The 57,671-nt window shown below is 36.8% G+C and carries 47 protein-coding genes, 1 tRNA gene, 1 pseudogene and 1 other annotated feature (2 of these 50 cut by a window edge); of the genes and pseudogenes, 7 read left to right on the top strand and 42 right to left on the bottom strand.

Annotated elements, in window-relative coordinates; all coding sequences use genetic code 11:
- The 4 genes from nagE to IGI65_RS05845 form a co-directional block, all read right to left on the bottom strand.
- Positions 1-533, bottom strand: partial view of an N-acetylglucosamine-specific PTS transporter subunit IIBC gene (nagE, locus tag IGI65_RS05860; protein ID WP_438773543.1) — the start only. It extends 1,435 nt beyond the left edge of the window; 533 of the gene's 1,968 nt are visible here — the first part of the coding sequence; it begins with the start codon at positions 531-533; the stop codon falls past the left edge of the window.
- Positions 534-535: 2 nt separating this feature from the next.
- Complete coding sequence (locus IGI65_RS05855; RefSeq protein WP_438773542.1) at positions 536-1,387, bottom strand: PRD domain-containing protein; 852 nt, start codon at positions 1,385-1,387, stop codon at positions 536-538.
- Positions 1,388-1,630: 243 nt separating this feature from the next.
- Entirely contained in the window at positions 1,631-3,430 is a 1,800-nt protein-coding gene (locus IGI65_RS05850) for an ABC transporter ATP-binding protein (protein WP_438773541.1), read from the bottom strand.
- Positions 3,411-5,150 (bottom strand): ABC transporter ATP-binding protein, encoded by a 1,740-nt coding sequence (locus IGI65_RS05845; protein WP_438773540.1) that lies wholly within the window; start codon positions 5,148-5,150, stop codon positions 3,411-3,413. The genes IGI65_RS05850 and IGI65_RS05845 overlap by 20 nt, the downstream gene beginning before the upstream one ends.
- Before the next feature lie 76 nt (positions 5,151-5,226).
- Between IGI65_RS05845 and IGI65_RS05840 the strand changes: the two genes are divergently transcribed.
- On the top strand, positions 5,227-6,078 hold the full coding sequence (locus IGI65_RS05840) for a MerR family transcriptional regulator (protein ID WP_438773539.1): 852 nt from the start codon (positions 5,227-5,229) through the stop codon (positions 6,076-6,078).
- Between the two features lie 77 nt (positions 6,079-6,155).
- Here IGI65_RS05840 and IGI65_RS05835 read toward each other — a convergent pair whose 3' ends face one another.
- The 15 genes and pseudogenes from IGI65_RS05835 to IGI65_RS05765 all read right to left on the bottom strand — a co-directional run bounded on the left by IGI65_RS05835 (position 6,156) and on the right by IGI65_RS05765 (position 23,303).
- Positions 6,156-7,025 (bottom strand): class II fructose-bisphosphate aldolase, encoded by an 870-nt coding sequence (locus IGI65_RS05835; protein ID WP_173102470.1) that lies wholly within the window; start codon positions 7,023-7,025, stop codon positions 6,156-6,158.
- 408 nt (positions 7,026-7,433) lie between these two features.
- Positions 7,434-9,035: a CTP synthase gene (locus tag IGI65_RS05830; RefSeq protein ID WP_071863505.1), complete on the bottom strand. Its 1,602-nt coding sequence runs from the start codon at positions 9,033-9,035 to the stop codon at positions 7,434-7,436.
- 337 nt (positions 9,036-9,372) lie between these two features.
- Positions 9,373-10,143: a pyruvate formate-lyase-activating protein gene (gene pflA / locus IGI65_RS05825; protein WP_438773538.1), complete on the bottom strand. Its 771-nt coding sequence runs from the start codon at positions 10,141-10,143 to the stop codon at positions 9,373-9,375.
- Positions 10,144-10,271: 128 nt separating this feature from the next.
- A complete protein-coding gene (pflB, locus tag IGI65_RS05820; protein WP_438773537.1) occupies positions 10,272-12,521 on the bottom strand; it encodes a formate C-acetyltransferase in 2,250 nt (749 codons plus the stop codon).
- 17 nt (positions 12,522-12,538) lie between these two features.
- Positions 12,539-13,225 carry an antiholin-like protein LrgB gene (gene lrgB, locus IGI65_RS05815; protein ID WP_438773536.1) on the bottom strand — a complete coding sequence of 229 codons (687 nt, stop codon included), beginning with the start codon at positions 13,223-13,225 and terminating at the stop codon, positions 12,539-12,541.
- 1 nt (position 13,226) lies between these two features.
- Positions 13,227-13,640 (bottom strand): annotated as a pseudogene (lrgA, locus tag IGI65_RS05810) (antiholin-like murein hydrolase modulator LrgA); the annotation flags it as partial.
- A gap of 148 nt (positions 13,641-13,788) precedes the next feature.
- Positions 13,789-14,514, bottom strand: coding sequence for a LytR/AlgR family response regulator transcription factor (locus IGI65_RS05805; protein ID WP_438773535.1), 726 nt, complete (start codon positions 14,512-14,514; stop codon positions 13,789-13,791).
- Positions 14,514-16,256 (bottom strand): LytS/YhcK type 5TM receptor domain-containing protein, encoded by a 1,743-nt coding sequence (locus tag IGI65_RS05800; protein WP_438773534.1) that lies wholly within the window; start codon positions 16,254-16,256, stop codon positions 14,514-14,516. The genes IGI65_RS05805 and IGI65_RS05800 overlap by 1 nt, the downstream gene beginning before the upstream one ends.
- Before the next feature lie 164 nt (positions 16,257-16,420).
- Positions 16,421-17,761 (bottom strand): type I glutamate--ammonia ligase, encoded by a 1,341-nt coding sequence (glnA, locus tag IGI65_RS05795; protein WP_412259000.1) that lies wholly within the window; start codon positions 17,759-17,761, stop codon positions 16,421-16,423.
- A 43-nt stretch (positions 17,762-17,804) separates the two neighbouring features.
- Positions 17,805-18,182 carry a MerR family transcriptional regulator gene (locus tag IGI65_RS05790; RefSeq protein ID WP_016172695.1) on the bottom strand — a complete coding sequence of 126 codons (378 nt, stop codon included), beginning with the start codon at positions 18,180-18,182 and terminating at the stop codon, positions 17,805-17,807.
- Between the two features lie 172 nt (positions 18,183-18,354).
- The gene (locus IGI65_RS05785) at positions 18,355-19,611 is read right to left on the bottom strand and encodes an aminotransferase class I/II-fold pyridoxal phosphate-dependent enzyme (RefSeq protein ID WP_438773533.1); all 1,257 of its coding nucleotides are present in this window, start codon (positions 19,609-19,611) and stop codon (positions 18,355-18,357) included.
- Positions 19,595-20,839 (bottom strand): GTPase HflX, encoded by a 1,245-nt coding sequence (hflX, locus tag IGI65_RS05780; RefSeq protein ID WP_071865444.1) that lies wholly within the window; start codon positions 20,837-20,839, stop codon positions 19,595-19,597. Before hflX ends, IGI65_RS05785 begins: the two co-directional genes overlap by 17 nt.
- A 1-nt stretch (position 20,840) precedes the next feature.
- A complete protein-coding gene (miaA, locus tag IGI65_RS05775; RefSeq protein ID WP_438773532.1) occupies positions 20,841-21,764 on the bottom strand; it encodes a tRNA (adenosine(37)-N6)-dimethylallyltransferase MiaA in 924 nt (307 codons plus the stop codon).
- 8 nt (positions 21,765-21,772) lie between these two features.
- Entirely contained in the window at positions 21,773-22,513 is a 741-nt protein-coding gene (locus tag IGI65_RS05770) for a glycerophosphodiester phosphodiesterase family protein (protein WP_412259008.1), read from the bottom strand.
- A gap of 268 nt (positions 22,514-22,781) precedes the next feature.
- Positions 22,782-23,303 (bottom strand): hypothetical protein, encoded by a 522-nt coding sequence (locus IGI65_RS05765; protein ID WP_438773531.1) that lies wholly within the window; start codon positions 23,301-23,303, stop codon positions 22,782-22,784.
- 261 nt (positions 23,304-23,564) lie between these two features.
- Here IGI65_RS05765 and clpP point away from each other — a divergent pair, with 261 nt between their 5' ends.
- A complete protein-coding gene (gene clpP, locus IGI65_RS05760) occupies positions 23,565-24,146 on the top strand; it encodes an ATP-dependent Clp endopeptidase proteolytic subunit ClpP (RefSeq protein WP_016172701.1) in 582 nt (193 codons plus the stop codon).
- A gap of 211 nt (positions 24,147-24,357) precedes the next feature.
- Here the strand turns inward: clpP and IGI65_RS05755 are convergent, their stop codons facing one another.
- The 4 genes from IGI65_RS05755 to IGI65_RS05740 form a co-directional block, all read right to left on the bottom strand.
- Positions 24,358-25,293, bottom strand: a complete 936-nt coding sequence (locus IGI65_RS05755) for an NADP-dependent oxidoreductase (RefSeq protein WP_438773530.1) — start codon at positions 25,291-25,293, stop codon at positions 24,358-24,360.
- A gap of 147 nt (positions 25,294-25,440) precedes the next feature.
- On the bottom strand, positions 25,441-25,929 hold the full coding sequence (locus IGI65_RS05750) for a gamma carbonic anhydrase family protein (protein WP_438773529.1): 489 nt from the start codon (positions 25,927-25,929) through the stop codon (positions 25,441-25,443).
- Positions 25,930-26,323: 394 nt separating this feature from the next.
- The gene (locus IGI65_RS05745; RefSeq protein WP_438773527.1) at positions 26,324-28,087 is read right to left on the bottom strand and encodes an ABC transporter ATP-binding protein; all 1,764 of its coding nucleotides are present in this window, start codon (positions 28,085-28,087) and stop codon (positions 26,324-26,326) included.
- On the bottom strand, positions 28,084-29,817 hold the full coding sequence (locus IGI65_RS05740) for an ABC transporter ATP-binding protein (protein ID WP_438773526.1): 1,734 nt from the start codon (positions 29,815-29,817) through the stop codon (positions 28,084-28,086). Before IGI65_RS05740 ends, IGI65_RS05745 begins: the two co-directional genes overlap by 4 nt.
- Positions 29,818-30,465: 648 nt before the next feature.
- Here IGI65_RS05740 and IGI65_RS05735 point away from each other — a divergent pair.
- Both IGI65_RS05735 and rnjA read left to right on the top strand, forming a co-directional pair.
- Positions 30,466-30,678: a DNA-directed RNA polymerase subunit epsilon gene (locus tag IGI65_RS05735; protein WP_016172706.1), complete on the top strand. Its 213-nt coding sequence runs from the start codon at positions 30,466-30,468 to the stop codon at positions 30,676-30,678.
- Between the two features lies 1 nt (position 30,679).
- A complete protein-coding gene (rnjA, locus tag IGI65_RS05730) occupies positions 30,680-32,356 on the top strand; it encodes a ribonuclease J1 (protein ID WP_071865435.1) in 1,677 nt (558 codons plus the stop codon).
- A 374-nt stretch (positions 32,357-32,730) separates the two neighbouring features.
- Here the strand turns inward: rnjA and IGI65_RS05725 are convergent, their stop codons facing one another.
- From IGI65_RS05725 to ezrA, 11 genes are all read right to left on the bottom strand, one after another.
- The gene (locus IGI65_RS05725; RefSeq protein ID WP_016172708.1) at positions 32,731-32,931 is read right to left on the bottom strand and encodes a cold-shock protein; all 201 of its coding nucleotides are present in this window, start codon (positions 32,929-32,931) and stop codon (positions 32,731-32,733) included.
- Positions 32,932-33,081: 150 nt separating this feature from the next.
- Entirely contained in the window at positions 33,082-33,762 is a 681-nt protein-coding gene (gene radC / locus IGI65_RS05720) for a RadC family protein (protein ID WP_438773525.1), read from the bottom strand.
- Positions 33,763-33,822: 60 nt separating this feature from the next.
- Positions 33,823-34,479: an HAD family hydrolase gene (locus IGI65_RS05715; protein WP_438773524.1), complete on the bottom strand. Its 657-nt coding sequence runs from the start codon at positions 34,477-34,479 to the stop codon at positions 33,823-33,825.
- Positions 34,469-35,788 carry a bifunctional folylpolyglutamate synthase/dihydrofolate synthase gene (locus IGI65_RS05710; RefSeq protein WP_438773523.1) on the bottom strand — a complete coding sequence of 440 codons (1,320 nt, stop codon included), beginning with the start codon at positions 35,786-35,788 and terminating at the stop codon, positions 34,469-34,471. The genes IGI65_RS05715 and IGI65_RS05710 overlap by 11 nt, the downstream gene beginning before the upstream one ends.
- A 254-nt stretch (positions 35,789-36,042) precedes the next feature.
- A complete protein-coding gene (locus IGI65_RS05705) occupies positions 36,043-38,682 on the bottom strand; it encodes a valine--tRNA ligase (protein WP_438773522.1) in 2,640 nt (879 codons plus the stop codon).
- Between the two features lie 121 nt (positions 38,683-38,803).
- Positions 38,804-39,010 (bottom strand) — a binding site (T-box leader).
- A 40-nt stretch (positions 39,011-39,050) separates the two neighbouring features.
- Entirely contained in the window at positions 39,051-39,542 is a 492-nt protein-coding gene (gene tpx, locus IGI65_RS05700; RefSeq protein WP_071865430.1) for a thiol peroxidase, read from the bottom strand.
- A 97-nt stretch (positions 39,543-39,639) separates the two neighbouring features.
- The gene (locus tag IGI65_RS05695) at positions 39,640-40,299 is read right to left on the bottom strand and encodes a redox-sensing transcriptional repressor Rex (RefSeq protein WP_438773521.1); all 660 of its coding nucleotides are present in this window, start codon (positions 40,297-40,299) and stop codon (positions 39,640-39,642) included.
- Between the two features lie 205 nt (positions 40,300-40,504).
- Positions 40,505-42,037: a SpaH/EbpB family LPXTG-anchored major pilin gene (locus tag IGI65_RS05690; RefSeq protein WP_438773520.1), complete on the bottom strand. Its 1,533-nt coding sequence runs from the start codon at positions 42,035-42,037 to the stop codon at positions 40,505-40,507.
- A 343-nt stretch (positions 42,038-42,380) separates the two neighbouring features.
- The gene (gene thiI, locus IGI65_RS05685; RefSeq protein ID WP_438773519.1) at positions 42,381-43,592 is read right to left on the bottom strand and encodes a tRNA uracil 4-sulfurtransferase ThiI; all 1,212 of its coding nucleotides are present in this window, start codon (positions 43,590-43,592) and stop codon (positions 42,381-42,383) included.
- 17 nt (positions 43,593-43,609) lie between these two features.
- The gene (locus IGI65_RS05680) at positions 43,610-44,752 is read right to left on the bottom strand and encodes a cysteine desulfurase family protein (RefSeq protein ID WP_071865427.1); all 1,143 of its coding nucleotides are present in this window, start codon (positions 44,750-44,752) and stop codon (positions 43,610-43,612) included.
- A 216-nt stretch (positions 44,753-44,968) separates the two neighbouring features.
- Positions 44,969-46,693 (bottom strand): septation ring formation regulator EzrA, encoded by a 1,725-nt coding sequence (ezrA, locus tag IGI65_RS05675; RefSeq protein WP_438773518.1) that lies wholly within the window; start codon positions 46,691-46,693, stop codon positions 44,969-44,971.
- Between the two features lie 476 nt (positions 46,694-47,169).
- Between ezrA and IGI65_RS05670 the strand changes: the two genes are divergently transcribed.
- Positions 47,170-48,519 (top strand): aspartate kinase, encoded by a 1,350-nt coding sequence (locus tag IGI65_RS05670; protein WP_071865425.1) that lies wholly within the window; start codon positions 47,170-47,172, stop codon positions 48,517-48,519.
- An 81-nt stretch (positions 48,520-48,600) separates the two neighbouring features.
- Here the strand turns inward: IGI65_RS05670 and IGI65_RS05665 are convergent, their stop codons facing one another.
- Positions 48,601-49,122, bottom strand: coding sequence for an HAD family hydrolase (locus IGI65_RS05665; protein WP_438773517.1), 522 nt, complete (start codon positions 49,120-49,122; stop codon positions 48,601-48,603).
- Positions 49,123-49,156: 34 nt separating this feature from the next.
- Positions 49,157-49,993 (bottom strand): Cof-type HAD-IIB family hydrolase, encoded by an 837-nt coding sequence (locus IGI65_RS05660; RefSeq protein ID WP_438773516.1) that lies wholly within the window; start codon positions 49,991-49,993, stop codon positions 49,157-49,159.
- A gap of 169 nt (positions 49,994-50,162) precedes the next feature.
- Between IGI65_RS05660 and IGI65_RS05655 the strand changes: the two genes are divergently transcribed.
- Positions 50,163-51,131 carry an asparaginase gene (locus IGI65_RS05655; RefSeq protein ID WP_071865422.1) on the top strand — a complete coding sequence of 323 codons (969 nt, stop codon included), beginning with the start codon at positions 50,163-50,165 and terminating at the stop codon, positions 51,129-51,131.
- Between the two features lie 149 nt (positions 51,132-51,280).
- Here the strand turns inward: IGI65_RS05655 and IGI65_RS05650 are convergent, their stop codons facing one another.
- From IGI65_RS05650 to IGI65_RS05625, 6 genes are all read right to left on the bottom strand, one after another.
- Positions 51,281-52,027, bottom strand: coding sequence for an acyl-ACP thioesterase domain-containing protein (locus IGI65_RS05650; RefSeq protein ID WP_438773515.1), 747 nt, complete (start codon positions 52,025-52,027; stop codon positions 51,281-51,283).
- Positions 52,028-52,062: 35 nt separating this feature from the next.
- Positions 52,063-52,899 (bottom strand): fructosamine kinase family protein, encoded by an 837-nt coding sequence (locus IGI65_RS05645; protein WP_071865420.1) that lies wholly within the window; start codon positions 52,897-52,899, stop codon positions 52,063-52,065.
- 19 nt (positions 52,900-52,918) lie between these two features.
- Positions 52,919-53,701: a tyrosine-protein phosphatase gene (locus tag IGI65_RS05640; protein ID WP_438773514.1), complete on the bottom strand. Its 783-nt coding sequence runs from the start codon at positions 53,699-53,701 to the stop codon at positions 52,919-52,921.
- Positions 53,702-53,934: 233 nt separating this feature from the next.
- A complete protein-coding gene (locus tag IGI65_RS05635; protein ID WP_438773513.1) occupies positions 53,935-55,263 on the bottom strand; it encodes a C1 family peptidase in 1,329 nt (442 codons plus the stop codon).
- Positions 55,264-55,441: 178 nt separating this feature from the next.
- Positions 55,442-56,431 carry an acyltransferase family protein gene (locus IGI65_RS05630; RefSeq protein ID WP_438773512.1) on the bottom strand — a complete coding sequence of 330 codons (990 nt, stop codon included), beginning with the start codon at positions 56,429-56,431 and terminating at the stop codon, positions 55,442-55,444.
- Positions 56,432-56,744: 313 nt separating this feature from the next.
- Positions 56,745-56,818, bottom strand: a tRNA-Asn gene (locus tag IGI65_RS05625).
- 133 nt (positions 56,819-56,951) lie between these two features.
- Here IGI65_RS05625 and IGI65_RS05620 point away from each other — a divergent pair.
- On the top strand, positions 56,952-57,671 hold the 5' portion of the coding sequence (locus tag IGI65_RS05620) for a serine hydrolase domain-containing protein (RefSeq protein WP_438773511.1). 498 nt of this gene lie beyond the right edge of the window; 720 of the gene's 1,218 nt are visible here — the first part of the coding sequence; it begins with the start codon at positions 56,952-56,954; its stop codon lies off the right edge, out of view.

Raw genomic sequence — 57,671 nt, 5'->3', positions numbered from 1 at the left:
ACCGGTGGCCAAATAAAAATTAATAATGCGGAAATAATTGCCATTAAACCGGCTGTCACGATTGGAACTGCTCTTTTACCACTGAAAAAAGATAATGCCATTGGTAATTTCACACTGCTAAAGCGATTGTACATTGCCGCTGCTACTAAGCCGGCTAAAATACCAATAAAGACATTTTTATTATTAATTGCACCAAAGGCGACGTTTACTTTTTCAACATCAACTTTAGTAAACAAAGCGACAGCATTACTATTGACTAATGTCATAGGTGTCAAAAATGCCACTAACCCGGCTAGTGCAGCAGCACCATCTTTATCTTTTGACATCCCATAAGCTAGACCGACTGCAAATAAAATTCCCAAGTTGTCTAAAATTGTGCCACCTGCTTTAATTAAAAAAGCAGCTAAAATATTGTTGCCACCCCAGCCACTAGGGTCAATCCAGTAACCAATTCCCATAAAAAGTGCAGCTACGGGTAAAGTTGCGACTGGTAGCATTAAAGAACGCCCAATTCGTTGTAAATATGCTTTCATTATTATTTCTCCTCTTCTTTTTGAGCTACTCGTTTCAATCTTTCAATGTGAATCGCAATATAGCCTAATTCTTCACTAGAAGTTGCCAACTGATAGCGCTTAATCAGCATTACTCTAACTTTTTTGGCAATTTCATAACTCTTTGGATATTTTTCTCGAACCATTTCGACAATCTCATCATCTAAAACGGCATATTGTTGTTTTTGATAACGTTGCAGTAATAAACGTAAGTGATTGGCTAAACGAGAATAATTAAGTGCCATCGCTTCTGCATACAGATCAATTTGCAATTCGGCTGCAATTAGATTCATGATTTCTGAAACGATTGTAACCTCACGAATACTACGATGATTATTTCTTTCACCGTTTCGTGCACTGTGTAAATGAATTGCAATATAACCAGCTTCATCATAGCTATAAGGAATTTTAAGCTGATTATTTAAATAATCTACTGCCCATTGTGCAATCCCAAATTCCTCTTTATGCAAGACCTCAATCTCTTTTAAAAGTTTATTGCGTACAATAATACCGTTACTAATGTTTTCGGCACTAAATGCCAAATGATCTGTTAATGCAATTAAAACGTGTTCATTTAATTTTTCCATCAGAACCATTTCAGCATGATTCACAATGTGTTCAGCTGCAAACAAAAATTTTTCGTCAATTTGATTTAGCAAATTTTGCAATTTCACCTGCGTATCTGGTTCCATCACAAACATTCGCTCGACTTCTTTTGCAAAGACAAGATCATTTTTCTTCTTGTTAAAACCAATCCCTTTTCCAATTGCAACTTTTTCTTGACCGTCGTCATCGATTAAGACTGCATTTTGATTCAATAACTTTTTAACTTTCATAGTTCACCTCTGCAGATTTAAGAAAGTATTTTTGTAACTAAAAAATAAAAAAGACGTGAAAAAACCAGCTTCAACATATTCCTTGAAGCAAGCCTTTTCCACGCCTAGTATTATCTAGTCACATGAAATAATATTATTTACATTCGTCATTTTAAAGAAAACGTTCGCAAAAGTCAATATTAATTTTCAATATTCTGACCATAAAAATTAGAAAAGAGAATTTAATTGGTGACATCCACTGTTTCAACTAGCAAACTGGCTATTATAAAGATCAGCGTAAAAAGCTCCTTTTTGCATTAAGCTAGTATGACTGCCTTGTTCAATAATCGCCCCATCTTTCATCACCAAAATTAAATCAGCGTTTTTAATCGTTGAGAGACGGTGAGCAATCACAAAACTCGTACGTTCTGCTGTTAAGCGATCCATTGCTTGTTGAATCATTTCTTCTGTTCGGGTATCGACACTTGAAGTAGCTTCATCCAAAATCAATAGTTGTGGATTAGCTAGAATTGCCCGAGCAATTGTTAATAGTTGTTGTTGACCTTGCGAGATTTGACTGCCATCGGTTGAAATTATCGTGTCATAACCATCAGGTAAAGTTAAGATAAAGTGGTGACATTGCGCCGCTTTTGCCGCGGCAATAATTTCAGCCCGACTAGCATTTGGTTTCCCATAGGCAATATTTTCTGCCACCGTTCCTTCAAATAACCACGTATCTTGCAAGACCATACCGAATTTTTGGCGAATCTCTCCTCTTAAAAAATGGCGAATATTTTTTCCATCTATTTCAATTTGCCCTTTTGTTAATTCATAAAAACGCATCAATAAATTAATCATCGTTGTTTTTCCTGCGCCGGTTGGTCCTACAATGGCTACCATTTGCTTTGGCTTAACAAAAAAATTAACATCTTCCATTAACAATTTATCTTTTGTATAGCCAAAAGAGACGTGTTTAAAGGCTACTTCTCCTTTTATCTGGTGTGGAACAGCAACATTTAACTCATTTTCTTTTTCTTCAGGTAAATCAATGATTTCAAAGATGCGCTCCAAAGCGGCAAAAGCACTTTGCAGGCTATTAATCACATAAGAAACTTGCGTAATTGGTTCAGAAACTTGGTTAACATATTGCAAATAAGCTTGCACTAACCCGATTGATAACTGACCGTTAATGACCATTAAGCCACCAACAACTGCACTCGTTACAAAGCCTAGTTGATTAATTAGTCGAATCAATGGATTAATCGCAAAACTAACAAATTGCGCTTTTTTAAACGCCTGAAACTGTGCTTCATTTAGTTCATCTAAGTCTGCTTTTATTTGCTGTTGGCGATTATAAGCTTTAATAACTAAATTTCCCGAGTACGTCTCTTCAGCTTTTGTTCCAACTGCCCCTAACGCTACCTGATTTTCTGAAAAATAATCTTGATTTTTTTGTGCTAAAAATTTCGTTAGCGCTAAGCTAAGTAATAAGATCATCACAATTCCCAGGGTCAGTAGTGGACTAAGATAAATCATAATACCAAGGCCTGTGATAATAGATAAGATTGCAGAAATCATCTGCATCAATCCCACTTGTAAAACTTCAGATACCTTATCTAAATCAAGGGTCGCCCGTGTTAAAATATCACCGGTTTGATATTGATCAAAAAATTTGATTGGTAAATGATTCAGCTTCTGGGTCAACTGTTTTCGTAATCGTAGCGTTAAAGTTTCTGCCACGCTAGCCATCGTGTATTCTTGTAAAAGTGAGAAAAGGGCAATACCACCCCACGCTAAAAACAATAATAAGACTGGCTGCCACAATACATGTACTAAATTAGTTGTCGTTATTTCACCAGCACGTAACAAGGCAACAATAGCATCTAATCCCCAACCTAGAATTAAAGGTGTAGTTGCCATTAATACCGCAAAGAAAATAGCAGAAATAACAATAATAATAAAACGGTGCTTTTGCTCTAGTAACAAACGAAATAGTCGATGACCAGTTTTTTTGAAATCTTGTGGCATTTCATTACTTCTTTTGTCAAACTGCTTTGTGCTCATGTTTTTCCTCCATTCCCTGGGATTTAGCAAATTCTTGATATACGCTACAAGTTGCCAGTAACGTTTCATGACTACCTTGCCCCACAATTTTACCTTCATCTAATACAATGATTTGATCGGCATCTTTAATCGTCGAAAGACGTTGCGCTACAATCACAATTGCGGCATCTTTCAAATACGTTTTTAACGCTTGCCGTAATTTTGCGTCGGTTTGATAATCCAGTGCTGAAAAACTATCATCAAAAAAATATACATCTGCCGGTTTTATAAGCGCACGGGCAATGCTAAGACGTTGTTTTTGACCACCAGAAAAGTTATTGCCTTTTTGCGCCACAAAAGCATTATATCCTTCAGGTAATGACTGAATAAACGCTTCTGCCTGGGCGACTTCTGCGGCCTTTTTGATTTCCTTTTCAGTCGCATTAGGATTGCCAAAAAGAAAGTTATCTAAAATCGTACCACTAAATAAGAAAGCCTTTTGGGGCACATAACTGATTTTTTGCCGCAGTGCTTCTTGGGTAACATTTTTAATCGGTACGCCACCAAAAAGTATTTCACCTTCAGCAGTATCTTTAAAACGCAATAGTGCTTTTGCAATAGTACTTTTACCAGAGCCAGTGCCACCTACAATTGCAGTAACACCTTTACAGATATCAAAAGTAATATTAGCTAAAACTGGCTCTTCTGCACCACTATATGAAAAATCAACCTGTTTAAAAGAAACAACTGGCTTATCGTCTGCCAGAACAAACTGGGTTAAATCACCATCGACGACTTCTTCATTTACAGCTAAAACCTCGCCAATCCGTTCTAAAGAAGCGAGTGCTTTTGGTATCATCACAATTACCATTGCGGCCATCGTCAAAAACCATAGACTTAAAACCGTGTATTCACTAATTGCGGTTAAACTACCGATTGGCACTGTATTTTGGGTAACCAAGATACTACCAAACACTAATACTGCTGTCATGCCTAATCCCATCACCAAATTAACAGTCGGATTTAAAACGGCAAATAGTTTATTTACCCGAATCATTACAGCAGCATAACGACTAAATGTGTCATCCGTGCGCTCTTTTTCATAACGGTTTTTATTAAAGGCACGAATGACCCGCACACCGGTATAAAATTCACGCAAAACCTGCATCATTTTATCCATTCTTTGTTGCATCACATCTGCTAATGGAATAGCTTTTTTTATAACTAACAGTGCGATAAAAGAAAATAAAGTGATTGAGGCAATTGGGATCCACACAAATTGCCATGAAATCATACCTGTTAATCCAATTGAGGCAAGACAAATTAGTGGCGCTGGAATAATCATCTGAAAAACCATCATTAAAATTTGTTGAATATTAGTAATATCACTGGTTGTCCGCGCCAAAAGTGTTGGTGTTCCAAAGGCATCCATATCTGCTAACGATAGCTTTTGGGTTTTAGCGACTAATTTTTTTCTCAAAAAATAGCCAAAACGTCCCGCCAAAATGGCCGAATAATAACTTGCTGCAATCGCAACTACTCCTGTCACAATTGCAATCACTAGCATTAACAAACCGTTTTGCCAAATATTTGTTTGATTTTGCAGCAAAATTCCTTCATCGATAATTTTGGCAACATAATAAGGAATCATTAACGTTCCCACCGCTTGTCCAATCATTAAGATGAAGGTTATAAAAAATAGTTTACGGTACTCTTTAAAAAAGATCTTGAATAATTTCATCTTTTTTCCCTCCTTCTCCTGTGATAGGATAAACTGTAACGTAACGTTACAGTCAAGACCGAAAGGAAATTTTTTGATGAAAAAGTATTTAACTATCAGTGAAATGGCGAATTATGCTGGGATTAGTCGTCGCACTTTAATTTATTATGATCAAATTGACCTATTTAAACCGCAAAAAGTGGGAGAAAATGGCTATCGTTATTATGGAATTGACCAGTATTTTGAACTGGATGTGATTTTACTTTTAAAAAATCTCGATGTGCCCTTAGAAGAAATCGCTACTTTTTTGAAAAACCGTAATATCACAGCTGTATTGGCTGGCTTTAAAAGACAAAAAGAAAAAGTCGATGAAGAAATTAGCAAACTTAAGCGAATCCGTAACTCCCTTGATAGTTATATTACCCGCTATACTACCTTAAAAAATTTTGATTTAGAATCAATCACGTACGCCTACAGAAAAGCAGAATCTTTTGTTGTCTCTGATTTAATTGAGAAATTTGATGATATTGATTCTCTAGAAGTTTACGGTCGTTTTTATAATTCCGTCGATAGTAGTGATCTGTTTAGTGGTTATCCCATTGGTTTTTTAGTAGATGGTGCAGCTTTTTATGAAGAAAATTTTCATGCCGCTCCATATCGTGCGCTAGTGAAAATTCCCAGTGAACGTCTGCAGCTTTACAAACAACAGCGAATTGTAACCCGCCCTGCTGGTTATTATGTTTCAGGTTTTATAAAAGATGAAATTCATCAGATTAATATTTTTAATAATCGTTTTCGCAGTTATTTAAAAGAAAATAATTTAGTTTTAAATGGGGATATTTGGGAACTATTGTGGCAAGATGAGGCTGCTTCGCAAAATCCTGAAGATCAAATTTTTGAAGTCTTAATTCCGGTTAAAAACAAATTGGCAGAAGAAAAAGAAGATTAAAATGAAGCAGTAAAAAAGTAATTAGAAGACAAAAAAACTTCAGACTAAATAGTCTGAAGTTTAAAAGTTTAATCAAATTAAGCTTTGTTAGCTGAACCGAACCAGTCAATGTGTTCTTCAGCATCTTTAACGATTGCAGCTTTACCTGGTGCTAATAATTTACGAGGGTCAAAGCCTTTACCTTCTTTATCTTTGCCAGCTTCGATGTATTCACGAGTTGCTTTTGCAAATGATAATTGGAATTCAGTATTAACGTTAACTTTAGAAACACCCATTGAGATAGCTTTTTGGATTTGTTCTTTTGGAATACCAGAACCGCCGTGTAATACTAATGGTACATCATGACCAACAGCATCTGCGATTTCTTGTAAGTGGTCAAATGCAAGACCTTGCCAGTTTTCTGGGTAAACACCATGGATGTTACCAATACCACATGCTAAGTAGTCGATACCTGTAGCAACCATTTGTTTACATTCTTCAATGTCAGCTAATTCGCCAGCACCGATGATTCCGTCTTCTTCACCACCAATTGAACCAACTTCACATTCAACTGAGATACCTTTAGCGTGTGCTTTTGCTACAACGTCTTTAGCTAATTTCAAGTTTTCTTCAAATGGTAAATGAGAACCATCGAACATAACTGAAGTATAGCCAGCTTCGATACATGCTAAAGCAGCTTCGTAGTCACCGTGGTCTAAGTGGATTGCAACTGGAACTGTAATATTCATTGATTCAACTAAGTCGTTGATCATGTTAACAGCTAATTTGTAACCACCCATGTATTTTGCTGCACCCATTGAAGTTTGGATTAAGACAGGTGCTTTTTTAGCTTCTGCTGCTTCCAAAATTGCTTGAGTCCATTCTAAGTTGTTTGTGTTGTAACCGCCGACAGCGTAACCACCTTTACGGGCTGCTTTTAGAAATTCTGCTGCTGATACTACTGGCATAAAAAATTCCTCCTAAGTTTTGATAAACTTTATTTGTTAGGCATATCCTAACCAACGCTACCATTTTAGCAAATATTTCTGGCTATTACCACTAAAATGACGGATTAATTCTTTCATAAAAAGATTGCACAAATTTAAATAGCGCCTGTTTTCAATAATTTTTCTGAAAAACTTTGTTATATTCCCCTTTGTAATTGCTTTTTTCTTCCAAAAGATAACAAAGAGAATTCTTTACCTCTGCAAATTATTTCACAGACTTTTTTTAATTTTCAGCCCTAAATCTTAAAGAAAATCAAAAAGACACCTGAAATCAGGATGGAAAACTACTCTTTTGAAGAAAAGAATAATCTTCACAACTTATTTCAGGTGTTCATTTTAATAATTTAATTATTTGATACTACCTATATATTATTGGTTTTCCAAAGCTGCTCCCACAAAAGCTTTAATTAATTGTTGTGGGCGCGTTGGACGAGAAATCAATTCAGGATGGAACTGACAACCAACAAAGAACTTTTTATCTGGTAATTCAACAATTTCAACTAAACGATTGTCTGGTGAAACACCGGAGAAGACTAAGCCTTCTGCTTCAAACATTTCGCGATATTTGTTGTTAAATTCATAACGATGGCGATGACGCTCTTGCACTACTTCCTCATTTCCATAAGCAGCTGCAGTTTTAGTTCCTTTTTTCAACTTACATGGGTATAAACCTAAACGTAAAGTTCCGCCCATATTCTCAATATTTTCTTGATCTGCCATTAAATCGATAATATTGTTCGGTGTATCTGGATCTGTTTCTGCTGAATTAGCATCTTTTAAGCCAACTACATTACGCGCAAATTCTACACAAGCCATTTGCATACCTAAACAAATACCTAAAAATGGCACATCATTTTCTCGGGCATAACGAATTGCTTCAATTTTCCCTTCAACCCCGCGATCACCAAATCCACCGGGAACTAAGATACCATCTGCGTCTTTTAATACTTCAGCAACATTTTCTTTATTAACATCTGCCGATTGAATCCAATCAATAGCAATATCAGAATCAAAAGCAAAACCAGCATGTTTTAAGGCTTCTACAACAGAGATATACGCATCTGGCAGTTCGACATATTTTCCGACTAAAGCAATGCGGGTAGTTTTCTTTAGATTTAGTACTTTTTCTTCTAAAGCTTGCCATTCTGTCATATCCGCTTCTGGTACATCTAATTTCAAGTGTTCACATACAATTTGATCCATTTTTTGTGCTTGTAAAGCTAAAGGAATCGAATATAAAGTTTCTACATCACGGGACTCAATCACAGCTTCTGGTGCCACATCACAAAATTGTGCCAATTTATTTTTGGTACTTTGAGAAACAGGTTGTTCTGTTCGCACAACTAAAATATTGGGTTGAATACCTAACCCACGCAATTCTTTAACACTATGTTGTGTTGGTTTAGTTTTCATTTCACCAGCAGCTTTTAAATACGGAATTAACGTGGTGTGAATATACATGACATTATCAGAACCAACATCTGCTTTCATTTGCCGTAATGCTTCTAAAAATGGTAAAGATTCAATATCACCTACAGTACCACCGACTTCTGTAATGATTACATCAGAATCAGTAAGTTTAGCTGCACGCATAATTTTTTCTTTAATTTCATTAGTGATATGAGGAATAACTTGAACAGTTGCTCCTAAGTATTCACCTTTACGTTCTTTGCGTAAAACTTCAGAATAAATTTTACCTGTTGTAACATTTGAGTATTTGTTTAAATTAATGTCAATAAAACGTTCATAGTGACCCAGGTCCAAATCCGTTTCAGCCCCGTCATCTGTTACAAAAACTTCTCCATGTTGATAAGGGCTCATTGTACCAGGATCGACATTGATGTAAGGATCAAATTTTTGAATCGTCACCTTTAAACCACGATTTTTCAATAGACGTCCTAACGAAGCGGCTACAATACCTTTACCAATCGACGACACAACGCCACCGGTTACAAAAATATATTTTGTCATTAATTAAAAACTCCTTCTATATTTTTTTACAGGAAAAGCTTCTGTAAAATAAAAGAAGCTCCCTATCCAAATTGAATAGGGAGCATATTTTCCAGAACTTTGACCCTAGTAATTAGGGTGCCCAAGTAGGATATTACAATCTCTACTATCTTTTGTCAACAACTCATTTTTATAAAAGGCTTTCAACTTAAGAAATAATTTAATCCCTTAGCGGTCATTCCAAAAGCACTTTTTATAAAGAGTAACTACACTTGCTTTTACCGCTTTAAGTAATAAAAAATTTCTTCAAACGAGTTAATTTGGGCTCTTTTTAAATCGTTTGAACACTTTTTGTAATTTAAACCAGTTGTAGTTTCCTATTTTTATAGCCAGTATAGTCTGCCATGTGTAGCAGCTCTTTGGCATTTTTAACCCGATCTTCAGCCGGTGGTTCAATTCCTTCTAAAGGATATTTTAATCCCATTTCCTGCCATTTGTATTTGCCCATCGTATGATACGGTAAGACTTCCACCTTATCAACATTTTGTAAAGTTTGAATAAAGGCATCTAAACGAATCAAATACTCGTCATAGTCGCTTCGATGCGGGACTAACACATGCCGAATCCAAACCGGTTTTTGGATTTCAGATAAATAAGTTGCCATTTCTAAAATCGGTGTATTGGCTTGTTTGGTCAGTTTTTTATGGGCGTCGTTATCGATATGTTTAATATCAAATAACAATAAATCCGTATTTTCCATTAACGTATTGAATTTGGAAAAGAAAGGTTCGGCTTTGGTGAAGGGTTGACCACACGTATCAATTGTCGTATGTACACCGGCAGCTTTGGCTTTTTGAAATAAATCAATTAAAAAGTCCATTTGAAGTAGTGGCTCCCCACCACTTACGGTAATCCCGCCTTTTTCTCCCCAAAATTCTTGATATTTTAACGCTTCTGCTAAAACATCATCAGCGGTACGCTCTGTTCCGGTCCCAATTTTCCACGTATCCGGGTTATGACAAAATTCACACCGCATGCGGCAGCCTTGGGTAAAGACGATAAAACGAATTCCCGGGCCATCAACGGAACCAAAACTTTCAGTAGAATGAATACGTCCTGTCACAGTCATAAAGAGGACTTCCTTTCGTATTTGAAAACAGCACTTTTGGCTTACTTTTTATTCCCTCGCGTGTTTTCTTTTATTAAAAACAAAAGTGGCGGATAGTTTCCCATCCGCCACCGTATCGTACTTTTTAATTACATCGATTCGTGCATAGTCCGTGCGATTACATCATCTTGTTGTTCTTTTGTTAACTTGATGAAGTTCACGGCATACCCAGATACCCGAATAGTTAATTGTGGGTATTTTTCTGGATGCGCTTGGGCATCTAGTAATGTGTCACGGTTGAAGACGTTAATGTTCAAGTGGTGACCACCTTTTGCAGCATAGCCGTCTAACATGGTTGCTAAGTTTTCTTCTTGTGTTGCTTCATCGCGCCCTAATGCTTTTGGTACGATAGAGAATGTGTTTGAAATACCATCTAATGAGTAATCGTATGGTAATTTCGCTACAGAAGAAAGACTAGCTAAAGCACCGTGAGTGTCGCGACCGTGCATTGGGTTTGCCCCTGGTGCGAATGGTTCACCGGCACGACGTCCGTCTGGTGTGTTCCCTGTTTTCTTACCATAAACCACATTAGACGTAATCGTAAGGATTGAAGTCGTATGTTTTGAGTCACGGTAAGTTTTGTTACGTTTTACTTTTGTCATGAAGGTCTTCAATAAGTTCACAGCGATTTCGTCTACGCGATCATCGTTGTTCCCATATTTTGGATAATCCCCTTCAATTTCGTAATCTTCTACGATACCATTTTCATCTCGAATTGTTTTAACTTTCGCGTATTTAATGGCAGATAATGAGTCAACGGCAACAGAGAAACCGGCAATACCAGTTGCCATGGTACGTAAGATATCAGTATCTTGTAACGCCATTTCAATGCGTTCGTAAGAATATTTGTCGTGCATGTAGTGAATGATGTTTAAAGTGTTCACATAAAGTTCTGTGATCCAGTCCATCATTGTGTCATATTTTTCCATGACTTCGTCATACGCTAAGTATTCTGAAGTAATTGGTTGGAATTTAGGTCCGACTTGCGCTTTAGATTTTTCATCTACCCCACCGTTAATCGCATATAACAATGTTTTCGCTAAGTTGGCACGCGCACCGAAGAATTGCATTTGTTTACCAATACGCATTGCAGAAACACAACAAGCAATTCCGTAGTCGTCACCCCAATGTGGACGCATTACATCGTCGTTTTCATATTGGATGGCAGACGTTTGAATACTCATTTTCGCACAGAATGTTTTGAAGTTATGTGGCAAACGAGTTGACCATAAAACCGTTAAGTTTGGTTCTGGCGCAGGGCCTAAGTTTGATAACGTGTGTAAGAAACGGAAACTATTTTTTGTCACCATGTGGCGTCCGTCTTCTCCGACACCTGCGATTGATTCGGTTACCCAAGTTGGATCTCCAGAGAACAAAGCGTTGTAATCCGGTGTCCGGGCAAATTTCACCAAACGTAATTTCATTACAAAATGATCGACAATTTCTTGTGCTTCTTCTTCTGTTAAAACGCCGTTTTGTAAGTCACGTTCTACATAAATATCTAAGAAAGTAGAGGTACGACCAAGCGACATTGCCGCACCATTTTGTTCTTTAATCGCAGCTAAGTAACCAAGGTATAACCATTGGAAAGCTTCTTTTGCATTTGAAGCGGGTTGTGAAATATCAAAACCATAAATCGTACCCAATTCTTTTAATTCGTTTAGGGCACGTAATTGTTCGTTTAATTCTTCCCGTTGACGAATGATATCATCAGACATAACCCCATTGCCACAGTTCAATAAGTCTTTTTGTTTTTCTTTGATTAAAAAGTCAACCCCGTATAAGGCAACACGACGGTAATCCCCGATAATACGACCACGACCGTAAGCATCTGGTAAACCTGTAATAACACCTGAGCGACGAGCTGCCCGCATTTCAGGCGTGTATGCATCAAATACTCCTTGGTTATGGGTTTTACGATAGTCACGGAAAATGTGTGAAACTTCTGAATCAATTTCATAACCATAAGCTTCTGCCGCTTGTTCAGACATGCGGATACCACCAAATGGTTGTAAGCTACGTTTAAATGGTTTTTCCGTTTGGAAACCTACTACTGTTTCTAAATCTTTGTTTAAATAACCAGGGCCGTGAGAAGTGATTGTGGAGACAACTTTTGTATCCATGTCTAAAACGCCACCAGCTTCACGTTCTTTCTGGTTTAATTCCATTACTTGATCCCAAAGTTTTGTGGTTGCTTCAGTTGGACCAGCTAGAAATTCATCAGTACCGTCAAATTGTGTGTAGTTTGCTTGGATAAAATCACGTACGTTTATTTCGTTTTGCCAAGCTTTACCTTTAAATCCTTGCCACGCATTTGTTTTTAACTCTGTCTTTTGCATTTGTCTTTACTCCTTTTTTAAATAATTCCCATTACACTTGCTACAATTGGAACCACTACTGCAGTTGTGATCCCAACAACGACCACTGAGATACTTGCCATCGCTGTTTCTGTTTCACCCATTTCCATACTAACCGCAACTCCTAAAGCATGTCCTGCTGCACCTAGAGCCAAACCTTTTGCAACTGGATTGTTAACCTTAAACCACTTCAATGCTACTGCCCCTAAAGCGTAAACTAAAACACCATTAAAGATGACAGAAAAAGCTGCAATTGAAGCAATCCCACCAACAGAAGTGGCCACCGGAACTGCAATCGCTGTTGTTGCAGCTTGGGGAAGAAGTGAAGCAATGAGTTGCGGATGCATTTTAATAATATAACCTGCTAAAACAACTGATGCCGCTGAAACGACAGAACCAATTGTGATTGCCACCATGATTTCCATAAAATATTTTTTTAAAATATCGCGTTTTTTGTATAAAGGTATAGCAAAAGCAATCGTTGCCGGTTCTAAAAAGAACATAATGATTTTGCCACCTTCGTTATAGTCATCATAACTAATACCAGTAACTTCTAAGATTAAAACACCTAGAATCATCGCCACAAATAGTGGTGTGAATAAAAAGAAACCTTTACTTTTCTTAAATAAGAAAGTTCCAATACCAAAAACAACTAGCGAGATAATAATACCAACATAAGGAGTCATATTAAGAAACCTCCTTTAAGCCTTTGTGAAGTGGTTCTTCTTTTTTTGCTTCTGTATGACGATCTTTCACACCCAGCAATAAACTTGAACCCCAACCAGTTGCTGCCATTAGCGCCAAAGTTGCAATTAAGATAACCGCGATAATTTGAATTCCAGAACTTTTCATAATACCCAGCGAATTTACTAGTGAAATGCCAGAAGGAACAAATAAAAATGTGATGACACTTGATAGACTGTCAGCTAGACCTTCAACTTGTTCTAATTTGACAATTCCTAAACATAAAGCACCAAATAAAAGCAACATGCCTATTAAAGAAGGTGGAACTGCAATTGGCAATACTTTAGCAATACCATTTGAAATTAACATAATGAGGGCAAATACGAAGGCTTGTTGTAAGAATGAATAAACTTTTTTTCCATGTTTTCTCGCTCCTTTGTTTTGTTTACATGCTTAGTATACGAAAACCCGAGCTTTTGTTACCGCTTTCTTCATAACTTGCTCAATTTAACACATGAAATGCAAAAAAAGGCACTTGACTTGCATCAAGTGCCGTAAAAAATGCTTATTCTAAATTTAACCGCTCTTTAAAAGCTTTTAAATAAGAGCGACTAACCGGGACTTTCTCGCCATTTTCCATTGTAACTTGTAGGGTATGGTTAAACCAAGGCTGAATTTCTTTTACTTTAGTCGCATTAATAATAAAACTGCGATGTGTTTTAATAAAAAGCGCTGGGGGTAACTTTTGCTCAATACCACTCAATGTTCCTGTTGTATTGTAGTATTTATCATCCGTAAAAATACTGACATTGCGTTCATCTACAGAAACCATTTGAACAGTCTCTGGATTAATTAAGAAAATGCGATCGTCGCTATGAATCGGAAAAGTAGCCCATTGTTCTGTCGTTTGAACAGGATCAGATTGCTTACGGGACATTTGCTTTTCAGCCTTATTAATAATTTCCATGACTCTTTTTTCTTCAAACGGCTTCAATAAATAATCACTTGCATTGACTTGGAAAGCTTGGAGCGCATAGTCATCATAAGCGGTCGCAAAAACCAAGTACGGGGGATCTGTAAGATTTACTAATTTTTCCGCCAGTTCAAATCCGCTTTCATCGGTTAAATGAATATCTAAAAATAAAATATCGGGTTTTTGTTCCATCATTTTACTCATAGCTTCTAAAACACCTTCAGCTTGGGTTACACTTGTAACTGCAGGATGTTGACTAACCAAATAGCTCAGCTCTTCTCTTGCCAAGGGTTCATCGTCAACTAAAAGAACGTGCATTATTCCTCTCCTCCTTTAAGCTCTAATGGTAATGTAATGGTAAATATCGCCCCACCCGTTTTTTTATTTTCTGCTTTTAGTTCGCCTGTTTCGCCATATAAACTATGAAGACGCCTATTTAAGTTTTCTAATGCAGTCCCTGTTCCTTTTACTGAAACAACTGCTTGTTTGCCTAATTTAGGCAACAAGTCTGCTTTAATACCAATCCCATTATCTTCAACTTGTAAAATTAAAGCATCATTATTACTAAAAATTCTAACTTCTACATAATTGTCTTCTTTGCGATTGGCAAAAGCATGTTTAATGGCATTTTCTACTAAAATTTGAACCGCATAAGGTGGTATGAGCGCATTCTCTAACGCATCACTTGTTTTGACATCAATTTGATACCGATTGGGAAATCGAGCTTGTTCCAACTGTAAGTATGCCGCCAAATGTTGTAATTCTTGACTTAACAAAATTTTTGTCTGACGAGCACCGGTTAGATTTCCCCGAAAATAATTGCTTAATTGCAGTAGTAAACTGCGGGCTTGATCTGTGTCTCTTCGCATCAAAGCAGAAATGGTATTGATTGCATTAAAGAAAAAGTGTGGATTTACTTGCGCTTGTAGTGACTTAATTTCAGCATCTTTTAAAAGTCGACTTCTTTCTTCTGCTTCTCCTAATTCAATTTGGGAAGAAAAAATAGTAGCTAATCCTTCCGCTAATTCTTCTTCCACATAAGTCAGTTTACTTTCATCTGTAAAATACATTTTTAGAGTTCCCACTACCTGTTCATGAGCAAAAAGCGGAATGACAATTGCCGCCGCTAAGGGGCAGTCGGGATTTTTACAACCAATTTGCTCTTTAGAGTGGGCGATTAACATCTCACCTGTTTGTAAAACTTTTTTAGAAAGCTCAGTAATTACTTCTAGCTCGGGAATATGATGATCACTGCCCGCTCCTACATGGGCTAAAATCTGATGTTTATCGGTCATACTAATGGCAGCTAGTTTGGTATAGCGTTGAATAATTTCGGCTACAGCTTGACTGGATTCTCGCTTTAAACCAGCCCGAAAATAAGGCAGTGTTTGCGCCGCTAAATTTAAAACATCATGAGTTTGAACTGCTTTTGCTTGCTCTTCTTGCTTTAAGGTGACATTGATAATGGACATAAAAATAAACGTTCCAATCCCATTAATCATAATCATCGGTCCGGCAATCATTTTGGCTAGGTCTGTGCCACTAAAAAACGCCACAAAAATCATTTGAATAGATTCCATTAAGATACCCACTAAAGCATAAACTAATGCCTTGTTTTGCCATTGTCGCTTGATTAAAAGAAGACGAACCAATCCAGAGATTAACCCGATTAATAAAGAAGAAAAAATATAAAAGCTTCCTTCACCGCTCCCTTGCAAAAAACGGTGCACTCCGGCAATGCCCCCAACCGTTGTGCCAACACTAGGCCCACCTACTAATCCTGCCACACTAATTACTAAAGTACGGGCATTAGCAATAGAAGTATTTTCAGAAATATGGGTTAAAAAATTACTGGGTACAATTTTATTACCGGTAATTTCAATACCAGTAAAATTTGTTAAAATTGCAAATAAACCAAACACAATAATCAAAATAACTTTAGAAGAAAGCTGCGTCCTATTTTCCAAAACGCGCTTAAAATATGTAACATTGACCAATAAAAAAGCCAATAAAATAATTAGGCCAACGCGCTCCATCATTAAGATAAATAAATCTAACATATGTACGACCTCTTTTACTTTCCATTTTCCTAATAGTAGTAGTCAACAGGTCTAATTGTCAATTTTTATCTGAATAAAAATCGATTTTCCTACCTCTAATTACGACATAAATAACAAAACAAACCGCTTTAAGCCTAAGCCAAAAGCGGTCTGTTTTCCTGTTTTTAATACAACTCTAAATATTGCTCTCTTTCCCATTCTGAAACAGTTTGGCGGAACGAAGCCCATTCCAAACGTTTTGCTTCTGCAAAGTTTTGGTAAATATGATTGCCTAGTGCGTCGACCATCACTTGATCTTTTCGTAATGCTTTAATGGCATTGTGAAGTGTTGAAGGAAGATCTTTAATTTGCGCTTCTTCTCTTTCAGCTTCATTCATGACATAAATATTGCGATCAACAGCTGGTGGTGGTGTCAACTCCCGCTCAATTCCATCAAGGCCAGCTTCTAACAACACAGCCATTGCTAAATATGGATTAGCTGATGGATCGACAGAACGTAATTCTAAACGAGTGGATAATCCTCGTGATTCTGGCACCCGAATTAATGGAGAACGATTACGTCCTGACCAAGCCACATAAACAGGTGCTTCATAACCAGGTACTAAGCGTTTGTAAGAATTAACAATTGGGTTGCAAACTGCTGTATAAGCCCGCGCATGTTCAATCAAACCGCCTAAGAAATGGTAAGCTGTCTGACTTAAGCCCATTTCTCCTTCTTTATCATAAAAAGCATTTTCTTTGCCTTTAAATAAAGACATATTGCAGTGCATTCCTGAACCATTAATTCCAAACAATGGTTTTGGCATAAAGGTCGCGTGTAAACCGTGTTTACGAGCAATTGTTTTAACAACTAATTTAAAGGTTTGGATATTATCACAAGCATCCACAACATCTGCGTATTTAAAATCGATTTCATGTTGTCCAGGAGCTACTTCATGGTGAGAAGCTTCCACTTCAAAGCCCAAGCTTTCTAGTTCCAATACGATATCACGACGGCAGTTTTCACCTAAATCTGTCGGTGCAAAATCAAAATAACCACCAGCATCATTTAATTCTGTCGTAATTTCACCGTCTTCATCTAATTTAAATAAGAAGAATTCTGGTTCTGGTCCTAAGTTAAATGAAGTAAAACCTAGTTGTTTCATGTGGTCCATCGCCCGTTTTAAGTTCCCCCGCGGATCACCGGCAAAAGGAGTGCCATCAGGATTATAAATATCGCAGATTAACCGAGCAACTTTGCCATGTTCACTTTCCCAAGGGAAGATCATCCAAGTAGATAAATCTGGGTATAAGTACATATCACTTTCTTCGATGCGGACAAAACCTTCAATAGAAGAACCATCAAACATCATTTTATTATCTAAAACTTTTTCCAATTGACTTACTGGAACTTCAACGTTTTTGATTGTTCCCATGATGTCTGTAAACATTAGACGTAAGAAACGGACATTTTCTTCTTCAACAATACGTTTGATATCTGTTGCTGTGTAATTTACGCGCGGCATATAATCCCACCCTTAATTTTAGTTTTTTATTTTCAAACAACGCCTACATTCGTGGACCTTGCTTAAATGGATTTTGTTGAGTTAAACCACCTTGGCTCAGTAGTTCATCATAAAAAATTTGACGTACATCTTGGTCAGTTAACGGTTTTTTATTTTTAGCAATTTTTTCTTGTTGTTTTTGCATTTCATAGGCATGTTTAATTCCCGCCATATTTAAACCCTCAGACAAGTAATCTTTGATTTCAAGCAAAATATCAATATCATTTAAAGAATACATTCGGCGGTTGCCTTCACTTCTTTCAGGATGAATCAAATCTTGTTCTTCGTAATAACGAATTTGTCGCGCAGTGAGATCAGTTAACTTCATCACTGTCCCAATAGGAAAAACTGACATGGAGCGGCGCAACTCTTTTTCTCGCATGAAACTACTCCTTTCCGGTTGGTTTTAACTTGGCATAACTATACCAATCTCATTTTGGAAAGTCAAGGGCTTATGTTAGGTTTTCTAACATAAATAATAAAAAATTTTCTGATAATAAAAAAGAACCTTGATTTAACAAGGTTCATAGATTTGAAAAAAACTAAAATTATTTTTATTTACCATGAAAAACAGCATTTACCGCATTTGCTACCGCAATTTTTACATGTTCATATGTTAGACCACCTTGTACATACAATGAAAACGGTTCCCGCAACGGGCCATCAGCACTTAACTCAATACTTGCTCCTTGGACAAAAGTTCCCGCCGCCATAATGATATCATCTTCATACCCTGGCATATAAGCCGGTACCGGGGCCACAAAGGCATCGACTGGTGAAAAACGTTGGATTGCTTGAGCAAAGGTAATCATCGCCTCTTTTTCTTTCAATTCAACTAATTGGATTAAATCTGTTCTAGGATCATCCCACTTAGGCGTTGAATCAATATGATACTCAGCCAATAAAGCAGAAGTAAATACTGCCCCTTGAATAGCTTGACTTACCACATGGGGTGCTAAGAAGAAGCCTTGCAACATATCGTAGACATTTCCTAACATCGCCCCACCTTCTGCACCAACTCCAGGTGTCGTTAGGCGATACGCACATTTTTCAATTAAATCTTTTTTACCCACCAGATAACCACCAGTTTTAGCAATCCCGCCCCCAGGATTTTTGATAAGAGAGCCTGCCATTAAATCGGCGCCTACTTGGGTTGGTTCCATTAATTCCGCAAATTCTCCGTAACAATTATCGACAAAAATAGTGACATTGGGCGCAATTGTTTTAACAAAATCACACATTTCTTTAATTTTATCAATCGTAAAAGAAGGGCGACTAGCATAGCCTCGAGAGCGCTGGATTGCGACTACTTTGGTTTTTTTATTAAGTTTATTTTTTACACCCTCAAAATCCACTGCACCAGTTGGTTTCAAGTCGACTTGATCATAAGAAATATTATATTCTTTTAACGAACCAATCCCATTACCTGCTAAACCAATTACCTCTAAAAGAGTGTCATAAGGTGTACCGGTGATATAAAGCAGTTCATCTCCTGGGCGCAATACGCCAAATAACGCTGTAGCAATGGCATGGGTACCAGAAACAATCTGAGGGCGGACAAGGGCTGCTTCACCGCCAAAAGTTTCCGCATAAACTTCCTCTAACGCATCTCTTCCCATGTCGTCATTTCCATAACCAGTCGAAGGTAAAAAATGGGTTTCAGAAATATTTTGCTTAGAAAAAGCACGTAAAACTTTATTTTGATTATTTAACGCAATTTGGCGCAATTCTTCTAAGCGGGGGGCAATTTTTTGCTCCACTCGTTCAATTGCAGTTACTAGCGCCGGATCAAATTCATTTGTCCAATTCATCTTCCATTCTCCTTATAATCGCAGTTTCTGGCAGGGCAAAACCTTTTACCAGATAGTTTTCTGAAGCAGGTAAAAACTCTTCGTGTACAAGTAATGTGTCACTTTTTAGCTGTGCTAATAGTTTTCCTTCATTTTGCGCTAAATAGACAGTATAAGGTTCCAAATTTTCCATTAATTGTAACCGGATTGCAGCTGTTAATTCTTCTTTACTACGACTACTTTTAGCAGATATTAAAACGTTAGGAAAAAGCGTCGGCACAAAATGAGCAGTATCAATTTTGTCGGCTTTATTATAAACCGTTAAAATGGGAGTCTTATCAAAGTCTAACTCTTTCATTAAAGCCAGGACGGTTTGCTCTTGTTGACTACGATCTGGAGAACTAGCATCAACTACATGCAACAATAAATCCATTTCGCGACTTTCTTCTAAAGTAGAGTGAAAGGCATCAATCAACTGTGTCGGCAAATCTTGAATAAAGCCGACTGTGTCAGTTAAAGTTACTTCAAACCCTTCTGGCAATTTAAAGCGCTTAGTCAAAGGATCAAGTGTAGCAAAAAGCTCATCTTGTTCATAAGTCTTCGCTGCGGTTAAGACATTCATAATCGTTGATTTACCAGCATTGGTATAACCAATTAAGCCAATTTGAAAACGATTATTTTTTCTTCTTTGCCGCGTCCGTTCCCGATGAGCTGCAACCTCTTTTAATTCCCGTTTAATCGCAGTGATTTTGTTGCGAATGTGACGACGGTCTGTTTCAAGTTTGGTTTCACCAGGCCCTCTTGTTCCAATGCCACCACCTAAACGGGATAAATATTTTCCTTGTCCAACTAAACGAGGTAATAAATATTCCAGTTGGGCTAATTCAACTTGTAATTTTCCTTCTTTGGATCGCGCTCGCAAGGCAAAAATATCTAAAATCAGCTGCACGCGATCAATAACCGGCACTTCGATAAAATCAGCAATTGTTTGACTTTGGCGCGGGGTGAGTTCGTGATTAAAAATTACTAAATCAGCTTCATAGCTTGCTACTAGATTTTTTAATTCTGTTAGTTTGCCTTTACCTATAATGGTTTGACGATCAACTTGGGGGCGTTTTTGAATTAAGGAAAAACAAACCTCACCTTTAGCTGTCTTTGTTAACCCTTTTAATTCTTGCATGGACTCCCCGAAGTTTTTCCATGTCTCTTCGGTTTCCACGCCAACTAAAATCACTTTCTCCTGTTCCATACTATTCCTCCAGCCATAACTGTATTTTTTGCTGTAAGTTTTCAACCTCTTCTGGTTGCGTGATTAAATCCACCCAAGTCGTCACGGTCATCCGATTACGAAACCAAGTTAATTGGCGTTTTGCATAACGTCTTGAATCAAGTTTGATATTTTCTTTAACTTCATCAAGAGTAATTTCGCCTTTAAAATATGGGAAAAATTCACGATAGCCAATTCCTTTAGCGGCTTGAACATCTTCATAATCTTGCAAAAGAGTGGCTTCTTTTAGGAGGCCTGTAGCAAACATCTGCTCTACTCGCTGGTTAATTCGTTCATATAATAGTGCTCGTTCCGTCGTTAAACCAATCAAAAAATCATCATAAAGTTTCTGGGGTTCTTCTTTGGGCTTTGTGATACTATGCCCTGTCAATTCAAAAACCTCTAAAGCTCGAATAACTTTTCGTTCATTATTAAAGTGGATTTTTTCGCTCGCTAGTGGATCTTTTTGGGCCAACACTTGCCAGAGTGCTTTTTTCCCATGTTGCGCCGCATATTCAGTATACTTTTGGCGTAAATTCTCTCCTTTTTGACCAAAACTTTCTGTGGCGCCTAATTTATAATCATAAAGCAGTGCTTGAATATATAATCCCGTTCCCCCTACTACAATTGGTAGCTTGCCTCGAGCTGTAATATCTCTGATTTTATTTCGTGCTTCTTGTTGAAAATCTGCAGCAGAATAATTTTCAGTAAAATTACGAATATCAATTAAATAATGGGGAATTCCCCGTGCTTCTGCTGGGGTAACTTTGGCAGTTCCAATGTCTAGTTGGCGATATACTTGCAGTGAGTCACCGCTGATAATTTCACCGTTAAATTTTTTTGCCAACTGGATACTTAGTGCTGTCTTACCAACACCAGTCGGTCCTGCGATAACTAATACTTTCATATTTTTCCTCATTTACTTCGTTGTGCATTTCGAACATACTGCTGTACTTTTTCTGGATAGTTCGTAATAATGCCGGTCGTCTTTAACGCAACACACTTTTTCACTAGTGGTTCTTCATCAATAGTCCAAGGTCGAATCGCAAGGGGGAGATCAGCTAAACTGGCCTCATTTTTTAATACCCAATCCATTTTTGGGTGAATTCCCTCAATGTAAGGACGATCAAGGGCTTCTATCACTTTTTTATTGCTCGTACTTAAGATTAAATCAAGCTGTGTTTTGGGTTCTAATTTATGGATAATATCTAGTGATTTCATATTAAAGCTACAATACCAATGAGAAAATGGCCATGTTCGACTAGTCATTAAAGCAGCTGTTTTCATTTCAATTTCTGGATAATGATAGTGATCCGTTTTTAATTCAATCGTCAAAACACCACGAAAATTACGCATCACTAATAAGTCCAAGACTTCTTTTAAAGTTGGGACTTTTGTATTTTGATAGGCAGGAGAAAACCAGCTACCGGCATTCAATTTTTTTATTTCCGCGAGTGTCTTTTCCCGAATTAAGCCTTTACCATTGGTGGTACGTTCGACATCTTCATCATGCATGACAATTAGCTGACCATCTTTTGATAGATGAACATCTAATTCAATCACATCACTATCTACTCGAACTGCCTCGGCAAAAGAAGGCAGCGTATTTTCCGGCCGACTGCCACTGGCACCGCGATGGGCTACAATTTGTGTCATCACGTCGCCTCCTTATCATTTTTTACTTACTATTAATTGTACCACTTCTACGCTATTTTATTAACTTTACAAATTGGCCTTGTTGAACTTTCATATATTAGTAGACGATAAAATTAGGAATAAAATTTCTTTTTATTATTTGTAAGAAAAGACCTTTTACCTGCAATCAAAAAACTTTCAACTTCTTAGCTAAAATTAAAAATTGCCGATGCTAAAAGTAAAAAAGGATAGAAAAAGCCACAAGTTAGCTTTTTCTATCCTTTTAAAGTTATGCACTAAAATAAGTTAATGTATTGTCTGATAGACGTTTTAATTCAGTTTTTCTTTCATTAATCAGTTGGGTTAAATCATCTGAAAAATGTTCCATAATGACCCGACCGCCTTTATAAGCGTAACCACCGACTTTAATCGTTTCATCAGGAGACAAGATAACTTTACGCTGTGCAATTTTTTTGAAAAATTCTTCTAAAATATAATTAGGCAAATAAAAATTGTTTTGTGCGGCAAAAGATTGCAAATACGCATAGTCATCAATTGTAATATAACAATCGTCAAAAGCATCAAAGCTGACATACTCTTCCATTAAGACACTACGCTTTTGTAAAATCTCATTGATTTTTTTATTTAGTTGATTCAACGTTTCGATTTCTTTCACCTTAAGCTCTAAGGCACGCCGCTTTTGTTCTTTTCTTTCGTCATAGCGAATCCGTAAGTTAAACGCAATCGTGACAATTAACGCGCCGACAATAACACCTAAGAAACCTGCTACTGCTACTGCTACTGCTATCATACTTTTCCTCCCAATTAGCTTTATCTCTGTCCTTTATTTTAGCATATCTTCTCTTTGTTTCGCATTTTAATTCTTTTTAGCAGATAAGCACTCCGTTATTTCTGCTTTTTCTTTTACCTTTATTTTTCAATCTGCCAGTGTTTTTCATTTGACCTATTTTGACCTATTGGGTATACTTCTTTTTAGAGGTTATCGCTTAAATGTGCTAAACTTGAGACGTACCATAATTACGTCGATTTGATTAAAGGAGGACTTTACATTATGAATTTAATTCCAACAGTCATTGAACAATCATCCCGCGGCGAAAGAGCGTATGACATCTACTCACGTTTATTAAAAGACCGCATTATTATGCTAAGCGGTCAAGTTACAGACGACTTAGCAAACTCAATTATCGCCCAATTACTATTTTTGGACGCACAAGATTCTGAAAAAGATATCTACGTATACATCAATTCACCAGGTGGTAGTGTAACTGCCGGCATGGCGATTTACGATACAATGAACTTTGTCAAAGCAGATGTTCAAACTATTGTAATGGGGATGGCTGCTTCAATGGGTTCATTCTTATTAACAGCTGGTGCCAAAGGTAAACGTTTTGCCTTACCAAATGCTGAAATCATGATTCACCAACCATTAGGTGGCGCACAAGGTCAAGCAACTGAAATTGAAATTGCTGCCCGTCACATTTTACAAACCCGTGATCGTTTGAACCATATTTTAGCTGAACGTACTGGTCAACCACTAGAAGTGATTGAAAAAGATACGGATCGTGATAACTTCATGACCGCTGAAGAAGCAAAAGCTTACGGCTTAATTGATGAAATCATGGTCACAAAATAATTAACACAAAAAAGAATTGGGCATAGTGCCCAATTCTTTTTTTTATACCAGAAATTAGATAATTTCTTAGAAGAAATAAAGCTGATAAACTAAAGATGGTTAATGGAACTTCATCAGTAAGCACTTAATGACACAAAGTAAAAATCTCGCTAAATTAAAACGCAATTTAGCAAGATTTGAGCGTCTAGCTTAAAGAGCAAACAGGTCTGTTTTATTTGGCAATGACAATTTTTCCTGCTGTCGGATGACCAGCAATTTTTTCATGGGCTTCAATCACACTACTTAATTGAAAAGGTAATATTTCTGCGATATTGATAGTCAAATTACCAGCAGCATATGTTTGCAATAAATAGTCAAAAGCCACATGATCTAAATATTCTTTTTGAGGTGCAAAACTTAAATAGGTTCCTTCTTTTCGTTCCTCTTCTGTCGGCAAATCATTTAAAGCCACGTACGTTCCACCTGGTTTTAAAATGGCTAGTCCGGCTTCACTACTTCTACTGCCCTTTGTCGCATCAATGACCACATCGGCTTGTTCAGAAAATACTGCACCAGGGTTTTCAGTATCATAAGCAACAAATTCATCTGCACCAAAAGCACGGACTTTGTCTTCATTCACTTTTCTAGCACTTGCCAGCACAAAATTACCGTTTTGATGTAATAATTGTACCAATATAGAGCCAACACCGCCAGAAGCACCTAATACCATCACTTTTTGTTTTGATTTAACTTTTAACAATTGGAACAACAAATTATAAGCAGTAATACCAGTGGTCACCATTCCAGCAGCTTCAGCAAAACTCATTTGATCAGGAATTTTAGCGGCTTTTTTATTAGGCAAAACAACTTCTTCCCCATACGTGCCACTAATTGGGTGAATCACCACTCGATCGCCCACTGAAAAATCAGTTTCCTCAGCGAAAACTTCTGTGACAATCCCTGCCGCATCATTTCCGAGTACATAAGGAAATGTTAAACTGCGAAATTCTTGCTGCGCACCACTGCGTAATGAAATATCATACGGATTAATTGCAAATGCTTTTATTGCCACCCGAATATGACCTGCTGTCAGTTCTCTTGGGTTAGCGGTAATAGTTTCAAATACAGCTTCTGGTTTTCCGTAACCCTTTATTGCAAAGCGTTCCATTAAAATCCCTCCTCATTTCTTTTCGTATCTAAAGTGTAGCGAGGAAACAAAAAAAGCGCAAAGATTTGCGCTTTTTTATGAGAACTCAGGAGCAGCATTTTTGAATGCCATGCCAATTTAATCCTAGTCTTTTCTTTGTTCTCTCTTTTAATTTTTTATGGCCGGATACTTTCCTGCCATAAACTCTTCTCCTAATTGGCAATAATGCTGAATATTGGCTTTGTTTTTGGCGATTTCTGCCGGCGTTAAAGAGCGTATGACTTTAGCAGGACGTCCAAAAGCTAAAACATTGGGGGGAATAATTGTCCCTTGGGTTACTAGAGAACCAGCACCAATTAAACTATTTTCACCAATTACAGCATGATTTAAAATAATAGAACTCATTCCAATTAACGCACCTTGTTCCACTTTACAACCATGTAACATGCACTGATGTCCAACAGTCACGTCATTGGCAATTTCTGTTGGCGCATCATAATCAACATGAATAATTGTGCCATCTTGAATATTGGTCCGCGCACCGATTTTCACAAAATTACTATCCCCACGAATAACACTATTAAACCAGACTGTCGCACCTTTTCCTAACGTTACATCTCCCACTACCGTCGCATTTTCAGCGATAAAATTTTCCATTTTTTCTTGTCACCTTCTCCCAAAATTCCTTTTAATATCGCCATTATAACACATCAAAAAAAGCACAATAAACATAGTCAGTTCTCAAGTAATAAGATGGAATTTTAATAAATTGCTTTTCAAATTTCTTCAAATTTCAACTTATTACCGTAGAGAGTTCGTTCATTATGCTGGATCAATGAAAAGCTATATGAACGCGTTCAGCTCTCAAGTAATAAGATGGAATTTTAATAAATTGCTTTTCAAATTTCTTCAAATTTCAACTTATTACCGTAGAGAGTTCGTTCATTATGCTGGATCAAATGAAAAGCTACAAGCAACAAATTAAGCTTTGAAAAGTTATATAATTCCTTTCTATAAAAAAACTGGAGTGCAAAAGAGCACTCCAGTTTTTTTAATCGTAATCACCATCTTCGGCAAATTGGCTTTGATAAAGTTTACTGTAAAAGCCACCTTCAGCTAGTAAACTTTCGTGGGTCCCTTTTTCAATAATGGCGCCTTGATTCATCACCAAAATCAAATCGGCTTCCCGAATAGTAGATAGCCGGTGTGCAATAACAAAACTAGTGCGTCCTTGCATTACTTTATCCATCGCTTTTTGAATCAATGCTTCTAAGCGGGTATCAACTGAACTCGTCGCTTCGTCTAAAATCAGAATTTTAGGATCTGAAATAACAGCCCGCGCAATCGTTAATAATTGTTTTTGTCCTAACGAAACATTATTACCTTCAGCATTGATCATCATTTCATAGCCATCTGGCATCGTACGAATAAAATGATCAACGTTGGCGGTTTTGGCAGCATCCACCACTTCATAATCTGTCGCATCTAACTTACCAAAGCGGATATTTTCACCAATCGTATCTTCATAGAGCCATGCATCTTGTAAAACCATCCCAAAAACAGAGCGAACATCACTGCGTTTCATTTTTTTTGTATCAATGCCATCAATTTTAATTGCGCCGGCATCTACATCGTAAAAACGCATCAACAAATTGATTAAAGTAGTTTTACCAGCTCCCGTTGGTCCTACAATTGCCACTGTTTGCCCAGCTTTCACACTAAAATTCAAATCTTTAATTAAAGGTTTAGTGGGTGTATAACTAAAAGAAACATGCTCAAAGTCAACGTTGCCTGCAACAACAGCCGGTAGTGCTACATCTGTTTTGTTTAAAACTTCTTCTGCTTCATCTAAAATTTCAAAAACCCTTTTAGAAGCAGCTGACGCACTTTGTAAGACAGAAGAAAGTTGGGTAATGTTTCCTAACGGTTGACTAATTTGCCAAATATATTGAATAAAGGCTTGTAATTGTCCAACTACAATGACGCCACCAATCACATAGTAACTACCCAAAATCGCCATTACGATATACGTAAGATAAGCCGTTAAAGACACCAAAGGCATCATTAAACCGGAAATAAAGGTGGCACGAAAACCGTAATGTTTTAATTTATGGTTAACAGCTTTAAAGCCGTCAATCGTCTGCGCTTCTCGTCCATAAACTTTCAAAACGCTAAAACCTGTCATATTTTCTTGAACGTAGCCGTTTAATTCTCCGAGTGCATTTTGCATTCCTTGAAAATATTTTTGCGAAATTTTTACAATCCCGCGAGAAATTAAAAAGGAAGCCGGAATCATAATAATAGATAACAATGCCATATAAATATTAATATAAAACATCATTGCTAATGCCATAATAATTCCCAGAACCGCATTTACAATCCCAATTAAGGCTTGTTGCATCGCACCACTTACCGCATCCACATCATTGGTTACCCGAGATAAAATATTCCCTTGCTGATTTTTATCAAAATAAGCAACTGGTAGCCGATTGATTTTTTCATCAATATCTTGGCGCAAGTCATACATTGCACTTTGCACGACATTAGTAATTAAAAGACCAGAACATAATTGTGCCACACAATAACCTACACCAACTGCAGTAATCCAAACTAAACATTTTAAGACATAATCAAAGTTAATTTTTTCTCCATTGGCAATATTTTTTGCGACTTCTGTCGTAGGTAATCCAGCCACGTAAGGCATCGCTGCGTTTAATGCCACCGTTAAAACTACAAAAAATAAAACGAGAAAGACTGTAATTTTATATGGATTCAAATACCGTGCCAATCGTTTTAAAGAAGAGAATGATTTCATTGCGCCAATTCCTCCTCTGATAACTGAGAAGCTGCAATGTCATAATAGACCGTACAATTCTTCAGTAATTCTTGATGGGTTCCCATGCCAACCACATTGCCTTCATCTAAGACAATGATTTTATCAGCATGCATAATCGTTCCAACCCTTTGTGCGACAATTAAAACTGTCGCTTCTGTCGTTTCTTTTTTCAAGCGCGCCCGCAATTTAGCATCCGTTTGATAATCTAATGCGGAAAAACTATCGTCAAATATATAAATTTCCGGATTACGAATAATCGCACGAGCAATCGCTAAACGCTGTTTTTGCCCACCAGAAAAGTTCGCTCCCCCTTCTGATAAAAGAGCGTCAAATCCTTTAGGTGTTTGACTAATAAAATCTGCGGCCTGAGCAATATCAACGGCTCGCTGCATTTCAGCTTGTGTTGCGTCTTCTTTACCATAGCGTAAGTTTTCAGCAATCGTACCGGTAAAAAGGAGCGCTTTTTGTGGAATGTAACCAATTTTTTCCCGTAAACTCTTTAAGCGGTAGTCTTTGACGTTAACGCCATCGATTAAAACTTCGCCTTCGCTTACATCATAAAAACGCGGAATCAGCTGAATCAATGTCGACTTACCTGAGCCAGTACTTCCGATAAACGCCACAGTTTCACCTGGTCTGGCAGTAAAACTAACATTTCGAATAATTGGACTTTCCGAATGTCCCGGATAAGCAAAGGTCACATTTTTAAATTCCACATATCCTTTAGTTGCAGTTTCTGTCACACCGTCTGCTTTTTCTACAATTTCAGAAGTCGCATCCAACGCTTCTTGAATTCGTCTTGCCGATACGGCTGCTCTTGGGTACATCATAAAGACTGAGGCAAAGAGCATGAAAGAAAATAAAGCATGGAAAATATATTCGATAAAGGCGATCAAATCCCCAATTTGTAAGCTACCTTGATCGATTTTAATCGTCCCATTCCAAATAATTAAAACCATGACAATATTAAAAAGAAAGAAAAATCCCGGTTGTGCCACTGCCATTAAGCGAAATAAACTTTTTGAACTAGAAGCATAGGCTTTATTAACTTTTTCAAAACGTTTTTCTTCAAATTTCTCATTCACAAAAGCCCGAATTACCCGTAAACCTGACAAATTTTCCCGTAAAATAGCATTAATTTTATCCAAATTCTTTTGTTGCTTCGTCGATAAGGGATCTGAAAATTTGGCAATCGCTACAACTGCCAATAATAAAACCGGCAAAGCAGCCAAAACGTACCAACTTAAAGAAGGGCTAGTCCGAAAAATCATGTATAAACTGACGATAAACATCATCGGTGTCATAAAGCCAGTCCGCAAAATATTTTGCATAAACAACATAATTTGATAAGCGTCATTTGTTACCCGCGTAATTAAAGATGACACACCAATTTGTTCATATTCATAATGAGAATATCCTTGAGTTTTAGCAAATAAATCATCACGAATATCAGCTGTAATATTGGTGGTGATGCGGGTAGTAAAATACCCCAACAAGATATTCATCGCAACCCCTAAAATTGTAATGATAACCATTAAAATCCCTAACTGTTGGACTTGGCTAAAACTTTTTGCTGGGATGGCTGAATCAATCATGCGGGCCAAAATCGTTGGCAAACCCAGTTCAATGATGATGAAACCAAAAACACAGATGAAATCAAAAAGTAAAAGTTTTTTGTAGCGCATTGTATAATGCCACATCAATTTCATATTTTTTCCTCCTCTATAAAAATAAAGACAGGCAGCGCCTGTGAACGCGTAAAATTGACGGAACTGTTTTCAAAAGAAAAATGGCACCTCAATACTAGCTTGAAGTGAGCCATGTGTACCAAATTTTCGCATTATCTTCACTATAACACAGTATTTTTTCTAATTGTAGCCAAATTCACCAGAAAATTTAAGGATATTTATTTCTTATTAATAAGAAATGAAAAGTTACAAAATCGGCTTATGTAAGCATTTTTACCTAAAACACTCCCAGAAATAGCTAGTTTTTAAGAGAAATAAAAAATTTTTTTGTAATCCTTTTACCCCTTTGCCTTTTCTATACTTATTGAAAAATCTATGCTAAAATATCATTAATTGGGCGCTAATACGCCAAAGGAACGGTTGAATTGAAACACAAGCGGAAAGTAAAGACGAGACTTTCTCTTTTTAAAAATCTTTGTGATTTTTAAAAAGCATCCACAATTTGGCGGAGATTTTACGTATTGCCAAAAATATTTTTGTAATCTTAAATTGCAAAAATATTTTAGCAAGAAGTGCCTCCCCTGTTTTTTGAATGCCTTAATTCTCGTACTTGTCATCTTTAGATGTCATTTTTATACCGTTTAATTAATTAATAAAGGAGTTATACAGATGATTTACAAAGTTTATTATCAAGAAACAAAAATTCGCAATCCAAAAAGAGAACAAACACAAGCAATTTACGTGGAGGCAGCCGATGAAGTCACTGCTCGTGCGTTAGTTGAAGAACACACCCCATACAATATTGAATTCATTCAAGGTTTAGATGACAGCCATCTAGCTTATGAAAAAGAAAATACTGACTTCAAATTGACGGAGTTTTAAAATGAAAGTCTCTTTGAAGAACAACGAAACCGGCGTCTTTGGGATCGGTGGTCTTGGTGAGATTGGAAAAAACTGTTATGGGGTACAATTTCAAGATGAAATCATCATTATTGATGCAGGGATTAAATTCCCTGAAGATGAATTGCTTGGAATTGACTATGTCATTTCCGATTATAGTTACATTGTGCAAAACTTACAAAAAGTAAAAGCCCTTGTAATTACTCACGGTCACGAAGACCACATTGGGGGAATTCCCTACCTATTACGTCAAGCAAATATTCCAATTTATGCAGGACCATTAGCCCTTGCACTTATTACAAATAAATTGGACGAACATGGTTTATTACGTGATGCACAACTACACGAAATTAACGAAGACACGATTATCCGTTTCCGAAAAACTTCGGTCAGTTTTTTCCGTACTACTCACAGTATCCCAGATGCATTAGGGATTGTGGTTAAGACACCTTCTGGAAACATCGTTCAAACCGGTGATTTTAAATTTGATTTTACACCAGTAGGCGAACCTGCTAATTTACACAAAATGGCACGGATCGGTGAAGAAGGCGTATTGTGTCTATTATCAGATAGTACCAATGCTGAAATTCCCACGTTTACAAAATCCGAAAAAATTATCGGAACTTCCATTTTGAAAATCTTTGAAAAAATTGAAGGTCGTATTATTTTCGCCTCTTTTGCTTCTAATATTTTCAGGTTGCAACAAGCAGCTGATGCGGCTGTTGCTACTGGACGCAAAATTGCAGTCTTTGGTCGTAGTATGGAAAACGCGATGATTAACGGCCAAAAATTGGGCTATATCAAAGTTCCAGACGGCACCTTTATTGATGCGCATGAAGTCAATCGCTTACCAGCTAATGAAGTTTTGATTTTATGTACTGGCTCTCAAGGTGAACCAATGGCAGCGTTAAGTCGCATTGCCAACGGAACTCACCGTCAAATTCAAATTCAACCAGACGATACCGTGATCTTTTCTAGCTCACCAATTCCTGGAAATACAACTAGTGTCAACCATTTAATTAACTTATTAATGGAAGCTGGCGCTGAAGTTATTCACGGTAAAATAAACAACATTCATACTTCTGGTCACGGTGGCCAAGAAGAACAAAAATTGATGTTGCGTTTGATGAAACCTAAATATTTTATGCCAATTCATGGGGAATATCGGATGTTAAAAATCCATACACAATTAGCCCAAGATACAGGTGTGCCAAAAGAAAATTGCTTCTTGATGGAAAATGGCGATATGTTAGCCTTAACAGCTGACAGTGCCCGCATTTGTGGTCATTTTAATGCCGGTGACGTTTACGTCGACGGTAGTGGTATTGGTGATATTGGCAACGTCGTTTTACGAGATCGTCATATTTTATCAGAAGAAGGTTTGGTTTTAGCTGTGGCAACAGTCGATATTGCTAAAAAAGAAATTTTGGCTGGTCCTGATATTTTGTCCCGCGGTTTTGTCTATATGCGCGAATCTGGGGAAATGATTAATGAAGGGCAAACATTACTGTTTAAAGCCTTAAGAGAAGCAATGAACCAACCAGATTGTAACGAATTCAAGTTACGAGAAGCGATGTCTAATGCATTGCAACCTTATTTATTTGAAAAAACCGAGCGTCATCCAATGATTTTATCAATGATTATGACTCCGGAAAAGTAAAGTAACGACTACGGCATAGTTTAATAAAGTAACACTCACATCCCCAAGACGATAGTAAGGTACACTGACTTTCTTCTTTCTATCGTTTTGGGGTATTTTTGTACGATAAAATTGACTAAAAACCTTAAGAGAAATCCCTTAGCTCTTAATCCTTTGTTTTCAGCTTACCCCTTTTCAAAAATCATTTAATTTCTAAAAAAAATAGGTGATGACAAAAATTGTCATCACCTATTTTTGCGAATACACGGCGTTTCATAAGTAACAGCTTTTAAAAATAAACCAGAAAAGTGCAAATTATCAAAAGATAAATTGCAATTCCCCAATATTTTAACTGTATACTTTTGTTACGACTTAAAAGTACCTATTTAAAATGTTTAGGCTTTTTCTACGTTAGTCGCTTGAGGTCCGCGGTCTGATTCTTCAACGTCGAAAGTCACAGCTTGACCTTCTTCTAAAGTTTTAAAACCGTCGCCTTGGATTGCTGAGAAATGTACGAATACATCGCTGCCGTCTTCACGTGAAATGAAGCCAAAACCTTTTTCTGCGTTAAACCATTTTACTGTACCATGTTCCATGGGTGAAAACCTCCTTGTGCTTTGCACAGATTATATGTAACATTGTTGGCAAAGAATAGAGGTGACCCAAATGTTTCAACTTCTATCGCTAAACCGCTAAACAAAATTACACTAATATTTTACACTTGCCTGATTTTTTTTGCAAGTCTGCTAATTCCACAAACCTTCTTCTCTTAGGCTAATGTATTCGCTACCGCCAATAACTAAATGATCGAGTAATTCAATCCCCATGAGGTCACCACATTCTTTTAAACGTTTGGTAAAAGCGATATCATTATAAGATGGCGTAGGGCTGCCAGAAGGATGATTGTGACAAATGACAATACGAGCTGCGGCGACTTTGACTGCTGTTTTAAAAATTTCTCTTGGGTGCGCAATCGATTGATTTAAAGAACCGATAAAAATAGTTCGTTTTTGAATAATTTGATTTTTCGTATTTAAATAAATACAGAGTAAATGTTCTTGTTCATAATCTCGCATCTCTTCAGCTAACATACAGCCCAACTCATAACTAGAAGAAACATGTCCGATTTTTAATTTACTCGACTTATGAATTCTTTGCCCCAATTCAATCATTGCTAAAAGTTCAATCGCTTTTACTTCACCAATGCCACTAATTAACATAAACTCTTGTAATTCCGCACTCTTTAGTTGATGCAAATCATCCCCAAAAAAGTTTAAAATTTCTGTCGCTAATTCAAGGGCGGGTACTTTTTTAGATCCCGTCCGTAAAATAATAGCTAATAACTCTTGATCAGATAGCGCACTAGCACCTTTTTGTTTTAGACGTTCTCTTGGACGACTATTTAATGGTAATGTTTTTACATTCATAAAAAAACTCCTTTGCATTCTTTTTATGAATGTACGCAAAAGAGTCGAAAAATATTTTATTTATACTAAAAAATTTTTTACTTCATGTAAAGAAGACACAACTGCCACTGTTTTATTTTTTAAATCTTGGTCTGGTGGTAATAAATCTGGAACCATAATTACTGGAATCTCAGCCTGATGAGCTGCTAAAACACCATTTTGCGAATCTTCTAAAACGAGCGTTTCTTCTTTTTTTGTCCCTAAAAGATTTTGTGCTGCTAAAAAAATGGCAGGATCGGGTTTGGCCCGAGGAACATCTTCCGCTGAGACAATCGTTGGAAAATAACGTGTCAATTCAGCTTTTTCTAAAAGCTCATCAATTACTGGCCGTTGGTTACTTGAGGCAATCACCCATTTTAACTTATTTTCTGCTAAATAGCTTAAAAGTTCCATCACACCTGGCTTCAAAGTTGCCTGACCGTCGGCAAATAATCGTCTGGTATTTTCATAAGCCATTTCAATAAAAGCTGTTACAGTTGTTGCGCCAAATTCTTCATCAAATAATTCATGATACTTTTCAATCACTTCTTCATCAGAAATACCTAATAAATTTAAATATAGTTCTTTATCATAAGGAAAACCAAAAGTAGTAGCTGCCGCTTTGGCACCGGTATAATAAAGTTGCTCGGTATCAAAAATCAAACCATCCATATCAAAGATAACACCTTTAACTTTCATGTGGACCTCCCATTTCCAGTAATAGCTTGCGAACTTCTGCGACAAAATACAATGAGCCTGTAACAAGTAGCATAGATTCATCATCCATCTTCTCTAAAATTTCAGCTAAGCCAAATTGCCATAAAGAAACGATTGAAACACGTTTTTCATCTACATTCACAAAATTATCATTTAATTTAATCGCCCGTGGATAGTCAAATGTCGTCAAATAAATATGACTATTTTTTAATTTTAGTAATTCATGTAGCATTTCAGAAACATTTTTGGTTTCTAAAGCGGAAAATAAGATGTGCAATTTGCGATTACTAAACTCATTTTGAAGTGATGCTACTAAACGTTTCATCGCATGGGTATTATGCGCCCCATCTAAAATAATTAAAGGCTCTGTGCTAAGACGTTCCATCCGCGCTGGCCAAAATGTTTGCTGTAAGGCCTTTTTAATTTCTTTTGCCTGCCAATTAATCTTATTTTGCTCACAATATAATTGAAATAATTGAATAGCAACACCGGCATTTTCAGGTTGGTGTTGCCCAATCAAAGCCGTTTTTAAGTATTTTAACTTCCCATTTTGATTACTAAAATCAAACCACTCTCCCCAATTATCATCTGGGTGTAAATAATCTACTTGATATTCATGACCAAAACGATAAATTGGTGCATTTTGCTTATCTGCGGTTTGCATGATAACTCCTAATGCATTTTCTGGAATATTTCCGGTTACAACAGGAATATTTTTTTTAATGATCCCCGCTTTTTGCCCGGCAATTAATTCTAATGTTTCCCCTAAAATTTCGGTATGATCATAACCAATTGTCGTAATAGCGGTGAGCATTGGTTCTACTATATTAGTAGAATCGAGTAAGCCACCTAAGCCAACTTCAATAATCGCAACATCAACTTTACCTACAAAGTAATCAAAAGCAAGTGCTGTTAGCAATTCAAATTCTGTGATACCACTAACTGCCTCTTGTTGATCCAATTTTTCAACTAGAGGTTGATACTTATTTACTAACGTTACCAGTTCTTCATCGGTAATAAATTTGCCATCAATGGCAATCCGTTCGTGGAAACTTTCAATATAAGGTGAAGTGAAAGTTCCAACCACAATTCCCGCTGTTTGTAACATTTCCTTCAAATAACTAATTGTTGATCCCTTACCATTTGTGCCAGCAATATGAATCGTGGGAACTTTTTTTTCAGGATGATCAACTAAATCTAATAACGCATTAACCCGCTGTAAACCAGGTCTTGAACCAAAAGGCTTACGGCTGTGAATCCACTCAATTGCTTTACTTCCGCTTTCTACCATATCTTTTCCACCTCACCGCTTCATTATAACAAACTCCCTTTATAAAGGCAGAAAGAAATAATTCAAATGGACAATTAAATTCGTGAGTTTCACTGATTTTTTCAAATTTCTTGTCTTTTTAACTTACTAGCATAGTAGTCTGTTTATAAAGCGCACTCAAAGAACATCATGATAAACTTAGCTCTTACAAGAAAATTATTCCTTTAGTAAAAAGAACTTGGGAAGATAAATTCCCAAGTCCTACTTTTTTAAACTTATTGAATTGTACGTAGTTGTTCAATCCGTTCAGCCACAGCTTTTTGCTTAGCCAAATAATCAGCTTCTTTTTCTCGTTCTTCGGCTACGACAGCTTCAGGAGCATTCGCAACAAAACGTTCGTTAGCAAGTTTGCCTTGTACTCGCTTCACTTCACTGTTCCATTTAGCTAATTCTTTTTCTAAACGTTGCAATTCTTCTTCAATGTTAATTAAACCTGCAAGTGGCAAGTAAATTTTAGCACCTGTTAGAACTGCTGACATTGCCAATTCTGGTGCATCAACTTCACCTGAAATAACCAATTCTTCTGGGTTACAGAAACGTTCAATATAATTTTTATTGGCTACTAAAAATTCATCGATTTCTTTATCCGTTGTATGAATCAATAATGTAATTGGTTTTGATAGCGGAGTATTCACTTCAGCACGAATATTTCGCACCGCCCGAATTAATTCAATCAGAAATTCCATGCCCTTAACAGCCGCGGCATCATTAAATTCTTCATGAACAACAGGATAAGCAGCAGTGACTAAAGATTGCCCTTCATGTGGCAATTTACTCCAAATTTCTTCGGTTACAAAAGGCATAATTGGATGTAACAGACGTAAAATCTGGTCTAATGTATAAACTAAGATACTCTTGTTCATTTGTTTAGAGCCTTCATCTTCACCGTATAAAACTTCTTTACTCATTTCAATATACCAGTCACAAAAATCATCCCAAATGAAGTTATATAATTGTCTGCCAGCTTCCCCAAATTCAAAACGGTCAAATAAGTCAGTGACTTTTTCCACTGTTTCATTTAAACGAGTTAAAATCCAACGATCCGCTACTGTTTTTTCGCCTTCTAATTGAATATCACTAGCAGTCATGCCTTCAACATTCATTAAAACAAAGCGCGAAGCATTCCAAATCTTATTGATAAAGTTCCAAGCTGCATCCATTTTTTCATAACTAAAGCGCACATCTTGACCAGGAGCTGAGCCATTTGATAAGAACCAACGTAAAGCATCTGCACCGTATTTATCAATAACATCCATTGGATCAATCCCATTACCCAATGATTTACTCATTTTGCGCCCTTGTTCATCTCGAATCAAGCCGTGAATTAAAACATTGTTAAATGGACGTTCTCCGGTAAATTCCAAACTTTGGAAAATCATTCGGCTTACCCAGAAGAAAATAATATCATAACCGGTAACTAAAGTATTAGTTGGGAAATAGCGTTTATAATCTTCACTATCAGTATCAGGCCAACCCATGGTTGAAAATGGCCATAAAGCAGAAGAAAACCAAGTATCTAATACATCCGGATCTTGCACCCAGTTTTCACTATCTGCTGGCGCTTGCATGCCAACATACATTTCGCCTGTTTCTTTGTGATACCAAGCTGGAATTTGATGTCCCCACCATAATTGTCTGGAAATAACCCAGTCGTGCACATTTTCCATCCATCTTAAGAAGGTTTGATTAAAACGTGGTGGATAAAAATCAACTGCATCTTCTGTCGCTTGATTTTCAATCGCTTCTTTAGCTAAAGGTGCCATCTTTACAAACCATTGCGTAGACAACCGGGGTTCAACTACAACGCCTGTTCGTTCTGAGTGACCAACATTATGGTTCATTTTTTCAACTTTAACTAAACGACCCATTTCTTTTAAATCTGAAACGATTAATTTTCTCGCTTCAAAACGATCGAGATTAGCATATTTTCCAGCTAATTCATTCATCGTACCATCATCGTTCATCACATTTATCCGTGGTAAGTCGTGACGATTCCCCACCTCAAAGTCATTCGGGTCATGGGCAGGTGTAATTTTCACCACCCCAGTTCCAAATTCACGATCAACGTATTCATCAGCAATAATTGGAATTTCTTTATTTACTAGCGGTAAAGTAACAGTTTTTCCAATATATTCTTGGTAACGTTCATCATCTGGGTGAACGGCTACCGCAGTATCACCTAACATGGTTTCTGGCCGAGTCGTTGCAATTTCTAATTCTCCGGTTCCATCACTTAAAGGATACGTCATGTGATAAAAAGCACCTTCAATATCTTTGTGAATAACTTCAATATCAGATAACGCAGTGCGCGCTTGTGGATCCCAGTTAATAATATATTCCCCACGATAAATCAAATCTTTTTCATACAAGGTTACAAAAACTTTGCGAACCGCTTCTGATAAACCATCATCTAAGGTAAAACGTTCCCGTGAATAGTCTAAAGACAGTCCCATTTTTGCCCATTGTTGGCGAATATGGTCAGCATATTCTTCTTTCCATTCCCAAACTTTATCTACAAATTTTTCCCGACCCAAGTCGTAACGAGAAACGCCTTGTTCCCGCAATTTTTCTTCTACTTTAGCTTGGGTGGCAATCCCTGCGTGGTCCATCCCTGGTAACCATAAAGTATCAAAACCTTGCATTCGTTTTTGTCGAATAATCATGTCTTGTAACGTAGTATCCCAAGCATGACCCAGATGCAATTTCCCAGTTACATTTGGTGGTGGAATCACAATAGAATAAGGTTTGGCTTTTTTATCGCCACTGGGTTTGAATAAATCTTCATCAAGCCACTTTTGATAGCGACCTGCTTCCACTTCCTGTGGATTGTACTTAGTTGATAAATTATCAGACATTTTTTTGCCTCCTTAAAAGTTTTCAACACTTTTTTCAATTACTGGTTGGTTTACTGCTAGCAAAATATAAGCGGGCATAAATTTCTCCTTTAAAAATCAAAAAAGTCCTAAGATGCTAGCATCTTAGGACGTAAATTTACGCGGTACCACCTAATTTGTAGATTTCTCTACCTCTTAAGCGTGAGATAACGATCACGAAACGTTTGCTGAGACGATTCCCAGCAAAGACTCCCAAGCTACCTTCACAAAACTTGCGTAGAAATCTTTCAGCTCTGATTTCCTCTCTCTAACGCAGTTTTTTGCTACTCCTCTTGTTCAACGTCTGGGCTTATTCTACAATGAAGATAAGTTGCTGTCAAATCAGTTTTTTAGCTTAATTTTTTTGCCGCTGCTAAAGCTTTTGCATAATCAGGTTCTTGGCTAATTTCAGGGACAATTTCACGATATTGAATAACACCATTTTTATCCAAAACAAAAATTACCCGCGCATAGCGCTCGGTTTCATTAACGAGTAGATGATAATTTTCATTCAATGTATTATCTGGATCGTGAAGCATCAGCATATCGACCCCTTCTTGGCCACACCAAGCTGCTTGCTCTTCTTTAGTATTATTAGAAATTGTCGCAAAATTAATTTCTTTAATTTGACTAGCTTCTGTATTAAAGCGTTTGGTTTGAATCGCACAAATACGAGTATCAATATCTGGTATAATGCTTAAAATCGTGGGCTTTCCTAAAAAATCGGTGACAGAATGTTTTTTATCATCTAAATCTGCCAATGAAAAATTAGGAGCAGTCTCGCCAACTATTGGCTGAGTACCTGGTAATGTGACAGGTTGACCCTTTTTGGTTAATTCCATATTATCCACTCCTTTAACTAAGCAATCAAAAAATCGTCAGGACTTTTTTAATTATCTTAAGTATAGAGAATACCAAAGAAAAAACCAAAGATACTGCCTAACTATTGATTAGTGCTTTTTGATAATTTTGATCAAAGAAAATTAGCGTCTGTAATTCAGTCGTTAAATCAATGTATTGGACATGGACATTCCCCGGTACATCGACACGATCCGGCGCAAAATTTAAAATTGCTGTGATTCCCGCCGCTACCATCACATTTACTGCCTCTTGTGAATATTGGCTTGGAACAGTCGAAATTGCCACCGTGACACACTTATCTTTAACAATTTCATCAAATTCTGCCATACTATGGATTTTGTGCCCATCGATAACTTGTCCAACCAAATTGGGATCGTTATCAAACACTGCCACAATATTCAAATTACTATTGCGGCGAAAGTTGTTATTGGCCAATGCTTTACCTAAGTTACCAAAGCCAACTAAAGCAATCCGCTTTTCATCATTTGTATCTAAAATACTGTTAAAAACTTCAATCAGGTAACTGACATCATAGCCATACCCACTCCGACCTAATTCTCCTAAATGGGAAAAATCCCGCCGAATTGTCGCAGAGGGAACTTGGGTAATTTCTGCAAATTCTTTTGACTTAATTCTTTTTATCCCTGAGTCTTGCAACATATTTAAGTAGCGTAGATATAAAGGTAGACGCTTAGCCGTTGCCTTAGGAATTTCTTTTAACTTACTATCTTCAACCATAATTGGCTCCTTTGTTCGTTTTTTCACATAGTAAGTTTATCATGCCTACCTGTAGCTCGCAAGTTATTTTAGTCGAATAACCATTTATTGAACATTATTTTAGCAGTAAAGAAACCGAATTCAACTTTCTAGCAAGTAAACAATTGGTTTTCACTAGAAATAAAAAAGGAAAGCCGCAGCTTTCCTTTTACCGTCTTAATTTTAACTAGACTTCTTCATTTACTTTCGATTTACGATACCAGATGAATGCGCCTGCCATTAATGCCGCACCTACTGCTAAGAATGCAATGATACCAGTACCACCAGTTGAAGGTAAAGTACCTTCTTTAATATTTTTAATTGTTTGTGCTGGAATCAAAGAACTACCTTCTTCACCTGGAGCAACTGTAAAGGCAACTGGTTTATCTAACTTAATGTATTCTGAAAGTGCTTTTGTTTCATGTAAATCGTATTCTCCGTAAGCCAAACCTTCAATATGAAGTTCACCCTTTGCGTCTGTTACTAACTTAGTAGATCCGTTTTCATCAAGAACATATTTGCCATTGACTAGTGTAAATTTCAATGCCTTATCGACATCTTCATCACGTTTAGTAACTGCAAACTCAACACCCTCTAATTTTGCTTGGGTATTTTGATCTTCTTTAACAAATTTGTAGCCACCATAAACTAATTTCGGTGCTTCATGGGGATATGTTTTATTACCAACTTTAACTGTAATTTTATTTCCAAACTCTTTATACTCTTCAGCTGCATCTGTAACTACCATTTTATAAGTAGCCTTAAATGTTTTACCTGCTAAAGTTTGTACATCAGCTGCACCAACGTTAAAATCAACAGTAAAGCCGCCATCATTATTTTTAGTAAATGTATAGTGATTACCTGCAACTAAATCAGAACCACCTGCCACAGGGGCAATCGTAACAGCTGTTGCATCATCGCCAACTAATTCTAATCCCGCTGCTGGTGTATCAGTAAAGCCATATGAAGTTTTATCCTTAATTTTTGCTGGAATTGTAAAAGTAAAGGTAAAATCATGAACATTTCCTACTTCAGTTCCGTAAATGTGTTTAGACTTATCATTACCTTCCACATTAATTTCTGGTAATCCATCAGAATTTAGATTTTTCTCATCGGTAAATGTTACATCTTTTGGATAAAGATGAGCTGTTTCTAAATATTTACCCGCATCATTTGTCAATGGTAATGAAACAATTAATGGGGCAGCATGAGCACTAACATTATCGGGGATGGTAGTTTCAATAAACATATAAACGCTGTGTTTACCATTTGTTTTATAAGCTAATTCATTGAAAGCAGCTTCGCCATTATCATCTGTAACTACTTCGCTTCCTACTTTTGCACCCATTTTCGTAAAACTATCATAAGTGGTACCACCGATTGCTTCACTTCCGCCATGCTCAATTATAGATGCTACTTTTTGAGCTTCTTTAATTGCCGCATCACTTTCCATTCCACCTGTAATTAAACCATAAACAAAATCGGTAATATTAAACGCTGTAAAACCAGCACCTTTTAAATTTTTACCAGGAAAATCCATTTCTTCACCTGTATTTTCTATTACCTCAGGCGTAGAATTAAATTCCTTTTTGTGAAGAATCATATCAATTTTTTCTGGCTCACTTTCACTAGCAGCACTTCCTACAATTCCACCAATAAATAATGGCACTAACATCGTAATAATTGCCAACAGACCAAACAATTTCGATTTGTGTTTCATTTTGTTTCCCTCCCTTTTTTTAGCTAGACTTCATCATCTCTTCTTTTGGATTTCTAACCTAAATTAATCATATCAGAGGATATCTGAGTGAGCAAAAAGGGGTTTCATCATTGCTAATCAGCTCACAATACGGCTTGTGTGTTTTTTTACAAACAAAAAAAGAGGCTACACGCCTCTTTCATCATTTTCTAATTGTTATTTAATTTTATCCAAATGCGATTTCAAGCAAAATTAAGGAAAAATCTTTTTAAGATTGATTGAAATTTCTGCTTTTTCTTTGTAGTTTCCTTATTCAAATTTGCTAAAGAAAACCGACCTCAACCGATTTTAAGGTAAATTCCATTTATAATAAATCCGCAAATTCTGCTTCTTTTTCATCCGTTGCATTCGGAGTGATTTCTTCGATTTTCAAACCACTTAAAGCACGGGTAATCATACCATCAATATCTAATGCTTTCTCATAATGATGTACTTTATCTAAATTCGGACGTGTTTTGGGTTGTGGTGGTGCAAAAATAGTACAACAATCTTCAAAGGGTTGAATTGCCAACTCAAAAGTATCAATGGCCTGAGCAATCTCTATAATTTCCAATTTATCCATTGTAACAACAGGACGGATAATTGGGGTAGTTGAGACTTCATTAATCGCAACCATACTTTGTAGTGTTTGCGAAGCGACTTGACCTAATGATTCACCATTAATGATAACTAAACCTTTACGTGCCTCACGGATAGCATCTGTTAAACGTAACATCATTCGTCTAGTTAACGTCATCCAATAACCTTGAGGAACGTTCTTTTTGATTTCTTCTTGAATTTCTGTAAAAGGAACTTCAATAAATTGAATATTGCCGCCATAAGGTGTTAATTTTTCGGTTAAATCCTTCGCTTTTTGTAGCGCTTGTTCACTTGTATAAGGTGGACTAGCAAAATGAACGGCTTCAATTTCCACCCCGCGTTTCATCGCTAAATATCCAGCTACTGGTGAATCGATGCCACCAGAAAGCATTAACATGCCCTTGCCGCTTGTTCCAACTGGCAAACCACCGGCACCTTTAATCGTTTCGTATGATAAATAAACGCCATCTAAACGAATTTCTACGCGTAAATTAATATCTGGCATTTTCATTTGTACTTTAATATCCGGATACAAAGAAAAAACGTAGCTACCTAATGTTTGATTTAATTCATTACTCGTCAATTCAAAATCGTGATCAGAACGTTTCGCATTAATTTTAAAGCTCTCATGCCCCGTATAAGCATAAGCCATGATTTCTGCAATTCCGTCTTTAATAGCAGCTAGATTTTTTTCAACCCGTAAACTAGGGGAAAAATTTTGAATACCGAAAACTTTTTGTAAACGTTCAATTACAGGCGCGCTATCTTCGCCGTTTAATAAGATATGCATCCGATCCCGTTGCGCGTCAATTTTTAAGTTAGGATAAGCAGCCAATGCACTTTTAACATTCTCTGCTAATTGCATAATAAAGCTACGCCGGTTTTTGCCTTTAGTTGAAAGCTCACCATAGCGAACCATAATTTCTGTGTAATTCACAATAAAACTCCTGTCTATTAATTGATTTTACTAAATTTTTGGTATAGTTGATGAAAGATAATTAAAAATTGTTCAACTTCTGCCATAGTATTATTTTCATCCAGACTAACCCGAATTGCAGTTGTGGCAAGATTACTTGGCACATTCATCGCATGTAATGTACTACTTGCTACATGTTTTCGACTCGAACAAGCACTTGTGGTGGAAACATAAATTTGTTTTTCCTCTAAAGCATGAACTAAAACTTCACCACGAATATCTTTAATCCCAAAACATAAAATATGTGGCGCATACTCTTTTTCACCACTAAAAATTGTTACTTTTTCATATTTTGCTAAGGCTTCAAATAAATATTTCCGTAATGTTGCAACATGATCTGGTCGCTCTGCTTTTTTTTCAAGTGTTAAACGTAATGCTTTAGCAGTTGCTACAATTCCGGCGACATTTTCTGTCCCACTCCGTTGATTATTTTCTTGTCCTCCGCCGGTTAATAGTGGTGCGATACGGCGTCCTTTACGCCAAAAAATAAAACCTACGCCCCGGGGGCCATGAAATTTATGCGCTGAAAAAGTAGCAAAATCTACCCGTGAAGTCAGCCATTTTTCTTGTGGGACTTTACCGATTGCTTGCACAGCATCGACATGAAAATGAATTTTAGGATAATCGGCTAAGACAGCACTAATAGCTTCAATTGGTTGGATTGCTCCGACTTCGTTATTCACCGCCATCACAGAAACTAAAATAGTGTCTTTACGGATCAATTCTTTTAATTTCATCACGTCGACTAAACCATCTTTTCCGACCGGTGCCACACTAACTTCAAAGCCATTTTCAGCTAGTTGAGCCGCGGTTTCACTCACAGCCGGATGTTCGACACTAGAGATAATAATATGGCGACCAAATTCCTTTTTATCAAGGGCAGTACCTTTTAAAACCCAATTATCTCCTTCTGTTCCGCCCGAAGTAAAATAAATTTCTCCTGCATCTACTGATAACAAATCGGCAATTTGTTTACGTGCTTGTTGCAATAAACGATTAGCCTGTGTACCTAAATCGTGTAGACTAGAAGGATTTCCAATAATACGTTGACTCGTCTTCATATATGCATCCAATGCAAGTGGCGCAATAGCGGTTGTTGCACTGTTATCAAAATAGATCATGAAAAAAACTCCCCTTTTCAAATTCTTTCCTATTATAAACGGACATAGGTTTTGTTTCAAGGTAACATACTTTATGTTTTCCTAAAGAGCGGTTTTTCTCAACTAAGAAAAGTTAGCTGGTCGTTTAGCTTTGAAGCTCTTTTTAACTTATCTTTTTTATTTATAAAAAACTTCCATTGTAAAGAAAAAAGCGAGCCCAGTTGGACTCGCTTTTCCTTAGACTAAATCGCGATTTTTGAAGTAGAAGTTTTCAATTCGTTTGAAAGCACCTGGTTCAACTCGTTCTAAGGCCGCACCAATTTCGTCTAAAGCGTCTTGATAACGGTATTCTTTGTTAAATAGTTCTAATGAACCTTCAATGGCAGCTTTAATTTCAGCATGTGAATGACGATAGCGATTAGCATATTGCATCATTTGTTCAGTTAAGGCCGCTGCATCTACTAAGTCATGAGTTCGTGTATCTAACTCTTTAATGTCAGCTTCACAGTTTTTCATGATTTTGTTTACATCTTCCATGTTGACGCGAATTTTATTTAAGGCTTTCCCTAAATCTTCTACTCGGTCAGTTGCCATAAAGAAAGATTCCAAGTAATCATTTGGTAACCCTGGTAAGCGTTGTTTTTCCACAAAGCGTTTTAAATTGCGTAATTGGAATTCAAATTGTTCCACTTTTTCTTGGGCAACTTTTTCACCCTTACGTAATTCTCTTAATTCATTGTCAATTTCAACTTGTTGATTTTCTAAATCATCTAAAATTTTATAAGCATCTTTATAAAAAGCTTGTACTTCAGAAAATGGGATTTCATGAGCGTCCATTTTTGGTTCTAACGCTTTATTTTGTTTCGTCAATTCATCAATTTCACTTTGGAAACCACGAACGCGACCTAATTCATTATGATTTAAAGTATAACTTTGAGCGGTATGGTCAATTTCAATCATTAATTGATGGTTGTTGCGGTGCGCATGAGTAATATAATCGGCAATTACGGGTTTATTTTTAACCACGTAACGACGCGCATTAATTTCACGTTCCATCACATTGTAAAGTGAGTCAATGCCACTGGCTGTGTCACGGTTAGCAACTTCGACAGTATCAACTTCTGTTTTTTCTAAATCTCCCATCGACGTTTCGACACGTTTTTTCACACGGTCAATTTCTGCTTGGAAGTTTTCTTCTGGGAAAACGTAATGATCTTCTAAAAGTTTTTTGTAGCCATCTTGAATTTCTTTTAATTGATCTGGGAAAGTTTTATTTAATTCTTCGTAAGCCGCTGGGATGCGTTTCATCCGATCTTCTAACTCATAAGTATGCTTTTCAGCACTATCTAAGACTTCCCGCGCTTCAACTGGATCTCCTGAAGTATTTAATGTTACAAACTGAGTAAATTCAATTTCAATATTTTTAATTTGCTTTTGTAACTCTGAATAAGCAGGACCGAATTCTTCCCCTTGCTCCCGCAAGTTCTTCTTCAAGTCTTCATAAACATCCAAAGCTTTTTGAACTTCTAGTGAATTGCGTTCTTCGCTTTCGCGTAATTCTTTTAAGCCATCGCGAATCTCTGCCACTTCTTTTTCCATTGTATCCATGGTTTGTTCTGCATCGACAATCGCGTTTTTAGCTTTAAAGAAACGGAATGTTTCATTTAAACTTTCAACTTCGAAAATTTGACTTTCAAGTTCTGCAAAAGAAGAAGTAGAGATATCATTCCATTTTTGATTCCATTCCCGGAAAGTATTTTGGCTTTGTCCCACCAAATGCATCTTCTTAACATCGTCAACTTCTTCTAAGACCGGTAGATCAAAAAGCTTCTCCCTACGATCTTCTAGTGCTTGTAAGCGTTCCTGATTTTTCTTTCTCATGAAATAACTGATCAGATACAAGATCGCTGTCACCACAATAATGGCGATGACTATTCCAATGACTACATTACTACTTCCCATTGATGGTTCCTCCACTTTCAAAATAAATATCAGTATTATATGCTGCCTGACAGCTTTTTTTCTTATCTAAAATACTATAATTTTTCTACTATAGTAATTGAACAATGACAATCAGTCCAGAAGACATCTACGCTAGATTATAACACAAAGAAAAAAGACTGGCACTAAAGAATAGCAAAATCTTTACAATTTTTTTCAGAAGTCGGTTTTCACAAGCGCTGGACAAAAAAACTCTTTATAAACTCTTAAAAATCTTTTTTTGACAATTTTAGTTTGTGAGCCATTTAGCAATAAACCTTGCTTTTTATAGCAGATTTTTGTAACCTTATAAGAAATAATTACAGCCTAACACTTAAACGCGATTTTATTGGTTAGTAAACTCGCTTTGCTTTACGAAATAAAACGGCACTGTAAAATGTAGCAAATCGGTTATTATATCATTTGCTACTAAACCAACAAAAAAGGGAGATACTATGATGAAAGTAGTGAAATTTGGCGGAAGTTCACTGGCTTCTGCCCAGCAAGTTCAAAAAGTCATCGAAATTATTGGCGCTGATCCAACTAGAAAATTCGTGGTAGTATCTGCTCCTGGTAAACGAGACCAAGAAGATACTAAAGTGACAGACCACCTGATTGCGTTTTATGAAGCCAAAATAAAAGGTCTTGATGTTGGTGATTTAATTGCAACAATTGTTGAACGGTATCAATCGATTGCTAAAGCATTTCATGTCGATGAAAGAATCTTGGTAGAGATTAAAACGCATTTAGAAAAATTGGCCTCTCTTCCTGTGGCAGGCAATGAATTTTTAAAAGATGAGATTGTCGCCAGCGGAGAAGATAATAACGCCAAATTAATCGCCGGTATTTTACAGGCTAAAGGCATGAATGCCCGCTATGTTAATCCTAAAGATTTTGGCATTATCGTTTCCAGTGAACCGGGAAATGCGCGGATTTTATTTAAAGCTTATCAAAAAATGAAACAGTGGGCCGATACAAAAGAGATCTTAATTATCCCTGGTTTTTTTGGTTACACAGAAGGCGGTCAAGTCTGTACTTTTTCTCGAGGCGGTTCTGATATTACCGGCTCGATTGTCGCTGCTGGGGTAAAAGCTGATTTATATGAAAATTTCACTGACGTGGATGGTATTTATGCGGCCCATCCCGGCTATATTCATAAACCAGAAATTATTAAAGAGTTAACTTATCGCGAAATGCGTGAATTAGCCTATGCTGGTTTTACCGTTTTCCACGACGAAGCGCTCATGCCATCTTATCGGGCTAAAATTCCAGTTGTCATCAAAAATACTAACAATCCCCACTGCCAAGGTACAAAAATCACCAATTCCCGCCATGCAACCGACAATCCGGTCGTAGGAATTGCTAGTGATGAAGGCTTTACTATGATTTATATTAATAAATATTTGATGAATAGAGAGATTGGTTTTACGCGCCGGGTTTTAAGTATTTTAGAAGATTTTGGCTTAAGTTATGAACACATGCCTTCTGGAATTGATGATATTTCAATTGTCTTACGGGCCAATCAATTGGATAAAACATTAGAAGAAGAACTGCTACGTACGCTAGCTTATGAAATTGATCCTGATGAATTACGCATCACCCATGACCTTTCGATGATTATGGTCGTAGGAGAAGGCATGCGCCAACGAGTAGGTTGTACTGCCGAAAGCACCGCTGCTTTAGCCCGCAAAAAAATCAACTTGGAAATGATTAACCAGGGATCATCTGAAGTTAGTATTATGTTTGGCATTCATAAAGAACAAGAAAAACTCGCTATTCGGACTCTTTATTATACTTTTTTTGACTAAATAAAAAAAACAGCACCAAACGTAAATTAGTGAAGTGACCCCCAAAAGTTAGACTTTTTGGTCTAACTTTTGGGGGTCGGCTCAGTTTTCACGTTTAACGCTGTTTTTTTGTCGTTCTAATTCCGCTGCAATTTTTGCTTCTGGGGCATATAAAGCTTGCCAGTTTGCCGGTTTTAACACTTTATTTGTGATTGGATCATAATGTGGTTTCCCATCTGGAAAAAGTTTTTTCATATTAGCCTCATGGACAATTTCCATCATCGGTTCGGGGTCAATTCCCATTAACGCAAATGAACCATAAGTTAAATAAAGTAAATCGACTAAGGCATCCACCTGCCCGACTAGCGTGTCAGAATGTTTTTTATCACGAGATTTTGTTAAAATTTTATGGACTGCCGTGTCAACTTCATCATGAAGTTTTTTTACAGCTAGCTGAAATTTTTCTTCGTCTTGGGTACTTGCATATAAAAATTCAATTAATTCTTCTATTTTAAAGCCCGCGCGAAATGTCGCTTCTTCTAAAGAAAAAGCCGTCGGTGTCTGGGGAATGCGCGCATCAAAAATTTGATGAAATTCTTGGGCCATCTCATACGGTTTTGTCATCGACTGAAACTCCTACTCATTTGCTTACTCTTAATTAGATAATATGATAATAGCGCAATGCTTGTGCGATTCCATTGTGATTATTGGTATCTGTGACGTAGCTTGCTGCTTCTTTTGTGATTCGTTTGGCATTTCCCATCGCCACACCAATTCCTACGCCTTTTAACATTGAAATATCGTTGTAGTGATCGCCAAAAGCCATCGCTTCAGATGCCGCAATCCCTTTATGTTGCAAAAAGACTTCAATGCCTTTTAGCTTAGAGCCACCTTTTGGCACAATATCGACTGAAAAAGAATTGGAACGATGAAACCCACAATTAGGCAGTTCTTTTTGCAAAAGCTCCGTTTCAGATTCAGGACTTAACATCATACATTGGTAGATTGGCTGATTTAAAATACTCATCTTTTCATAATGATCATCTTTTTTATAAAAACTGACAGCTTGCATCACATTTTGCATCGTTTTAACCGGAAACCGGCGGGGAATAAAACGCGCTAGCCGCTGCACAACGGCAGACTGACCAATCCGCATCAAACGACTCCCAGCAACTTCATTTCTTGTCCCAAAATTAATCGAGCGATTGTGAGCATCCGCAAACTGCGTCACCTCTTCTAAAACAGCAGGCTTAAACGATTGCGCAAAAATGGTTTGTTTTGGCGTGTAAACTAATTGACCATTATAAGTAACAAACATATCCAAACCAACGTCATCTAAAAGTTCTTTAACCTTCACTGGATCACGTCCAGTCGCTACACCTACGTAAATATTTTTTGCCTGCGCTTTTTTAATGGCTTCTTTTGTGCTGGATAAGACTTTTCCATTATCGGCTAAAAGAGTCCCATCTATATCAAAAAAAATTGCTTTAATCATATCCTATCCCTTTTCATTTTACTACATTTTAGTTTACCACAAAGAGTGGACAAATCTCTATTTTATAAAATCAAAATATCTTTTTTCGCTCTAGTTTATCTAGTAGCAATCCGCTACAATAAACACTGTAAAACTTATTCCTATTTCAAAGTATGAAAGGAAATGCAGTATGAAAAATCTATTAGTCTTACACACAGGTGGCACAATTGCTATGAAAGAAGACCGTTTAACCGGTGGTGTCAGCCCTGATGTGGCCAATCCATTAATGGATGCCAATTTAGAAATTCCCGCTAATATCAACTTAGTGGTAGAAGATATTTTTAATTTACCTAGTCCCCATATGACGCCAGTGGAAATGTTGCAGCTAAAAGAACGCATTCAAGATGCTAAATTAAGTGGTTATGACGGTGTGGTTATTACCCATGGTACAGATACGTTAGAAGAAACAGCTTTTTTCCTCGATACTACCATTGGTAACTTGTTACCGATTGTTCTTACCGGGGCAATGCGATCTAGTAACGAACTCGGTAGCGATGGGCTTTATAATTTTGTGACCGCTATTCGTGTGGCCGCTTGTGATGAAGCCAAAGAAAAAGGTGTTTTAGTAGTGATGAATGACGAAATTCATTCCGCTCGTTATGTGACAAAAACCCATACAACCAATGTTGCAACTTTTCGCACCCCAACTTTAGGTCCAGTCGGATTAGTTACCAAAAGTCGGATTATTTTTATGCAGGAAGTTTTACCAACTACTCACATTGATGTCGATACCGTCACTGGGATGATTCCAATTGTAAAAGCTTATGCGGGGATGCACGGAGAATTATTTGAAGCATTGGCTCAAAGTAACATTGATGGGCTTGTCATTGAAGCATTAGGCGCTGGCAACTTACCCCCTGATACCATTCCGCCATTGAAAAAACTATTAGCGCAAAAAGTTCCAATCGTATTAGTCTCCCGCTGTTTTAACGGCATTGCAGAAGCCGTTTATGATTATGAAGGCGGTGGTGCACAATTACAAAAAATGGGTATTATTTTTGCCAACAGCATTAATTCGCAAAAAGCCCGCTTAAAATTACTAATTGCCAAAAACCGGCAACTAACAACCGCAGAATTAAAAGCTTTTATTGAACAATAACCAATTAATAAATAAAATCAGACTAAAATAATTAGTTTTAGACAATAAACCGGATTATGACATATCACACTTATGTTTGTCATAATCCGGTTTACTTAGCTAAAATGCTATTTTATTGATAGTATTCCTAATAAAACTTGTACCACTAGCTATTTTTCTACTTCTTTTGTTTGCCACAAAATATTTGCTTCACAGTAAAGTTGTTCACCAATTCTAATTTCATGACGACTTTCAATCCCATTATCTGTTACAATTTCAAAATGGCTCATCACTTCATTGCCATATTCCACTTCTTTGTCAAAACGAATATTTACTTCATAAGGAACATGGGTCGTCAAAAAATCAAAACCTAATACATCAATCATCCAATTGAAATACATGGCATTGTTGACATGCTGGTTACTGTCAATATCATAAAACCTTACGCGATAAGGTAAACTTTTTCCATCTGAAATTTTCGGAATAGCTTTAAAACGTTTAATACGCTTAATTTTTTCACTTTCAAAAGGTGCGATGATTTCTTCTGGTACACTTGCCATTTTTCTATTTTCAATATCCATCAGGACAAAAACAGATTCAATCATAAGCAGTTCATTACCTTCTTCATCGTGAAACCAAAAATTCCGATAGCAAAAATATTTGTTGTATTCCATTGCTTGGGTGGTAATTTGAATTTTTTCGCCAACTTTTGGTAAACGTTGAATTTGAAAATGATAGTTGGTGATAACCCAAGTTAAGCCAAAGCGATGAATAAACTCGGCACTCCGATTTAACGCATCACTTTGTTCTTCTGATGTTTTGATTGCCACACCAATCATAGCTGGAAATGTCATTGTTTGATTGACATCACATTCATAATAAGCCACTTCATGGTTGCGGCTATATTTTACTGCCACAAAAAATTCCTCCTAAATTTGCCACCTCAATTTAGCTAGTTAAAACGTTGCAAAATTTCATCCACTTGCTTGCCGTAACTTTCGCCAAACTGATTTAAATGTACAAGTAAATAATATAGTTGATAAATGGGTTGCCGTTGCTCCCAACCAGTTGCAAGTGGAAATAAATCTTGATAAGTTTGAAAAAATTCTGCCCGAAACCCACCAAAAAGTTGAGCCATAGCCAGATCCATTTCACGATCGCCATATGAAACAGCCGGATCAATCAAAACAGGCTGTCCCATTTTATCAAAGAAATAATTACCACTCCAAAAATCACCATGTAATAAGCTCGGCGCAACTTCTCGCTTTTGCCAATTTTCATAGATTACTTCTTTTAAGCGCAAATATTGCTCCTCTCGGACTGGATTCCATACATTATGAAGCTTTGCTAATTCCACTTGCACATCCAAGCGGCAAGTTAAAAAATAATTTACCCAATTATTTGTTTGGGCATTCACTTGTGGTAAAACGCCAATATAATTATCTTCATAAAAACCAAATAACTCTTGCGTATGGTGATGAAGCGTACTCAAAGTTGCCGCTAGCTCTTCTTGACTACCTTCTCCAGGCTCAATCCATTCCATAACCAAATAAGAACCCTCAGCAGTTTGACCCCAATTATACACTTGCGGCACACGGACAAAATCAGCCAATTCTTTTAGACCATTGATTTCAGCTTGAAAAAAAGTTTCCTCAATCCCCGGATGAAACTTTAAAAAGTAATTATTTTCATCCGTTACAATCCGGTAGTTTTGATTAACATCACCGCCAGCAATTGGAATCGCCTTACCATCAGGTGCCAATGAAGCTAAGATTTCTTTTGGTAACATCTTCATCCACTCCTTACTTCTATTTGGTTAGATACAATTTTTGTAAATCGCTGATTTCACCAGTTGTAAACCCTAAACCTTCTTTTGCATAGTTTGTTAAGCTACCATAATGTTCTCTAGCTGCTGTATAACTTTCATTTAAATACGACTCATCTGCCTTCATTAACGCTTCGATCCCATTTACCAGCAGTTCAGGCGCGCCTTGTTTTTTAGCTGCTGCCGTCATGTTGGCTATGCGATCATTTAAATATTGGTTGGTAGCTAGATAATCTGTCATAATCGTTTGTTGCTCTACGCCAAGTAAATCCAATACTAAAGCAGCACCAAAGCCCGTTCGATCCTTTCCAGCTGTACAATGGAAAAGGACACTTTTTTGCTCATCACTATTAGCCAAAAGAATTTGTAAAAATTCTTGGTAAGCTTTTTTCGCATGCTCATCTTCAATAAAGTGACGATAAACTTTTATCATTTGAGCTTGAGCTGTCATCCCTTGTTCCAATTGTTTCAAAAGTTCTTGCGGTGAAATTGACGCTTTAGTTTCATCATGACCAAATACAGGCAAAAAATACTCTTTTGCTGTTGGGATTTTTTTATCTGGTGCATCTTTGGCTTCGCTAGGCGAGCGAAAGTCCACAACATCTATTACACCGTATTGTTGTAACGCTTCTCGATCACGTACTGATAAATCAGATAGACTCGCACCTCGTACTACTTTGTTAAACTTTACCGTCCCATTTGGGGTTTTGTACCCGCCTAAATCACGGACATTTTCTGCTTTTTCTAATGGAATAATTTTTACCATCTTTTTCTGCCTCCTTTTAAATGACTGGGCAAATTTAGCTCGTCTTCTTATTTAATAAAAAGTATAACAGAAAATTAAAAAGACCGTCTTCAAATTGAATAGCTTAACTGGTTTTTTCTTTAAAAAAGGACTAGATTATTGCCAAAATTGACAAAATCCAGTCCCAAAAATTATTCATTTAAAACTTTTGTGCCCATTTTGTCCCGCAGATCTTTAGAGGACTATCACCACTACTACGCCAATGCGCCCATTGGATCCCAAGGTGCTAAAACGGTTGGTGCTTTTTCATAAGCTGCCAATTGCTCTGCTGTTAACAAGTCTTTACGGACAACGATTTGGTAAGTATATTCATCCATCCATTCATCACTCATCACAAAGAAACCTTTAGTGCCAACTTTTTCGCCCCAACTGTTTTCTACTTTCCATTTTGTTGATTGACCTGCTACAACATCAACACCGGTTAAGACCATCGCGTGAGTCATCAAACTTTCACCAAAGTCTAAACGTTCAGCTTTAGTCATTGTAAAATCAATATCAAACAAGTCATTCATATCATAAGCATCCATTGCCATAATACCAGAATCACGAGTTGAAGATTGACCAACATCACAGCCAAACCAAACAGATTCTCCTTGTTCAAGTTGTGCAACTGCCAATTTTTTGAAAGTAGTCATATCTACATTTAGATATTTCACTTCTTTTCCACCTACGACATTGCCTAACATTTCCACTGTATAAGATTGGTTGTAAGGTTTATCTGCAGTTGGCGCATTAATAATGCTGACATAGTCATTTAGATTTACTCCGACATATTTTTCATAAAAACTTTGTGGTGTAAGATTTTGATCTAAATGATAATTTTTTTCTTCATCACGATATTCAAAATCAAAAGTTTCTGGTGGGTTACCTAAAGAAATAGCTAAAAAGTTATAGACTTCTTCTAACATTTTTTCTTTAGCGCTTTGAATTTCACTAGCATCTTTACCAGCAGCGACTAATTTCCGCAATGTAACGGCATCTTTACGTAATTTTTTATTTAAATAGTTATTCAAATCCCGTGAATTAGAAGAGTTACTGCTTTCTGGCATAGCTGTCTTTGGCACCACACCATATTTTTCAAAGATTGAAACAATCATATCCCATTGTCCGCCATCTTGTTGGGGTGTCTGCAAAAGAAATGCCACTTTACGACTTGTCAATTCTTCTGAGGCAGTAGCCAAAATATTTTCATAAAAGTAGTTAGCTTTTTCGTATTTATCCCAGAAAAAAGTATAGTTTTGGGACAATTCAAAATCCTTTAAATTAAAAGCGTTCAACATTTTATGACGGAAAGTGTTTAATGCGGCAAACATCCAGCACCGACCGGATTGCATTTGGTTGGCGACTTTCCCAGTTGCAAGATCAACTGAAAAAACCGGCACATTATTTACATGGGCGCTCATATTTTCCGCTGAAGCGCTAATGCCGTTTTTTACTACCCCTCGTTGTAATGCGTTTTGTTTGTTGTTTTCTTTAAAGGTAGCAGCAAATTTGGCTGTCAATTCTTTGTCGATTGCTGACATTTTCTTCATCCTCTCACATTGAAATAACATACTTTTTTATTTTACTCCTGCCACCAGAAAATTACAACTGATGGGAAAATTCTGACAATTTTATTTTCTATTGCACTTTTCCTGATATTTCTTCTACTTCTTTATCTAAGTGTCGGACAAAAAAGCGCAATTTTTCATCTTGCTATTTTTATAATTGTTGTCGGATTTTTTTGCGAAACTTTTCTTGAAAATTTGTATAAAATTCTTGCCATTTAGGTGAGGCAAGCACAAATGTTAAAGCGACACTAAAGATAAGTAAGCTGATAAAACCGACAAAACCTAGATTAAATTCAGCAATATTTAACGCACGTAATCCTTTGACCACAAAACCTTGTAATAAATAGACTGTCAAAGTATTGCGCCCCAAATCCGAATAGAACGTCTTTTGTCTTGGTATGATAAGTAAAAACGACAATATTCCAACAAAGCCTAAAACGAGCACCAGTAAACGAATAAAAGCGCCTAATTGGGGATCACTAAGAAAATCTGCATAAGGTTTTGAACCAAATACCAAATATTTATTAAACGTTTCAAATTGACTTATAAAAGCAAAGATACTACCAAATCCAACTAATGCAAAAGAGTAGCGCTGGCTTTGCCGTATTGCCACTAATTTTTCCCAAGAAAAATAATTCCCAATTAAAAAGAAAGGTAAAAATACAAAAGTCCGCTGCATTGCCAGATTTCGATCAATAAACGGTAAATACCCTGCCAGTAAAGCTAAAAGAATACTTACAGTAATCGCAATAAGTGGCGACATTTTTTTAAATAGTGTTAAGGAACATTGCCAACAAAAAAGGCTAACTAAAAACCATAATGACCAGTTTGGTAGCAACAGATTCCATGAAAAACTATCTTCTAGACCAATCAAAGCATAGTAACTGGAATATATCAGCTGAAAAATTAGATAAGGCAGTAAGGTTTTCTTTATTACTTTATTAAGATTCCCCTTTTGCAATCCCTTCGAAAAATAGCCCGCAATCAAAATAAACGCTGGCATATGAAAAATAAAGATGAAATAGTAAAGATTATGATATCCCTGCCAGTCCTCAATAAATGGCTCTAATAAATGGGTAAAGACAACCAGAATCATTAAAATGAATTTTGCATTGTCAAAAAAAGCCAATCGCTGCTTCATATTCTTAATATCCTCCTCTAGTCCTTTACATTACAAACGTAATTATCACTACAAAAAGGATAACAAATAAACCTTAAGCTTACCTTTAAAGAGGTTTTCATTTGTTTAACAAGCATTTTACAAAAAGAACTACGCCATTACAAAGTGTCATTGCTAAAGTTCTTTTATCGCACAAAAAAACTGGAAACCCATACGCTAAAGAACTTTTATGACATAAAATAAAGCGATAAAAAGCATGAATTATTAACCCTCTCACACCTGAAAAAGATTCCAAAAGCACAAAAAAAAGCTCTCGCATAAAGCGAGAGCTAAACTCCGGCAGTAGGACTCGAACCTACGACATCATGATTAACAGTCATGCGCTACTACCAACTGAGCTATGCCGGAATACTGTAACAATATGATAGCAATTCTTTTAAATTTTCGCAAGATTAATTTAAACTTTTTCTCCACTTTTTTTAAAATACTTTTCTTTTTCTAAAAAGACGAGTAAAATAAATTGAATTTTGGAGGTAGAATTATGCGGGGACGTCACTTTAAAAGTAAGAAAAATCGATTTATATTTCCTTTGATTTTAGTATTAATCGTCGGCGGATTAGGCTATTGGCTTTATGGCAATCGAGAAGGTCTTTTCTTTGCCACAGCGAGTACCACCGAAAATACATCAGAGCAAAGCACTACCAGTTCAAGTTACTCAGAAAATGAAACAAACAACAACGAAACGATTACATCTGCTTTATCTGCAGCTGAGTATCAAAATCTAAGTAAAGATTTACTAGCACCAAGTGGAGAATCTTTTGACACACGGTTAAAATTGGAAAATTTTGTCGGAACTGCGCTAATAGTTAAAAACGGTCAGATTATTTTGCAACAAGGCTATGGCTATCAAGACTTTGCAAATCAAAAACGCAATAGTGTTGCTTCTCTTTACCAAATAGGTTCCGTTCAAAAAAGTTTAACTGCTACTTTAATCTATAAACAAATTGAAGCAGGTCGTTTAACTTTAGATACACCATTAAGCCAATTTTTCCCACAAATTTATGGTAGCGAAAATATCACGATTAAACAGATGTTGCATATGACTTCTGGCCTTGCGCTACCGGAGATTCCTTTAAGTGTTAAAAATGAAGCGGAAGTCGTAAATTTTGCTGTGAATAATGCGCAAATCAAATACAGCGGTCGCTTTTTTTATTCACCTGTAAACTACGTATTATTAGCAGGTATTTTACGACAAATTACC

The sequence above is a fragment of the Enterococcus sp. DIV0755b genome (genome assembly GCF_051713765.1).
Classification (GTDB): domain Bacteria; phylum Bacillota; class Bacilli; order Lactobacillales; family Enterococcaceae; genus Enterococcus_C; species Enterococcus_C canintestini.
The sequence above is the reverse complement of the archived record's forward strand: the minus strand, read 5'-3'. Positions and strand labels throughout refer to the sequence as shown.

What these genes read in the sequence shown, in the direction of transcription:
- IGI65_RS05710 (WP_438773523.1), bottom strand. Translation starts at nt 35,788, where the DNA reads ATGGTAGAAAGCGGAAGTAAAGCAATTGAGTGGATTCACAGCCGTAAG.
- lrgB (WP_438773536.1), bottom strand. Translation starts at nt 13,225, where the DNA reads ATGACTCCTTATGTTGGTATTATTATCTCGCTAGTTGTTTTTGGTATT.
- IGI65_RS05855 (WP_438773542.1), bottom strand. Translation starts at nt 1,387, where the DNA reads ATGAAAGTTAAAAAGTTATTGAATCAAAATGCAGTCTTAATCGATGAC.
- IGI65_RS05835 (WP_173102470.1), bottom strand. Translation starts at nt 7,025, where the DNA reads ATGCCAGTAGTATCAGCAGCAGAATTTCTAAAAGCAGCCCGTAAAGGT.
- pflA (WP_438773538.1), bottom strand. Translation starts at nt 10,143, where the DNA reads ATGACTGTGACAGGACGTATTCATTCTACTGAAAGTTTTGGTTCCGTT.
- rnjA (WP_071865435.1), top strand. Translation starts at nt 30,680, where the DNA reads ATGAAAGTCTCTTTGAAGAACAACGAAACCGGCGTCTTTGGGATCGGT.
- IGI65_RS05770 (WP_412259008.1), bottom strand. Translation starts at nt 22,513, where the DNA reads ATGACACAAATTGTAGCCCATCGCGGTGCCAGTGGCAGTCGGCCGGAA.
- IGI65_RS05845 (WP_438773540.1), bottom strand. Translation starts at nt 5,150, where the DNA reads ATGAAATTATTCAAGATCTTTTTTAAAGAGTACCGTAAACTATTTTTT.
- IGI65_RS05850 (WP_438773541.1), bottom strand. Translation starts at nt 3,430, where the DNA reads ATGAGCACAAAGCAGTTTGACAAAAGAAGTAATGAAATGCCACAAGAT.
- clpP (WP_016172701.1), top strand. Translation starts at nt 23,565, where the DNA reads ATGAATTTAATTCCAACAGTCATTGAACAATCATCCCGCGGCGAAAGA.
- IGI65_RS05725 (WP_016172708.1), bottom strand. Translation starts at nt 32,931, where the DNA reads ATGGAACATGGTACAGTAAAATGGTTTAACGCAGAAAAAGGTTTTGGC.
- IGI65_RS05680 (WP_071865427.1), bottom strand. Translation starts at nt 44,752, where the DNA reads ATGATCTATTTTGATAACAGTGCAACAACCGCTATTGCGCCACTTGCA.
- IGI65_RS05670 (WP_071865425.1), top strand. Translation starts at nt 47,170, where the DNA reads ATGAAAGTAGTGAAATTTGGCGGAAGTTCACTGGCTTCTGCCCAGCAA.
- IGI65_RS05695 (WP_438773521.1), bottom strand. Translation starts at nt 40,299, where the DNA reads ATGGTTGAAGATAGTAAGTTAAAAGAAATTCCTAAGGCAACGGCTAAG.
- miaA (WP_438773532.1), bottom strand. Translation starts at nt 21,764, where the DNA reads ATGAAAGTATTAGTTATCGCAGGACCGACTGGTGTTGGTAAGACAGCA.
- IGI65_RS05750 (WP_438773529.1), bottom strand. Translation starts at nt 25,929, where the DNA reads ATGGAAAATTTTATCGCTGAAAATGCGACGGTAGTGGGAGATGTAACG.
- IGI65_RS05665 (WP_438773517.1), bottom strand. Translation starts at nt 49,122, where the DNA reads ATGACAAAACCGTATGAGATGGCCCAAGAATTTCATCAAATTTTTGAT.
- IGI65_RS05690 (WP_438773520.1), bottom strand. Translation starts at nt 42,037, where the DNA reads ATGAAACACAAATCGAAATTGTTTGGTCTGTTGGCAATTATTACGATG.
- pflB (WP_438773537.1), bottom strand. Translation starts at nt 12,521, where the DNA reads ATGCAAAAGACAGAGTTAAAAACAAATGCGTGGCAAGGATTTAAAGGT.
- tpx (WP_071865430.1), bottom strand. Translation starts at nt 39,542, where the DNA reads ATGGAATTAACCAAAAAGGGTCAACCTGTCACATTACCAGGTACTCAG.
- hflX (WP_071865444.1), bottom strand. Translation starts at nt 20,839, where the DNA reads ATGGAACAGGAGAAAGTGATTTTAGTTGGCGTGGAAACCGAAGAGACA.
- IGI65_RS05630 (WP_438773512.1), bottom strand. Translation starts at nt 56,431, where the DNA reads ATGAAGCAGCGATTGGCTTTTTTTGACAATGCAAAATTCATTTTAATG.
- IGI65_RS05830 (WP_071863505.1), bottom strand. Translation starts at nt 9,035, where the DNA reads ATGACAAAATATATTTTTGTAACCGGTGGCGTTGTGTCGTCGATTGGT.
- IGI65_RS05740 (WP_438773526.1), bottom strand. Translation starts at nt 29,817, where the DNA reads ATGAAATTGATGTGGCATTATACAATGCGCTACAAAAAACTTTTACTT.
- IGI65_RS05645 (WP_071865420.1), bottom strand. Translation starts at nt 52,899, where the DNA reads ATGTTACCAAAAGAAATCTTAGCTTCATTGGCACCTGATGGTAAGGCG.
- radC (WP_438773525.1), bottom strand. Translation starts at nt 33,762, where the DNA reads ATGAATGTAAAAACATTACCATTAAATAGTCGTCCAAGAGAACGTCTA.
- IGI65_RS05745 (WP_438773527.1), bottom strand. Translation starts at nt 28,087, where the DNA reads ATGAAATCATTCTCTTCTTTAAAACGATTGGCACGGTATTTGAATCCA.
- glnA (WP_412259000.1), bottom strand. Translation starts at nt 17,761, where the DNA reads ATGCCGCGCGTAAATTACACAGCAACAGATATCAAACGTATTGTTGAA.
- IGI65_RS05715 (WP_438773524.1), bottom strand. Translation starts at nt 34,479, where the DNA reads ATGAAAGTTAAAGGTGTTATCTTTGATATGGATGGTTTGATTTTTGAT.
- IGI65_RS05790 (WP_016172695.1), bottom strand. Translation starts at nt 18,182, where the DNA reads ATGCGAGAAAAAGAGTTGCGCCGCTCCATGTCAGTTTTTCCTATTGGG.
- ezrA (WP_438773518.1), bottom strand. Translation starts at nt 46,693, where the DNA reads ATGGGAAGTAGTAATGTAGTCATTGGAATAGTCATCGCCATTATTGTG.
- IGI65_RS05840 (WP_438773539.1), top strand. Translation starts at nt 5,227, where the DNA reads ATGAAAAAGTATTTAACTATCAGTGAAATGGCGAATTATGCTGGGATT.
- IGI65_RS05805 (WP_438773535.1), bottom strand. Translation starts at nt 14,514, where the DNA reads ATGCACGTTCTTTTAGTTGACGATGAACCCTTGGCAAGAGAAGAGCTG.
- IGI65_RS05785 (WP_438773533.1), bottom strand. Translation starts at nt 19,611, where the DNA reads ATGAATTGGACAAATGAATTTGATCCGGCGCTAGTAACTGCAATTGAA.
- IGI65_RS05660 (WP_438773516.1), bottom strand. Translation starts at nt 49,993, where the DNA reads ATGATTAAAGCAATTTTTTTTGATATAGATGGGACTCTTTTAGCCGAT.
- IGI65_RS05705 (WP_438773522.1), bottom strand. Translation starts at nt 38,682, where the DNA reads ATGTCTGATAATTTATCAACTAAGTACAATCCACAGGAAGTGGAAGCA.
- IGI65_RS05655 (WP_071865422.1), top strand. Translation starts at nt 50,163, where the DNA reads ATGAAAAATCTATTAGTCTTACACACAGGTGGCACAATTGCTATGAAA.
- IGI65_RS05635 (WP_438773513.1), bottom strand. Translation starts at nt 55,263, where the DNA reads ATGTCAGCAATCGACAAAGAATTGACAGCCAAATTTGCTGCTACCTTT.
- IGI65_RS05640 (WP_438773514.1), bottom strand. Translation starts at nt 53,701, where the DNA reads ATGGTAAAAATTATTCCATTAGAAAAAGCAGAAAATGTCCGTGATTTA.
- IGI65_RS05765 (WP_438773531.1), bottom strand. Translation starts at nt 23,303, where the DNA reads ATGATAGCAGTAGCAGTAGCAGTAGCAGGTTTCTTAGGTGTTATTGTC.
- IGI65_RS05735 (WP_016172706.1), top strand. Translation starts at nt 30,466, where the DNA reads ATGATTTACAAAGTTTATTATCAAGAAACAAAAATTCGCAATCCAAAA.
- IGI65_RS05800 (WP_438773534.1), bottom strand. Translation starts at nt 16,256, where the DNA reads ATGTTAGATTTATTTATCTTAATGATGGAGCGCGTTGGCCTAATTATT.
- IGI65_RS05755 (WP_438773530.1), bottom strand. Translation starts at nt 25,293, where the DNA reads ATGGAACGCTTTGCAATAAAGGGTTACGGAAAACCAGAAGCTGTATTT.